The organism is Mycobacteroides saopaulense, from assembly GCF_001456355.1.
Taxonomy (GTDB): Bacteria; Actinomycetota; Actinomycetes; order Mycobacteriales; family Mycobacteriaceae; genus Mycobacterium; species Mycobacterium saopaulense.
On sequence record NZ_CP010271.1, the window covers coordinates 4,542,643 to 4,598,713 of the forward strand.

General features: G+C 63.8%; 61 protein-coding genes and 1 pseudogene (2 of these 62 running past the window's edge). 29 read left to right on the top strand and 33 right to left on the bottom strand.

The window, feature by feature from the left end; genetic code table 11:
- The 5 genes from MYCSP_RS22450 to MYCSP_RS22470 form a co-directional block, all read left to right on the top strand.
- A protein-coding gene (locus MYCSP_RS22450; RefSeq protein ID WP_083017152.1) for a patatin-like phospholipase family protein crosses the window boundary here: on the top strand, positions 1–73 show its final stretch. 773 nt of this gene lie to the left of the window's left edge; only the last 73 of its 846 coding nucleotides appear in the window; the start codon falls outside the window, past its left edge; its stop codon occupies positions 71–73.
- Between the two features lie 26 nt (positions 74–99).
- Complete coding sequence (locus tag MYCSP_RS22455) at positions 100–471, top strand: ATPase (protein ID WP_234795535.1); 372 nt, start codon at positions 100–102, stop codon at positions 469–471.
- A 9-nt stretch (positions 472–480) separates the two neighbouring features.
- Positions 481–1,158, top strand: coding sequence for a nitroreductase family protein (locus MYCSP_RS22460; RefSeq protein WP_083017153.1), 678 nt, complete (start codon positions 481–483; stop codon positions 1,156–1,158).
- A 93-nt stretch (positions 1,159–1,251) separates the two neighbouring features.
- Complete coding sequence (locus tag MYCSP_RS22465; protein WP_083017156.1) at positions 1,252–1,974, top strand: hypothetical protein; 723 nt, start codon at positions 1,252–1,254, stop codon at positions 1,972–1,974.
- 3 nt (positions 1,975–1,977) lie between these two features.
- Entirely contained in the window at positions 1,978–3,924 is a 1,947-nt protein-coding gene (locus tag MYCSP_RS22470) for a YhgE/Pip domain-containing protein (RefSeq protein ID WP_088415215.1), read from the top strand.
- Here MYCSP_RS22470 and MYCSP_RS22475 read toward each other — a convergent pair.
- The 3 genes from MYCSP_RS22475 to MYCSP_RS22485 all read right to left on the bottom strand — a co-directional run bounded on the left by MYCSP_RS22475 (position 3,914) and on the right by MYCSP_RS22485 (position 6,467).
- Positions 3,914–4,285, bottom strand: a complete 372-nt coding sequence (locus MYCSP_RS22475) for a WhiB family transcriptional regulator (RefSeq protein WP_083017159.1) — start codon at positions 4,283–4,285, stop codon at positions 3,914–3,916. The genes MYCSP_RS22470 and MYCSP_RS22475 overlap by 11 nt on opposite strands.
- Before the next feature lie 77 nt (positions 4,286–4,362).
- Complete coding sequence (locus MYCSP_RS22480) at positions 4,363–5,529, bottom strand: hypothetical protein (RefSeq protein WP_235629506.1); 1,167 nt, start codon at positions 5,527–5,529, stop codon at positions 4,363–4,365.
- A gap of 2 nt (positions 5,530–5,531) precedes the next feature.
- Complete coding sequence (locus MYCSP_RS22485; protein WP_083017161.1) at positions 5,532–6,467, bottom strand: metal-dependent hydrolase; 936 nt, start codon at positions 6,465–6,467, stop codon at positions 5,532–5,534.
- Positions 6,468–6,590: 123 nt separating this feature from the next.
- Here MYCSP_RS22485 and MYCSP_RS22490 point away from each other — a divergent pair, with 123 nt between their 5' ends.
- The 3 genes from MYCSP_RS22490 (at position 6,591) to MYCSP_RS22500 (ending at position 9,337) form a co-directional block, all read left to right on the top strand.
- Positions 6,591–7,196, top strand: coding sequence for a TetR/AcrR family transcriptional regulator (locus MYCSP_RS22490; RefSeq protein WP_083017163.1), 606 nt, complete (start codon positions 6,591–6,593; stop codon positions 7,194–7,196).
- 76 nt (positions 7,197–7,272) lie between these two features.
- Positions 7,273–7,965, top strand: coding sequence for a cupin domain-containing protein (locus MYCSP_RS22495; protein ID WP_070911626.1), 693 nt, complete (start codon positions 7,273–7,275; stop codon positions 7,963–7,965).
- Positions 7,966–8,065: 100 nt separating this feature from the next.
- Positions 8,066–9,337 carry a PepSY-associated TM helix domain-containing protein gene (locus MYCSP_RS22500; protein ID WP_088415715.1) on the top strand — a complete coding sequence of 424 codons (1,272 nt, stop codon included), beginning with the start codon at positions 8,066–8,068 and terminating at the stop codon, positions 9,335–9,337.
- Here MYCSP_RS22500 and MYCSP_RS22505 read toward each other — a convergent pair.
- The 3 genes from MYCSP_RS22505 to MYCSP_RS22515 all read right to left on the bottom strand — a co-directional run bounded on the left by MYCSP_RS22505 (position 9,243) and on the right by MYCSP_RS22515 (position 13,086).
- On the bottom strand, positions 9,243–12,026 hold the full coding sequence (locus MYCSP_RS22505) for an MMPL/RND family transporter (protein ID WP_083017261.1): 2,784 nt from the start codon (positions 12,024–12,026) through the stop codon (positions 9,243–9,245). The two genes, MYCSP_RS22500 and MYCSP_RS22505, sit on opposite strands and share 95 nt — an antisense overlap.
- 35 nt (positions 12,027–12,061) lie before the next feature.
- On the bottom strand, positions 12,062–12,460 hold the full coding sequence (locus tag MYCSP_RS22510; protein WP_070911625.1) for an MmpS family transport accessory protein: 399 nt from the start codon (positions 12,458–12,460) through the stop codon (positions 12,062–12,064).
- Between the two features lie 179 nt (positions 12,461–12,639).
- Complete coding sequence (locus tag MYCSP_RS22515; RefSeq protein WP_083017165.1) at positions 12,640–13,086, bottom strand: hypothetical protein; 447 nt, start codon at positions 13,084–13,086, stop codon at positions 12,640–12,642.
- A 140-nt stretch (positions 13,087–13,226) separates the two neighbouring features.
- On the opposite strand from MYCSP_RS22515, the gene MYCSP_RS22520 reads away from it, so the two are divergent.
- From MYCSP_RS22520 to MYCSP_RS23245, 5 genes are all read left to right on the top strand, one after another.
- Positions 13,227–14,231, top strand: a complete 1,005-nt coding sequence (locus MYCSP_RS22520) for an adenylate/guanylate cyclase domain-containing protein (protein ID WP_088415217.1) — start codon at positions 13,227–13,229, stop codon at positions 14,229–14,231.
- 29 nt (positions 14,232–14,260) lie between these two features.
- Complete coding sequence (locus MYCSP_RS22525; RefSeq protein ID WP_088415219.1) at positions 14,261–14,704, top strand: SRPBCC family protein; 444 nt, start codon at positions 14,261–14,263, stop codon at positions 14,702–14,704.
- A gap of 43 nt (positions 14,705–14,747) precedes the next feature.
- Positions 14,748–15,314: a TetR/AcrR family transcriptional regulator gene (locus MYCSP_RS22530; RefSeq protein WP_070911621.1), complete on the top strand. Its 567-nt coding sequence runs from the start codon at positions 14,748–14,750 to the stop codon at positions 15,312–15,314.
- Positions 15,315–15,411: 97 nt separating this feature from the next.
- Positions 15,412–16,071 carry a biliverdin-producing heme oxygenase gene (locus MYCSP_RS22535; protein ID WP_083017171.1) on the top strand — a complete coding sequence of 220 codons (660 nt, stop codon included), beginning with the start codon at positions 15,412–15,414 and terminating at the stop codon, positions 16,069–16,071.
- A gap of 458 nt (positions 16,072–16,529) precedes the next feature.
- Positions 16,530–16,988, top strand: coding sequence for a hypothetical protein (locus tag MYCSP_RS23245; protein WP_162266283.1), 459 nt, complete (start codon positions 16,530–16,532; stop codon positions 16,986–16,988).
- Positions 16,989–17,082: 94 nt separating this feature from the next.
- On the opposite strand, the gene MYCSP_RS22545 is transcribed toward MYCSP_RS23245, so the two are convergent.
- Complete coding sequence (locus MYCSP_RS22545) at positions 17,083–17,880, bottom strand: L,D-transpeptidase (RefSeq protein WP_088415223.1); 798 nt, start codon at positions 17,878–17,880, stop codon at positions 17,083–17,085.
- Between the two features lie 198 nt (positions 17,881–18,078).
- Positions 18,079–18,606 (bottom strand): TetR/AcrR family transcriptional regulator, encoded by a 528-nt coding sequence (locus MYCSP_RS22550; protein WP_268873124.1) that lies wholly within the window; start codon positions 18,604–18,606, stop codon positions 18,079–18,081.
- 61 nt (positions 18,607–18,667) lie between these two features.
- Here MYCSP_RS22550 and MYCSP_RS22555 point away from each other — a divergent pair, with 61 nt between their 5' ends.
- Entirely contained in the window at positions 18,668–19,417 is a 750-nt protein-coding gene (locus tag MYCSP_RS22555) for an enoyl-CoA hydratase-related protein (RefSeq protein WP_088415716.1), read from the top strand.
- 7 nt (positions 19,418–19,424) lie between these two features.
- On the opposite strand, the gene MYCSP_RS22560 is transcribed toward MYCSP_RS22555, so the two are convergent.
- A complete protein-coding gene (locus tag MYCSP_RS22560; RefSeq protein ID WP_322788590.1) occupies positions 19,425–20,336 on the bottom strand; it encodes a glycoside hydrolase family 6 protein in 912 nt (303 codons plus the stop codon).
- A gap of 101 nt (positions 20,337–20,437) precedes the next feature.
- Positions 20,438–20,698, bottom strand: coding sequence for a hypothetical protein (locus MYCSP_RS23195; protein ID WP_133054133.1), 261 nt, complete (start codon positions 20,696–20,698; stop codon positions 20,438–20,440).
- A 307-nt stretch (positions 20,699–21,005) separates the two neighbouring features.
- Here MYCSP_RS23195 and MYCSP_RS22570 point away from each other — a divergent pair, with 307 nt between their 5' ends.
- From MYCSP_RS22570 to MYCSP_RS22590, 5 genes are all read left to right on the top strand, one after another.
- A complete protein-coding gene (locus MYCSP_RS22570; RefSeq protein ID WP_088415227.1) occupies positions 21,006–22,034 on the top strand; it encodes a fused (3R)-hydroxyacyl-ACP dehydratase subunits HadA/HadB in 1,029 nt (342 codons plus the stop codon).
- Positions 22,035–22,090: 56 nt separating this feature from the next.
- A complete protein-coding gene (locus tag MYCSP_RS22575; protein ID WP_088415229.1) occupies positions 22,091–22,873 on the top strand; it encodes a DUF1906 domain-containing protein in 783 nt (260 codons plus the stop codon).
- A 299-nt stretch (positions 22,874–23,172) separates the two neighbouring features.
- Positions 23,173–24,675, top strand: a complete 1,503-nt coding sequence (locus tag MYCSP_RS22580; RefSeq protein WP_088415231.1) for a PPE domain-containing protein — start codon at positions 23,173–23,175, stop codon at positions 24,673–24,675.
- A gap of 116 nt (positions 24,676–24,791) precedes the next feature.
- The gene (locus tag MYCSP_RS23380; protein WP_070911609.1) at positions 24,792–24,947 is read left to right on the top strand and encodes a hypothetical protein; all 156 of its coding nucleotides are present in this window, start codon (positions 24,792–24,794) and stop codon (positions 24,945–24,947) included.
- Entirely contained in the window at positions 24,948–25,685 is a 738-nt protein-coding gene (locus MYCSP_RS22590) for a DoxX family membrane protein (protein WP_162266284.1), read from the top strand.
- On the opposite strand, the gene MYCSP_RS22595 is transcribed toward MYCSP_RS22590, so the two are convergent.
- From MYCSP_RS22595 to MYCSP_RS22605, 3 genes are read right to left on the bottom strand one after another with little or no spacing between them, the layout of a single operon-like run.
- Complete coding sequence (locus tag MYCSP_RS22595; RefSeq protein WP_088415233.1) at positions 25,675–26,400, bottom strand: TetR/AcrR family transcriptional regulator; 726 nt, start codon at positions 26,398–26,400, stop codon at positions 25,675–25,677. The genes MYCSP_RS22590 and MYCSP_RS22595 overlap by 11 nt on opposite strands.
- A 57-nt stretch (positions 26,401–26,457) precedes the next feature.
- Positions 26,458–27,081, bottom strand: a complete 624-nt coding sequence (locus MYCSP_RS22600) for a maleylpyruvate isomerase family mycothiol-dependent enzyme (RefSeq protein WP_088415235.1) — start codon at positions 27,079–27,081, stop codon at positions 26,458–26,460.
- A 23-nt stretch (positions 27,082–27,104) separates the two neighbouring features.
- A complete protein-coding gene (locus MYCSP_RS22605) occupies positions 27,105–27,950 on the bottom strand; it encodes an alkylmercury lyase family protein (protein ID WP_088415237.1) in 846 nt (281 codons plus the stop codon).
- 171 nt (positions 27,951–28,121) lie between these two features.
- Between MYCSP_RS22605 and MYCSP_RS22610 the strand changes: the two genes are divergently transcribed.
- On the top strand, positions 28,122–28,955 hold the full coding sequence (locus MYCSP_RS22610) for an SDR family NAD(P)-dependent oxidoreductase (protein ID WP_088415239.1): 834 nt from the start codon (positions 28,122–28,124) through the stop codon (positions 28,953–28,955).
- Between the two features lie 19 nt (positions 28,956–28,974).
- Here MYCSP_RS22610 and MYCSP_RS22615 read toward each other — a convergent pair whose 3' ends face one another.
- A complete protein-coding gene (locus MYCSP_RS22615) occupies positions 28,975–30,234 on the bottom strand; it encodes an MFS transporter (protein ID WP_083017195.1) in 1,260 nt (419 codons plus the stop codon).
- A 191-nt stretch (positions 30,235–30,425) separates the two neighbouring features.
- Here MYCSP_RS22615 and MYCSP_RS22620 point away from each other — a divergent pair, with 191 nt between their 5' ends.
- From MYCSP_RS22620 to ppc, 4 genes are all read left to right on the top strand, one after another.
- On the top strand, positions 30,426–31,460 hold the full coding sequence (locus tag MYCSP_RS22620; RefSeq protein ID WP_070911603.1) for an amidohydrolase family protein: 1,035 nt from the start codon (positions 30,426–30,428) through the stop codon (positions 31,458–31,460).
- A gap of 22 nt (positions 31,461–31,482) precedes the next feature.
- On the top strand, positions 31,483–32,937 hold the full coding sequence (locus tag MYCSP_RS22625) for a serine hydrolase domain-containing protein (RefSeq protein ID WP_162266400.1): 1,455 nt from the start codon (positions 31,483–31,485) through the stop codon (positions 32,935–32,937).
- A 129-nt stretch (positions 32,938–33,066) separates the two neighbouring features.
- The gene (locus tag MYCSP_RS22630; RefSeq protein WP_083017199.1) at positions 33,067–33,879 is read left to right on the top strand and encodes a DUF1906 domain-containing protein; all 813 of its coding nucleotides are present in this window, start codon (positions 33,067–33,069) and stop codon (positions 33,877–33,879) included.
- A 67-nt stretch (positions 33,880–33,946) separates the two neighbouring features.
- The gene (gene ppc, locus MYCSP_RS22635; protein ID WP_083017200.1) at positions 33,947–36,736 is read left to right on the top strand and encodes a phosphoenolpyruvate carboxylase; all 2,790 of its coding nucleotides are present in this window, start codon (positions 33,947–33,949) and stop codon (positions 36,734–36,736) included.
- A 14-nt stretch (positions 36,737–36,750) separates the two neighbouring features.
- Here the strand turns inward: ppc and abc-f are convergent, their stop codons facing one another.
- The 19 genes and pseudogenes from abc-f to MYCSP_RS22725 form a co-directional block, all read right to left on the bottom strand.
- Positions 36,751–38,415: a ribosomal protection-like ABC-F family protein gene (gene abc-f, locus MYCSP_RS22640; RefSeq protein ID WP_088415243.1), complete on the bottom strand. Its 1,665-nt coding sequence runs from the start codon at positions 38,413–38,415 to the stop codon at positions 36,751–36,753.
- A gap of 41 nt (positions 38,416–38,456) precedes the next feature.
- Positions 38,457–38,843 carry a DUF2237 family protein gene (locus MYCSP_RS22645; RefSeq protein WP_083017204.1) on the bottom strand — a complete coding sequence of 129 codons (387 nt, stop codon included), beginning with the start codon at positions 38,841–38,843 and terminating at the stop codon, positions 38,457–38,459.
- 265 nt (positions 38,844–39,108) lie between these two features.
- The gene (locus MYCSP_RS22650; protein ID WP_088415245.1) at positions 39,109–39,564 is read right to left on the bottom strand and encodes an SdpI family protein; all 456 of its coding nucleotides are present in this window, start codon (positions 39,562–39,564) and stop codon (positions 39,109–39,111) included.
- Positions 39,549–40,520 carry a sporulation-delaying protein SdpB family protein gene (locus MYCSP_RS22655; protein WP_088415247.1) on the bottom strand — a complete coding sequence of 324 codons (972 nt, stop codon included), beginning with the start codon at positions 40,518–40,520 and terminating at the stop codon, positions 39,549–39,551. The genes MYCSP_RS22650 and MYCSP_RS22655 overlap by 16 nt, the downstream gene beginning before the upstream one ends.
- The gene (locus MYCSP_RS22660; protein ID WP_157886208.1) at positions 40,498–41,046 is read right to left on the bottom strand and encodes an SdpA family antimicrobial peptide system protein; all 549 of its coding nucleotides are present in this window, start codon (positions 41,044–41,046) and stop codon (positions 40,498–40,500) included. The genes MYCSP_RS22655 and MYCSP_RS22660 overlap by 23 nt, the downstream gene beginning before the upstream one ends.
- A gap of 50 nt (positions 41,047–41,096) precedes the next feature.
- Positions 41,097–41,849 (bottom strand): hypothetical protein, encoded by a 753-nt coding sequence (locus MYCSP_RS22665; protein ID WP_157886209.1) that lies wholly within the window; start codon positions 41,847–41,849, stop codon positions 41,097–41,099.
- A 3-nt stretch (positions 41,850–41,852) separates the two neighbouring features.
- Positions 41,853–42,224 (bottom strand): SdpI family protein, encoded by a 372-nt coding sequence (locus tag MYCSP_RS23570; protein WP_088415253.1) that lies wholly within the window; start codon positions 42,222–42,224, stop codon positions 41,853–41,855.
- Positions 42,225–42,260: 36 nt separating this feature from the next.
- On the bottom strand, positions 42,261–42,794 hold the full coding sequence (locus MYCSP_RS23735) for an LppU/SCO3897 family protein (protein WP_456080950.1): 534 nt from the start codon (positions 42,792–42,794) through the stop codon (positions 42,261–42,263).
- A gap of 171 nt (positions 42,795–42,965) precedes the next feature.
- A pseudogene (locus MYCSP_RS23675) lies at positions 42,966–43,566 on the bottom strand (hypothetical protein); the annotation flags it as partial.
- Between the two features lie 5 nt (positions 43,567–43,571).
- The gene (locus MYCSP_RS22680; RefSeq protein ID WP_088415255.1) at positions 43,572–44,078 is read right to left on the bottom strand and encodes a hypothetical protein; all 507 of its coding nucleotides are present in this window, start codon (positions 44,076–44,078) and stop codon (positions 43,572–43,574) included.
- Between the two features lie 83 nt (positions 44,079–44,161).
- Complete coding sequence (locus MYCSP_RS22685; RefSeq protein WP_088415720.1) at positions 44,162–44,776, bottom strand: MspA family porin; 615 nt, start codon at positions 44,774–44,776, stop codon at positions 44,162–44,164.
- Positions 44,777–44,929: 153 nt separating this feature from the next.
- The gene (gene dnaB, locus MYCSP_RS22690) at positions 44,930–46,306 is read right to left on the bottom strand and encodes a replicative DNA helicase (RefSeq protein WP_070911596.1); all 1,377 of its coding nucleotides are present in this window, start codon (positions 46,304–46,306) and stop codon (positions 44,930–44,932) included.
- Between the two features lie 450 nt (positions 46,307–46,756).
- Entirely contained in the window at positions 46,757–47,212 is a 456-nt protein-coding gene (gene rplI, locus MYCSP_RS22695; protein ID WP_070911595.1) for a 50S ribosomal protein L9, read from the bottom strand.
- A gap of 17 nt (positions 47,213–47,229) precedes the next feature.
- Entirely contained in the window at positions 47,230–47,484 is a 255-nt protein-coding gene (gene rpsR / locus MYCSP_RS22700) for a 30S ribosomal protein S18 (RefSeq protein ID WP_005064619.1), read from the bottom strand.
- A gap of 44 nt (positions 47,485–47,528) precedes the next feature.
- Complete coding sequence (locus MYCSP_RS22705; RefSeq protein WP_083017219.1) at positions 47,529–48,029, bottom strand: single-stranded DNA-binding protein; 501 nt, start codon at positions 48,027–48,029, stop codon at positions 47,529–47,531.
- A 72-nt stretch (positions 48,030–48,101) separates the two neighbouring features.
- A complete protein-coding gene (gene rpsF / locus MYCSP_RS22710) occupies positions 48,102–48,392 on the bottom strand; it encodes a 30S ribosomal protein S6 (RefSeq protein ID WP_070911593.1) in 291 nt (96 codons plus the stop codon).
- Between the two features lie 112 nt (positions 48,393–48,504).
- Positions 48,505–50,088, bottom strand: a complete 1,584-nt coding sequence (locus tag MYCSP_RS22715) for a glycosyltransferase family 87 protein (protein WP_088415721.1) — start codon at positions 50,086–50,088, stop codon at positions 48,505–48,507.
- A 55-nt stretch (positions 50,089–50,143) separates the two neighbouring features.
- Positions 50,144–52,531, bottom strand: a complete 2,388-nt coding sequence (locus tag MYCSP_RS22720) for a transglycosylase domain-containing protein (RefSeq protein ID WP_088415257.1) — start codon at positions 52,529–52,531, stop codon at positions 50,144–50,146.
- 19 nt (positions 52,532–52,550) lie between these two features.
- Positions 52,551–52,973 (bottom strand): DUF5318 family protein, encoded by a 423-nt coding sequence (locus tag MYCSP_RS22725; RefSeq protein WP_070911591.1) that lies wholly within the window; start codon positions 52,971–52,973, stop codon positions 52,551–52,553.
- Positions 52,974–53,103: 130 nt separating this feature from the next.
- Between MYCSP_RS22725 and MYCSP_RS22730 the strand changes: the two genes are divergently transcribed.
- The 5 genes from MYCSP_RS22730 to MYCSP_RS22750 form a co-directional block, all read left to right on the top strand.
- On the top strand, positions 53,104–53,559 hold the full coding sequence (locus MYCSP_RS22730; RefSeq protein WP_088415259.1) for a hypothetical protein: 456 nt from the start codon (positions 53,104–53,106) through the stop codon (positions 53,557–53,559).
- Between the two features lie 35 nt (positions 53,560–53,594).
- The gene (locus MYCSP_RS22735) at positions 53,595–54,380 is read left to right on the top strand and encodes a DUF1707 SHOCT-like domain-containing protein (RefSeq protein ID WP_088415261.1); all 786 of its coding nucleotides are present in this window, start codon (positions 53,595–53,597) and stop codon (positions 54,378–54,380) included.
- Between the two features lie 34 nt (positions 54,381–54,414).
- Positions 54,415–55,260, top strand: a complete 846-nt coding sequence (locus MYCSP_RS22740) for a DUF1707 SHOCT-like domain-containing protein (RefSeq protein WP_083017227.1) — start codon at positions 54,415–54,417, stop codon at positions 55,258–55,260.
- A gap of 102 nt (positions 55,261–55,362) precedes the next feature.
- The gene (locus MYCSP_RS22745; RefSeq protein WP_070911587.1) at positions 55,363–55,908 is read left to right on the top strand and encodes a PadR family transcriptional regulator; all 546 of its coding nucleotides are present in this window, start codon (positions 55,363–55,365) and stop codon (positions 55,906–55,908) included.
- Positions 55,909–55,949: 41 nt separating this feature from the next.
- Positions 55,950–56,071, top strand: partial view of an inositol-3-phosphate synthase gene (locus MYCSP_RS22750; RefSeq protein ID WP_070911586.1) — the beginning only. It continues 970 nt past the right edge of the window; only the first 122 of its 1,092 coding nucleotides appear in the window; its start codon is at positions 55,950–55,952; its stop codon lies off the right edge, out of view.

Below are 56,071 nucleotides of genomic sequence, written 5' to 3' on the forward strand. Positions count from 1 at the left end.
GACCTTCAGGTGGCTGCTCATGCCGAGATTCAAGATCAATCAAGCGGATCTGCTGGAACATCACCACGACTGAGCACTCCGAGCTGTAATACTGGCCGCGTGGTGGTCGACGACACCCCCGAAAAAGGCAGTCAGACTGCCTCCCGCACCGGGCGCGAGCGGATCCAGAAACTGGCCCGGGCGGCCCTCAACGCGGATGTCACCGTGGAGCAACTCGACACCGTACTCACCGATATGTCCGCCGTCCTCATCGACATGAACGAAACCCTCGGTGTCATCGGCGAACTCACGCCCCGGATGATGCTCGTCGTCGAACGCATGGAGAACGTGATGACCCGTATCGAGCGGATCGTCGGACTCGCCGAGTCGGTGCTCGCTCCCGTCACCGTCACCGAATCGGCGGTGCGCGGTGTCCTCGTCTCGTTCCAGAAAGAGATCAAGCGGCGGCTGAGCCCGTCCAGTGCTGACTAGAGTGACGCCATGGAGCTCTACGACGTCATGCGCACCACGTTCGCGGCACGTGAATTCACCGGGGAGTCGTTGCCCGACAACGTGTTAGATCGCATTCTGGACAACGCACGGTTCGCACCCAGCGGCGGCAACCGGCAGGCCGGTCACATCATCGTGGTCGAAGACCGACAGACCCGGCAACGGCTCGTCGATGCCACGCAGCCCGGTGCCCGCCGATACTTCGCGCAGATCATGGCCGGCGAGTCGCCATGGAATCCCGTCACCCCCACCCGGGTCACCTCGGAAACCATCGCCGCGACCACGGTGCCCGAGTCGGTCTCCACGCCGTTGCTCACCGCCTCGGTGGTGCTCGTGGTCTGCGTGGACCTGCGGCTGGTCGCCGCGACGGATCAGGATCTCGATCGCGTCGGGGTCATCGCCGGGGCATCGATCTATCCGCTGGTGTGGAACATCCTGTTGGCCGCCCGCGGGGAGGGCTACGGCGGCACTCTCACCACCATGGCCGTGGCGCAGGAGCCGAAGGTGCGCACGCTCCTGGGTATTCCGGATACCTATGCGGTGGCCGCGGTATTGCCCATCGGCAAGCCCGTCAAACAACTGTCGAAGCTGCGACGCAACACCGTCGGAGAGTTCGTCACCCGTGAACGGTTCGACGGGGACCCCTACATCCCGGGAAGTCACTCGTGAAGGCGTGAATATCGGAGATCACACTGATTTCCCCGAGCTGCCTGATGTTTGATCGAATGGACGTGCCAGTCAGCGATCTGAAACGAGCAACCCGTGAACGCACAGGACGAGCCCGACACCACCGACGAGACGGATATCGCCCCATCCCAGGAACCGAACGATGACGTTGCGGCCCTGATCACCGCCGCCGGGCTCGGCGTGGACGGTGAACACGGCCCCCTCTTCTCCGATATCAACCTCGAACTCACCTCCGGCTTTCACGCCATCCAGATGCCCGGCGGCCCCGCACAGCACTGCTTGCTGCTGACGCTGGCCGGCCGGCTCAAGCCCAGCCACGGCACGGTCACGGTGATTGGCGATACCGAGCCGCGGGCGATCCGCCGGCACTGCGCCATCGCGGCGTTCGCCGACATCGACGAGCTCGAAGAAACCGTCACCGTCCAGACCGTACTCGCCGAGCAGCGCCGCTGGCTGGCTCCGTGGTTCTCCCGGGTTCCCGCCGACACCGGACGCGACAAGCTCGGCGAGGTGTTCGGCGAGCTCCCAGCGCCCTCCGCCGAGACCTACATCGTCGAACTCTCCGATCTCGATCTGTTTCTGCTGCGCATCACGCTCGCGCTGCTCTCGGACCGACCCATCCTCGTCGTCGGCGACCTGGAACAGGTCCGCGACAACTCGCGCCGGACCCTGGCGGTGGAACGCCTCGGGGTCATCGCCGAGAACCGCACCGTCGTCGTCGGGGTCACCAACCCCCTGGGCATCGACGCGCCCGTTCACGACTTGCACGACCACCGCATCCTTACGGGGAGGGACTGACCCATGCTCGCCGGACTCGCATTCGGTTCAGAAATAAAGCGTTTCGGCCGTAGCCGCATGACGCGCGCCGCAATCGTCGTCCTCATGCTGCTGCCACTGGTGTACGGCGCGCTCTATCTATGGGCGTACTGGGACCCGTTCGGCCACGTGAACAAGATGCCCGTGGCACTCGTCAACGCCGACAAGGGCGCCACCGTTTCCGGACAACAGGTGAACATCGGCGAGGAAATCTCCAAGAGCCTCACCGCCGACGGCAGCATGGACTGGCACGTGCTCAGTCTCGACGAGGCACGGGCCGGGGTCGAACACGGCAACTACTACTTCATGCTGGAACTTCCCCCCGACTTCAGCGAGGCCATCGCCTCACCGCTCACCGGACAACCGAAACAGGCCAATCTGGTCGCCGTCTACAACGATGCCAACAACTACATCTCGTCGAGCATCGGCCGCACCGCCATTGACCAGGTGCTCAATGCCGTCTCGACGCGAATCTCGGGCCAGGCCGTCAATCAGGTTCTTTCCGTGGTGGTTTCGTCGGGTGCCGGCATTCATCAGGCTGCAGATGGCGCAGCGCAGCTGGCCGACGGTGCGGCCAAGGTCGACGACGGTGCCGGTCAGCTGGCCAACGGGCTGCACACCGCCCGGCCGGGGTCGGCGCAGTTGGCCACCGGCGCCAAGCAGCTTTCTGACGGCATCAACCAGGCCACCGATCCTCTGCTGACCGTGAGCAAGGCTGTGGCGACCATCGGCGGCAGCACAGACAAGCTGCAGCAGGGCGCCGAAGCACTGCGGCAGGCCAACGACCAGATCGACGGTATCGCAAAAGCCCAGGACGACGCCGCGAACGCACTGACCGCCGTGATCGATCAGCTTGCCGGGCGCCAAGATCCGGCCGCGAACACACTGCGTGGAATCCAAGATCAGCTGCGTGAACACCAATTCACACCGCAGGTCCGCCAGCAGCTGACCGATGCGGAGAACGCCTCGATAGCGATGACCGAGACGCTGCGCGGACCCGGCAGCCCCTTGAAGTCCGCACTCGATCAGGTCGGCGGCAAGGGACAGGAGCTCACGAACAAGCTCAACCAGATGCGCAACGGAGCCCAACAGCTCGCCACCGGAAACGCACAGTTGGCCAGTGGTATCGCTCGAATGGACGATGGCGCGCAACAACTGAAGTCGGGCACCGCACAACTGCGTTCCGGATCGGCAGAACTGGCGACCAAGCTCGCCGAGGGCGCCAAGCAGGTGCCCAGCTGGAGCACTCAGCAGAAGGACGCCATCGCCGATACCATCGGCGGTCCGGTGCATCTGGAGACATCACACGAGAACGCGGCGCCCAACTTCGGTACCGGCATGGCGCCGTTCTTCGTCACCCTCGCCCTGTTCTTTGGTGCACTGGTGCTGTGGATGATCCTGCGGCCCTTGCAGACCCGCGCTATCGCCGCGGAGGTGCTCCCTGTCCGGGTGGCATTGTCGAGCTATCTGCCCGCCGCCACGATCGGCATCTTCCAGGCGATCATCCTGTATTGCGTGGTGCGATTCGCTCTTGGCATGCACGCCGCGCACCCCGTCGCGATGCTCGCCTTCATGGTGTTGGTCTCCTTCGCCTTCGTCGCGGCCACCCAGGCGATCAACGCGTTGCTGGGCCCCGCCGTCGGACGCGTGCTACTCATGGCGTTGCTGATGTTGCAACTGGTCAGCGCCGGCGGCATGTATCCGGTCGAGACCACCTCGAGACCGTTCCAGGTGCTACACAAGTACGACCCGATGACCTACGGAGTCAACGGACTACGCCAGCTGATCCTGGGCGGCATCGACGGTCGGCTATGGCAGGCGGTGATCACGCTGCTGTTCATTCTCATCGGCGGATTGACAATCACCGCCCTGTCTGCCCGGCGCAATCAGCTGTGGAATCTCACCCGATTGCTGCCGTCGATCAAGATGTGACCTGATCTGCCGCGGTCGCCTTGCGCCGTGACCGCGTCATGGCCAGGCGGCGCTCACGCGTTGTCATGGCGCCCCAAACACCGTGGGGCTCATCAGTTCTTATAGCGTGGGCGGCGCACTGTCTTCGCACCGGACAATCGTTGCAGATCTGCTTGGCCTGCACCTCGTACTGCTTGCGGATTGCTCCACGCTGGCTCTCCGCGTGGTAGAAGATGTCCGTCGACATTCCGCGACAGATCGCCTTCACCTGCCACTCCAGTTCGTGCAACGCAGGTTCCGCACCACGAAACTTCGGTCGTGTCACGGCCTGACCCCAGACCGGCTGCAAGCATTCGGGCGCGTCGATGCCATCCGCATCCACCGAGTCTGTAGCCGGAGTCCACCGCTACGCGATAGCCAGTTTGGACAATGTGCTCTGCGGAATTGACCAGACTGGCTCTAGGATTCGGCGGCGCCGATCACTATGGTGTGCCCGCCCGGAACAATGCCGTCTCGGCCGACGGGTGAGGCGACAGTCCAGGCGGCAACTGTGCCGGCCGCCGCAACACCCAGACAAATCACGGCATACCAGAGGCTTCCGGTTGGATCGCCATGCACGGTAACGCCGTTGGTCGCCTCAAAATAATCGGGCAATGCGGTTACCCACAGTACCGTCATCACGGTCAGATAGATCCCGGCGTAGATCAGGATGCCCGGATGCGTGGTGTAACCGTTGGGGCCGTCCCGACGAGTCCGGCGCCATTGTGTGATCAGCACGGGCGCCGCCACCGCGACGAGAGCGAGCAGTTCCAGCGCGTACACAATGCCCACCACCGTGGTGCTACCCGATATCGCGCCGGCGATCGTGGCGGGCAACGGCAGCACCGCAGTCCCGATCGAGGCGAGCACGCCGATGACCACCGTACGCCAGACGATCTGGGCGCCGGTGAAGGATTGGCCTTCGTCCACATGACGACCGACAAGCACCTGCGCACAGAATGCCAGGGACATCGGCCACAGCGCCGCGAACACGACCGCGCTGCCCATGGGCACCGAATCGAAGAACGGCTTGTTCAGCGGGTTGTCCAGAGTCCATTCCCACCAACGCAATTGCGGTCCGAGGTGATCGAAGATCTCGTAGAACGCGTGGTGTATGAAGCCGACACAGATGGCGCCGACCAGGACACCATACCGCCGAAAGACCCCCAAAGACCGGACGATCTCGAAGGCGACGGTGGCCATCATCGGGTAGATCGCGATGATGTACAAAGGCAGCCGGCCCCAGAGGAAGTCCGCCGTGAATACGTTGTGCGCGAACATCGTATCGACGTGCTCGCTGATCCCGAACGGTCCGGGGAAATACAGTGGCGGTTCGATGATCAGCAGGTAGGCAATCGCCCCGAACCAGACCACAATGTTGGTGGGATCGTTGTGCCGGCGCAGCCGGACGATCGCATACACCAGGGCCAACACCGCCCCGGCGATCACGGTGAGTTCCAGCACCGGCAAGGTCCAGTTCTCCAGCGAGAACGGGCTGCGTAGCACGGCGGGGCCTCCCGCGGTATCACACGAGAATCCCAGGCGCGCTGCTAACTCCGCGAATGTGGGCGCACACAGATCAGACATCGTCAGACTCCCGCTTGGACCGGTTGGTCGGCGGTGTACCACTGTGTGACTTCATAACCGGCCTCATACCGGGCGAACCATTCGTCTGCCAGCGCGGGCAGCTTCTCATGCGCCGGGTTATGGCCCGGAATCTGACTGCGCACCGCGCCGGCCATCGCCACCATCACCTCGCGCACCGGCAGGTGGCGGAACGCATTCTCGATGGGACCCTCATACGGCGCGTCCGTGAATGGGAGGCGCTGCAGCAGTGCCTTTTTCCGTGCCTGCATGCCGAACATCGATAGCGCGTCGATCTTCCGGTCTTCGAGGGGGACATGCTTGTTGAACCCTTCGCAGGCGACGCGCAGCACCGACCAGACATGCCTGAAGATCGATGGCGCCACCCGCATGCGGTACCAGGGGTCGTTGGCCACCGCGTCGTAGATGATCAGGGCCGAGCTGCGATGCTCGACCTCTTCGACGAAGTGCCACAGGAACAACGAGGCGACGCGGTCGTCACCCGGCGCGAACAGGCTGTCGTCATGATCGAGCATCAGCTTGAAAACCGGCGTGAACGTCGCCTCCAGATCTGCGGTGTAGGCCAGCCGGTACTTCAGGGGCTTGTTCGCGGTCAGGTCGTCGAAGGCGGCGATCACCTCGTCGAGAGTCTCCTTGAGTCCCGGATAACTCTTGATCAGTCCCTTGACGTGCTGACGATGGCCCATGGAGTGCTGACCCTCCTGCCGGACAAATGCCTCCGCCTCCTCGGCGATTGCCGAATCGGAGATCAGCGGCATGGCCTCGGGGATCATCTGGCCGATCATCTTCTCGAATGCGATTGCCAGGAAGGAGACGGCGTTGGCCATGCTCGAAAACGCCGGGTTGGACTCGTTCCACAGGAACGGGACGTGGTGATCGGCGAATGCGAACCGCAGCTTGCGCACGATGAGTTCCGTCATGGAGGGCACCTCGCTTGAACATACAATAAGACAGTTATTTGTTGCTCTGTATGATTACTAGAACGAGCCGCCGGTGTCAACGGCGATATGCTGCATAGATGCCCGCGATCGGAGAGTTCAGCGATGGCGCGTAGGCGGGGGTGGGACGGACAACCGCCCAGCAGCGACGAGGAGGCTTCCGAGCGGATCGTCGGCGCGGCGGTGAAGCTGATCGGCGAGACGGGTGCGGCGGTCAGCCTTGCCGATGTCGCGGCCGAACTCGGCGTCATCCGGCAGACCGTCTATCGGTACTTCCCCACGGCCGACGCGCTCATGCACGCGGCGTCCATCGCGTCGGTCGACGGCTTCCTGGACCGGCTGACAGGGGTGGTACGGGGTATCACCGATCCTGCCGAGGCACTCACCGAAGGTGTGCTCTACACCCTGGAAGAGGTCACTCGTACGCCGCATTTGGGCATCATGATGTCCGAACCGTACGCGCACTCGCACACGAGCGACATGACCTCCGACGAAGCCCAAGCATTCGGTCTGCGCATGCTCGGCCGGTTCGACGTGGACTGGGACCGGTACGGCTACGACGACGCTGCCAAACGTGGGCTCGTGGAGTTTGCGCTACGAATCATGTTGTCGTTCTTCGTCTCCCCTAATGAGGCCACACGCTCCCGGGACGAGCTGCGCCGCTTCCTCAGGCGTTGGCTCGGAGGAGCCATTCTCGCTCAGGAGCGTTAATTAATCGCGATACTCGTTACCAATAATCGTTTCTATCGTCTTTCGCAATCAGTCTGTGCCGTCCTACCTTCGCTGTATGAAGCAGATCAATCGACGCACCGTGCTCGGTGGTGCCGGTGTGGCGGGAGTCGCGGCCGTCGCCGGCGCGGGTGCCGACCGCGCATTGTCTTCCCCCCGCTTCCGTGACGACGTGAAGGACCCGACCGTGACCGATGACCCCGCCCGCTTTGGCGATCCCCGCATCCCCGCCGAACTGAACACCGCCCAACCACACCTGTTTCACCTTGGCGCCCTCGCCCCACAGACGTTCGACGGCGGAGACTTGCGCCAGGCCCATGAGGGGAACTTCCCCATCCTCACCGGCCAGCAGGCCAGTGTGGTCATGGTGACCCTGCAACCGGGCGGAATCCGCGAACCGCATTGGCATCCCAGCGCCTGGGAGGTCAACATCATCACCAGCGGTGTGGCGAAGTGGACCCTATTGGATCCGGAAGGACACAACGAAACCTTCGACGCCCACGTCGGTGACGTCGTCTTCGCGCCACAGGGATCGCTGCACTACTTCGAGAACAAGGGCACCGAAGATCTGAAGCTGCTGATCGTGTTCAATGCCAGCACCGCAGAAGGCAAGGACGACATCGGCATTGGTGCCTCGATAAGCAAGCTCCCGCCAGACGTGCTGGCCGCGGTGTTCGGGGTACCGACAGAAACATTCGCGGCATTCAAGAAGATCGACCAGTCGGTGACGATCTTGCGCAGGACCACGTAGACGTAGACCCCCTCCGCGCGTTCCGTGGCGCTAGCCTTACTTCCCGGCAGCGGTCCGTGCGGCTATGGAGGAGAAGGTGGCCACATCCCGATGCCGTCGGGTGTCGTTGAAGGCCCGACGCGCCCTGGTGTTGAGCCATCGATGGGTCGGTCTGGTTTGTGGGCTCCTCGTGGTGATCGTCAGCACCAGCGGTGCTCTCCTGGTCTACCAGCCGGAGCTGCTGCGAGCACTGCACCCCACGATGTTTCACTCCACCCCTACGGACAAACCCGCCGGATTCGCGCAGGCCATCGCCGAGGTGCGGGCGCACTACCCCGAAATCGAAATTGCGAGTGCGTCTCTGAAGGACGGTGTGTATCTGCTGCACGCCTCGTCGGGCACACACGACACCTTTTTCGTCGACGCGGGAACAGGCCTGCTCAACGGGCGGGCCGATCTCGGAGCGGGCGTGCTGGGGTTCCTGGTCAACATGCACGATTGCGGATTCACCTGCGAGGGCTACAGCGGATACCTGCCGCTTCTCGCGCAGCCGTGCCCACTGGCGCAACTGGATGCGTTCTCCGGATTGTCCTGGGGTGCATCCCTTCTGGCCTTGGCCGCCGTCATTCTGCTGGTGCTGGCGATTCCCGCACCGTTCATTTGGTGGAAGGCGATTCGCAAGCTGCGCAATGCTCTTCGCGTGCGGTGGCGGTCCGGGCGTTTCGCCCGGGATTTCGATCTGCATGCCGTCGTGGGCGTCGTCGCCACCGGGCCGCTGCTCATATGGGCACTGACCGGCCTGCAATTCGAGGTTCCCGGACTCACCACCCTCTGGTATTCGGTGACCGGCGGGCAGGCCTCCGCGGGCACCTTCAGCGCCGGCCACGGCGATCGCGGGGTCACCGTCGAGAGCGCAATGAGCGCCGCCGCGAGCCAATTCCCCGGCGCCAAGGTCACCTGGGTAGGCCTGCCGGACGAGGACAATACGTTCTACACTGTTGACCTGCTGGACCCCAACGGCCCGGATCTTCGTGCGCATGGTCTCAACTACCACGGCAACCGCTCGGTGGGCGTGGACGCCCACGACGCCGGCCACGTGCAGGTGCTCCGAGGAAAACCGGTGACCACCTCGAACACCATTGCCGACGAATGGGCCGGTCCCGCTGCTCATTTCGGGCTTGCCGTGAACGGCTACTGGCGCACAATCTGGTTCATTCTCGGGATGGCGCCCCTGCTGCTCGCACTCACGGGCCTCAGCACCTGGCAGTGGCGCCGCCGTGCCCGCCTCCGCGCCCGTGTCAGGAACGCGCGGATTCCCGACGCGGACGGGACAACACCCGCGTCGGCCACCAGAACCACGTCCCCAACAACCGGACCAGTGAAGGCACGATGAACGAGCGCACGATCAGCGTGTCGAGCAGCAGACCGATACACACGGTGGTTCCCACCTGACCGATGGTGCGCAGATCACTCGACAACATCGCCAGCATCGTGAACGCGAAGACCAATCCGGCCGACGTCACCACGCCGCCTGTGCTTCCCAACGCCCGAATGAGACCGGTGTTCAGGCCCGCATGGGTCTCCTCTTTGAGACGGGCGATCAGCAGCAGGTTGTAGTCCGAACCCACCGCCACCAGGATGATGAACGTCAACGGCAGGATCAACCAGTGCAGCGGCAGGCCGACGAGGTGCTGCCAGATCAGCACCGAGAGGCCGAACGCCCCCGCGAACGAGAAGGCCACCGTGCCGATGATGACGAAGGGCGCCACCAGACTTCGCGTGATCACCATCATGATCAGGAAGATCAGGGTGAACGCCGCGATCGCGGCGATGAGCAGATCGGAAGCGGCGTATTCCTTGATGTCCTTGTTGTTGGACCCGGCGCCGCCGATATAAACCTTCGACCCGGCCAGTGAGGTCTCCTTCAGCGCCGTCGTGATGGCATCCGGGAACTCGTCGACGTGCTCGATGCCCTCCGGCCCCATGGCATTACCCATGTGGGTGACGATGAACCGGGCCGCCTTGCCATCCGGTGACATCATCAGTGTCATACCGGTTTTGATGTCCTCGTTGTCGAACGCCTCGTGCGGTATGTAGAAGAAGTCGTCGCTGCGGGATGCGTCGAAGTCGTTACCTACGTTGATCATGTCGTCGAAGGTCTGATCCGTGGCCGTGGCCTGCAGATTCGTCTGACCGTAGGTGTTGACGATGAGGGCCTGCAGGGCCTCCTGGTCGTTGGCGGTCAGCTTCAGTAGCGCCACCATCTGCGGTAGCAGCTTGTCCACTGCCTCCAGCGAGCCCACCGCGTCTTTGATGTCGGCCGCCAGTTTGTCGATGCTGTCGAGCATGTCGAACAGAGATCTGAAGGACCAGCACACCGGGATGTCGAAACAGTGTGGCTCCCAATAGAAGTAGTTGCGCAGCGGGCGCATGAAGTCGTCCAGGTTTGCGACCTTCTCGTTCATGTCCTGGGTGACCTGCTGCATGTCCTCCATCGTCACGACGGTGTTATGCATTTCGTCGGCCAGCTTCTGCGTGAGATCCGTGGTCTGCCGCAGCACCTGCACCGAGTGCGCCATGATCTGCGCTTGCCTGTCGGTGTTCGCGTTCTGCGCCTTGGTGAACGGGAGCTGTTGACCGTTTCCACTGCCCTGCGTGGTGAACAGGTAAGGCAGCGAAGCATGTTCAAGCGCACGCCCCATGGGCCGGGTGATGCTCTGCACCATCGCGACACCGGGAAGCCGAACGAGGCTCTTGGACACCCGGTCCAACGAGATGAAGTCGGCGGAGTTGCGCATGTCGTGATCCGATTCGACCATGAGCATCTCGGTGAACAGCTTGCTCGGCGGGAAGTGCCGATCCGCGGCCGCAAATCCCTCCTTGGCGGGGGCATCCGACGGCTGATAGGCACGGTCGTCGTAACTCACCTGGTAGGTCGGCACGAAGACCGCTCCAACCAGAACCGCTGCGGCACTTGCCACCAGGATCGGCTTGGGCCAACGCACCACGCTGGCCCCGATGCGCCGGTACAGGTGCGCCTTGGCCTTCTGCTTGGGATCGAACAGACCAAACAGGCTGCCCAGGTGCAGCATGGCCGGCCCGAGGGTAAGCGCCGCGGCGATGGTCAGCAACATGCCGATGGCGACGGCCGGGCCCATGGTGTGGAAGTAGTTGAGCCGCGCGAAGCTCAGGCACAGACCCGCCCCGGCGATCGTCAAGCCTGACCCGATGATGACGTGGGAAACACCGCGGTAGGCCCCATAGAACGCGTCCTCGCGACTCAATCCTGAGTTCCGCGCCTCGTGATATCGACCCAACAGGAAGATGCCGTAGTCGGTACCAGCACCGAGCGTCAGCGAGATGACGATATTGACGGCGAACGAGGACAGCTCGATGTATCCGAAGTGCCCGAGAGTGGCGACAACTCCTCGGGCGACCAACATCTCGACCAAGACGCCGAACAGCGGTACCAGCATCGTGGTGACGGAGCGGTACACCATGAGCAGCATGAAGATGATGAGGAAGATCGTCACGATCGTGATGTTGTTCAGGCTCGAGTTCGCGACGCTCAACGTGTCCGAGGCAAGCGGAGCTGCCCCACTGACATAGACCGTCAGTCCGGGCGGCGGCGTGTCCTTGTCGATCAGATCCTTTACCGCGTCAACGGATTTGTTTGCCTGCATCTGACCGATATCGCCCGCCAGGCGCAATAGCACAAACGCGGACTTGCCATCCAGGCTCTGCGCCCCGGCCGCGGTGATCGGCTTACCCCAGGTGTCCATCACGTATTGCACGTGCTCGGTGTCGTTCTTGAGCCTGTGCACCAGGTCGTCGTAGTACCGGTGATCCGCCTCGTCCAGCGGCCGGTCGGCTTCCAGCACGAGCATGGTCAGGCTGGTGGACGTGGATTCGTGGAACTTCTCCCCGATCTGCAGCATCGCCCGCTGCGACGGGGCGTAGTGCGGGATCATCGGGCCGGCCAGCTCAGCCGCAACGTCTTCCACGTGCGGCACAAAGGTATTGGTCGTCACGGCGACAATGGCCCAGAACACGATGATGGGCACCGCGAAGACGCGGACCATCCGGGGAACGAAGGGGCGCTTGACCCGGTGCTCGCTCATGCCGACTTCACCCGGCACATGACGTTCGCATCCGGATGATCGTCGGACTGTTCGTCGCGGACAACATCATTGACCCGTATGCGGCAGCCGATCTGACCGCCACGCACCTGCGCCGAGATGCTGCCCGACACCACGGTCAGTGTCGTGGTCTCCGTGTGCGACCACGGCAGGGCACTCAAGTCGACCTGATGGGGATGCCCGTCGATATCGACATAGCTCAACATCCCGCCGTTGCCCACTGAGCCGAACACCTCGTAGGTGAGCGTCTTGGGCGTGAATTCCGGTGGTGCCTGCGGCGGGTTCACGGTGATCACCGGCCCGGGTGCGGACAACTGGTGAACCTTCAACATCGAGCCCCCTGCCACGCCGAGCGCGATGACGGCGACCAGCGGCATCCAGGCACGTGCCAGGAATGTCCTGCCAACCGAACGTGGACTCAACCCGACCACCCTCCCGGACTTCACGTCACGAGCATGTCAACGGCATTGACATAAGTACGGTCGGAAATGTTATCAGCAGAACCTGGGAATGCACGCGCCAACTTCTGGCGCTCCGATAGTCCGTCAGATGAGCATCACGAGGCCTGCGGGAGTCGTCCCTTCAGCCGCCTCATCCTGAGTACCTGTGCGGTGATGTTGATGGACGAGATCATGGGGATCACCCCGAGGAACGTTCGCTCGGAGGGGGTGGCGCCGTGCAGCTGCTCCATGCTGCCGAGTACGTAGAAGCAGCCCAGACTGAAAATCGTGGCCGGGATGGAGAACGCCCACAACGAACCCCGGTCGGCAATCGCCTGCCGTGCGAAGTGCAGCTCGTCCGGCGACATCGGCTCGCGTTTACGCACCTTACGCAGCACCGACGGGTAGCCGCCGAGCCGTTCCGCCAGCGGCGACCCCTCTTGTTGCCTCAGGCGGGTGGTGTAGACGAACATGCAGGTGGCAAAGACCAGCAGGGCGACGAAGGCGAGTATCGCCAGGTGCCCGAAGAGGTGCCAGTTGTGCCCTAAGAAGTTCCAGTTCATCGCGCCATCCCTTTGCCTCGCTGTCGAGGAATCTCCTCAAATACTCGGGGTTTCCGCCAATCAAGTCAAGGTTCCTGACACTGCCGATGGCTCGCAGGGTTCGGCCGAGAAGCACGTCATCGGTGTGTTGTACTGGCGTCATGGCCGAGTCTCGCGAGCCCAACGAGGTGGTCGCTACGGCGCTCGAACAGGCCCTGCTCGGCGGACCGCGCAGGTACACCCGCTCACAGGTATCCGAACTATCTGGGGTTCCGGTCGAACGGGCCCGCAAGCTCTGGGTGGCGCTGGGCTTCGCGGCGGCGGAAAGTGACGATGAGGTCGCCTTCACCGATGCCGATGTCTCCGCGATCCGCACGTTCGCCGCGCTGGGCACGGCGACGGCGACCAACGAGCAGAGTCAAATCGCCGCCGCCCGCACTCTCGGACAGGCCATGGCACGGCTGGCCGAGTGGCAGGCAGACCTTCTCACTCGCGAGGTCGGCGATCGCGTCGCAGCCGAAGGCGACGATGCGACGACCGCGTCCCGAATGAGCACCGTCACGCAGACCATCTCGACATTGACGGCATTGCAGGACTACGCATGGCAGCGACACCTGGCGGCGGCACTCAACCGCTCGAACGAATCCGGAAGCACCACCAGACAATTGCTCGTAGGCTTCGCCGATATGGTCGGCTACACCCGCCTGTCTCGCCATTTGGATCCCGATGAATTGACCAACCTGCTGGAGGCATTCGAGACCTCCCTCACCGAAGCGATCACCACACACGGCGGCTGGGTGATCAAGAACGTCGGTGACGAAGTCATGTTCGCGGCGCTCAGCGCTGACGCCGGTGCCCGCATCGCCATCGCGATGAACGCGGCGATCACCGAAGCAGCACAATCGATTCCGGATATGCCTCAGATTCGGGTGGGCTTGGCGTACGGAGAGGTGTTGACGCGCTTCGGCGACCTCTATGGCACCGTGGTCAACGTTGCCGCGCGACTGACCGGTGTGGCGCGCCCCGGCACAATCCTCCTGGACGACGGCGCCGCGGCCGCCCTGGGCGACAGCGAGGAGTTCGTTCTTCGTCATCTACGTGGCGTGCGCGTCAAAGGCTTTTCCCGATTGGGCTCGCACGTGTTGCGCACCCGCAAGCGCTCATAACCACGAAAACGAACAGGAGCAGACACCGCATGGCTCGCTACATCGAGGAAACGGTCTTCGAAGCACCCCGGAACGTCGTCTATCAACTCTTTGCCGACCGCGAGGGGTACAGCGAATTCCTGCCTTTCACAGTCAAATTGGTGCGACCGGGTGCCACCGAGCGGCAGGGCGTCGGAGCTGTCCACCGAATCGGTGTCGGACCAGTTGGCGTCAAAGAGGAGATCATCGAGCTCGTCGACGGCGAACGCATCCAATACCGGGTCGTGGGCGGACTACCGGTGCGTTCGCACATCGGGACCATTACTCTCACCGACCACCCACGGGGCACCGCGGTTCATTACTCGATGGAGTCCACCCCACTGATCCCCGTACCCGATGCGGTGATGGTCTGGGTGCTGCGTCAGTCGATGTCGAGCCTCGTCGTCGGGGCGGGACGCGAAGCGGCTCGCCGTGGGGCCGCGAGGCGCACCTAAGCGCGGCGGTAGCGCAATCGGCTCACCAGGCTAGAGTCGCGCTGTGCCCAGGATCAGCGCCTCTTCGGTGGAAGAGCACCGCGAACAGGTGCACCGTCGGGTCTTCGAGGCGTTCGCCGAATTGATGGCCGAGCAGAGCTTCGATGCCATCACCATGGCCAAGCTGGCCACCGCTGCCGGTATTGGACGTACGGCGATCTATCACCATTTCGCCGACAAGGAAGCCGTCATCGTCGAGTTCGCCTCACATGAGACGAGCCGTTACCTCGAAGGCCTGCGCACCGCGTTGGCCGTCGGCAACGATCCGGCCCAACGGCTGCGTATCTACGTCCGGCACCAGATTGAGACCGGCCAGCAGTTCCACATGGGCCTGGGCACCCAGCTCTACGGCGCGCTGTCCCCAGACGCCATGGTGGCGATCCGCGAGCATGTGGTCGCCGTCGAAGAAGTGTTGCGCGAGATCCTGGCGGACGGGGCGGCAGCCGACGTTTTCGTCGTCGAGGACCAGGCCGCGACGGTCTCCCTGATCCACGCGTGCCTGGCGCCACGGCACCTGCCGATAGCTGCGATTGAACGATTCGTGCTGCGCGCCTTGGGCGCAACCACGTAGGCCCCACTGCGCCGAGATGCCATGCTAGGTTTCTGACAACTTGTCAACATGATCTGGACAAGCTGTCAGATAAAATTCGAGGTCAGGAAGTCGCCGCATGACCCTCAGCTCTCCCCCGGTTCCCCAAGCCGCCGAATCGCTTTCACTGGCGATGCGTGACGGCTCGCGCGCCGAACACGACGCCGCCGAACAGTCGCCGTTCGTGTCCGAACTACTCGCCGGGAGGGTCAACCCTCGGGGCTATGTCGACTATCTGCTGCGCTTGCGCGTGGTCTACATCGCCGTCGAGGAAGCCGTGCGCGCGCATCGCGACGATCCGCTGATCGCGGCCGTCTACGACCCGGCACTGGAGCGGCGTGACGCCCTCGACGCCGACCTGGAGCACTGGGCACCGGGTGCCGCCCTGGACATAGATTCGCCTGCCGCGCAGTCCTATCGGGATCGGATATCCGGCGCCGACTGGACTGGCGCGCTGCTGGCGCATCACTATGTCCGGTACCTGGGCGACCTCTCCGGCGGACAGGCGATCGGCCGCATCATCGATCGGGCGTTCGGCCTCGACGGGGCCGGGCTGTCGTTCTACGACTTCCCCATGCGGCCAAAGCCTTACAAGGACGCGTACCGGGCCCGCCTCGACGAACTGGGACTGGACGCGCAGCAGACCGCGCAGGTGGTCGACGAGGTCAAGACGGCGTTCGGTCTCAACCAGGCGCTGTTTGACGAACTGGCGTCCAATCTAGCCGCCTACCGACGCTGAGCCGCGCGCCGGCCCTTGTTGTATTCGACGCGCAAATTTGAGTAATCGACAATGCATAATTGCGCCGCGCAATTTGTCCGCGCGGTTCATTTTGCATGTCTTTACCTAACCATACTTTCTTCCCGGTATTCGTCGTCCGAAGGTCTCTTTTCGTGGTGCGTGAAGCACATTGCTACGCGACGAGAAGCTCGCGATGGGTACGTTCTGATCACGGTTGCGTCTCGCCGAAAGAAGCGACTAAACGTAACCAGAATCGCGCTATGAGCTGGCAGTTAACAATAAGAACCCACTAAGCGCACAGGCGTCCGAAACCTCCAAAGTCACGGACGCAGCCCCTTTTCCATATCAGCTTCATAAACCGGCACTTCTCATCTGGACGCCTTTTCTGGGGAGCTATAAAGTTCAACCAGAGAATTTCATCCGCGTGATTTACACGCACAAGCTAGGGAGTCGGGTCCGTGGCGATCAACTTTGATCGAGTGGCTATTCAAGTAATTGCCGGCGCCGGTATTGGCGTGGCCGCCGTGGTGCTGAGCCCCTGCGCGACCGCGGCCACGGCAATCGGTGGGCAGTACGCCATCGACGACGGCGCGAGCGGCTCCGGTAAGGGTGCGTTGGTCGGCGCCCCCGCCGCCGGAGCGGCACCCGTGGCCGGCGTGCCGATTCTGCCCGGGCCTGTGGCAGCGCCCGTAGTTCCTGCCGCACCGATCGTTCCTGCCGCGCCTGTGGTCCCCGCAGCGCCGATTGTTCCTGCGGCCCCGGTGGTTCCGGCGGCACCTGCCGTCGTCCCGGCCGCAGCGCCGTTGGACGGTGGCATCGCCGCAGGACCTGTTGGCGGCAAGGGCGCCCCCGTCGGGTCGACGGTTCCGGGCGGGCCGACCCCGGGTGTGCCGACTCCGGCCGGCCCGCAGGACTGATCGCCACATCCGACTCATCGATGATGCCGAGGTACCCGGAAGGGGCCTCGGCATCATTGCTATCCAGTCATGTCAGCAAGTCCGTAGCGTGCGACTACTCCTGCACAACCACCGGATCGCCGACGTTGACGTTGTCGAAGTACCACTGCGCGGCCGCCGGAGGCAGGCTGATGCAGCCGTGGCTGACGTTCTCGTACCCCATCGCAGGCACGGCCCACGGAGCCGAATGCACGAACAGACCGCGACTGGTAAAGCGGACGGCGTTCTCCACGTCGATCTTGTAACCGTCAGGAGCCGTGACAGGAATGCCGACACTGCTGGAGTCCATGAGCACGGAACGTTCCTTCCCCAGTACCGAATAGGTACCCAGGGGAGTCGGATACTCCGGCCGGCCCATCGAGGCGGGGAAAACGCCCTCTTCACCCAGACGAGGAAGATGGTGTGGCGCAGGTAATCCCGCTGCACCGTCAGACGGCTTGCGCCACACTCCCTCGTAGGACACGGTGAACGTGTGCCGTGAGATGCTCGCGATGCCGATGAGCGCCGGGCCCGTCGAGATCTCCGCGGGCTTACCGCCCACCATCAGCCGCACCGTGCTGTGCGCGGGCCAGAACCGGTCTGGAATCCATTGCACGGCATTGCTGTCGAGCCACTCGTACTTACCCGTCATGGCCGGGGACGACGTGATTCCCAGGCCGCGCTCGGCCGACTGACGGTCGACGACGGGCCCGTTGAAGGTCACCACCACAGGGTGCGCGATACCCACCTGTCTGTCCGGTGTGGGCGCAATCGATCTGATGTCCCATTCGAGCGGCACACTGACGGCCGTGATGTCGACGCCGGCGGCGTGCCCGCCCAGTGTCGCGCCGACAACGGACACTGCCACAACCATGTGAAGAACTGCCCTCATCGACCGACCCCTCTGGGATGACCACTTCGTCATGAACGATGCGATCGTAAGGACGTGCGAACGCCCGAAGTAGCGGGCGCGCTTGCCGTTTCGATCACGCGTTCCCCACGTTTTGGTAACGAAATCGGCAGTCGATCGAGCCCGCTAACTGGTCTCAGCGGCACCCCAAATTGCCGCAGTTCACGAGGCGTTTTCAGGGGAGATGAGCGCAGTCAACAACGGGGCCATCAACGCCACGATCTCCTCGTCGCTGGCGGCTATGAGATCGGGCAGGCGCAGCAGGTAGCGCTGGCTTGCGATACCCATCAACACGGCGCTCAAAAGTGCCGCACGCAGCCGGGCGTCGGGCTCCTCGATGGTGGCCGCGACCGAGCTCACCGCATGGTCGGTGACCTGCTCTCGCAACAGTTCTAGCGCATCTTCGCTGGTCATACTGTTGCGAAGTAGCACCGCCATCGGACCGTCCGGCGCGGCGGCCCATCCCGAAAGCAGACCGCGCAGATAGTTCTCCGCGGTCTGCGCCGAACTGTCCACCGTCAGCTCGTCGACGGGCACTCTGCAGTGGACAGCCTCACGAAAAAGGTTGCTCTTACTGCCGAAGTATTGGATGACCGACGACTTGTCCACGTCGGCGGCTGCCGCGATACCGCGAATCGTGGCCTTCTCGTGCCCGACCTCGGCGAACACTCGCCAGGCAGTCGACGAGATGCGCTGAGGGTCCGTCTAGGCCTATGTACTTGCCTACGCAACATCAGTCATGCTCAGCGGTATGCCCGTAGCGATCGAGAAGCACGACCGGACCTGCGTGATCCGGATGGACCGGCCCGAGAAGCGCAACGCCATCAACCCGGAGATGACGATGGCGCTGGACACGGCCTTGAATCAGTTCGAAGACGACGCGGACCTATGGGTGGCCGTGTTGACCGGCCACCCCGAGGGATTCTGTGCCGGTACCGATCTCGCCGAGTCGGCGGGCCCGCGCACCGAGCGCGGCGGCGAGTACGGAGTGATCCGACGCTCACGCCGTAAGCCCCTGATCGCCGCCGTCGAAGGGATGGCGCTGGGCGGCGGGATGGAAATCGTGCTCGCCTGCGATCTGGTGGTGGCATCGGCCTCGACGACCTTCGGACTGCCGGAGGCCCGCCGCGGGGTGATCGCCACCTGCGGCGGCCTGTTCCGCGCCCAGCGGGCGCTACCGCTGAACATCGCCCGGCAGATACTCCTGACCGGCGATCCGATAACAGCCGAGCGTGCCTACCAGCTGGGGCTGGTGAACGAGGTCACCGAAGACGGCGCGGCCTTGGAGTCTGCAATCGCGTTGGCCCACCGGATCGTGCTGAATTCCCCTGTGTCCGTTCAAGAAAGTCTGCTCGCCACGCACAAGGCATTCGACCAGGCGGACATCGCCGGATGGCGGGATACCGAAGACGCATTCGCGGCGGTGTTGCGTTCCGCGGACATGGCGGAAGGCATCGCGGCGTTCTTCGAACGCCGACCACCCCAGTGGACGGGCGAATAGCCCGGCGCTACCTGGCGGCGTTACGCGCCAAGTCGATCGCGAACTGGTTCACAAAAGTCCCCGCCCGAGGATCGCCGCGGTCGCACGAACCGTCGGACTCGCCGGGACGCTTGACCCACAGGTAGGCGTCAACATTCGGGCTCGCGGTGGCTGTGGTGGGCGGCGTACCCAACGCCCGGCCGCTGGGATTGCACCAGTACAGCGCATCGCTGGTCGGTCCGGCCCCGTTGCGCGAGGTATCGATCACATAGTGGGCACCGTTGGTCATCCCCGAAATCGCGTCCCCATAGCCGATCTCCTCGTCGGTGGTGAAGAAGTTCGCGGTGTTGAGGCTGAAGCCTCGCGCCTTGCTCACGCCGACATCGTTGAGCCTGGCCGCCATGACGTCGGCGCTCACCCAACGCGAATGGCCGCCGTCGATGTAGAGCGCCGTGGCCGGGTTGCGGGTGAGTGTGTCGACCGCGTAGCGCATCAACTCGAAGCGTTCCTGCCGTTGGCCGGCCGACAGGCAGTCGGCCATCGCCAATGCGTCGGGCTCGAGGATGATCACAGCCGGTCCGGAACCCACCGCGGACGCGACGCCGTCGATCCATCCTCGGTAGGCGTCGCCCGACCCGAACCCGCCGGCGGCGAAGCTGCCGCAGTCGCGATGCGGAATGGCATAGAGGGCCAGTACCGGGGTGGCACCGGAAGCCTGGGCCGCACTGATGTACTTCGCGTCCACGCTCGGCGTCGACACGTTGTCCATCCAGTACGCCTGCGGCGTGTTGGCGATGGCGGTCAGCTCGGGGCTGCCCGCGCCCTGCGCCGCGCGCATGGCGGCCGAGTTCGGGTTCACATAGAACCCTTGACCGTCCAGGGGATTGTCCGCCCTGGCCACCGGTCCGACGAACATACCCAGGCATGTCACGGCCACCAGAGAAGCGATCCATCGCGCGACAGCACCAGCAGCTGAGGAAATCACCTCAGGAAAATAGCCGCCGCACGTCCCTGATCGCCACTCAGCCGGATCTGACCGGACTATCTATCCATTGTGTGCGGAGGGTTGTCGACCTCCTGCTGGTCCTCACAAGCGCCCAACTCGTTGACGAGCACACAACTGCTTCCGCCGTTCTGCTGTTGGGGCGGGTCCTGCTCGCAATCGCCAAACTCGTTGACCTTTTCACAACTCATATGGGTTTTGGACATCGCGTTCACATCGGGAACATTGACGTGATGGGCACCTGTTGTGATCACTCCAACAAATGCCACCGCGGCGAAAACTCGAATGCCGACAGCCATAGTGCCCTCCCTTCTTCCTACGGGCACAGCCACTGACCACGACTTCTCGGCAGCGGCGAGCGGTGGAGTCCGGGCTGAGCACCCAGGGTATTCCCGCTCTTCAGATGCTTGAAGGCGCACTTTCGAGTTTACGACTCGGCGCGTGCGCGAAATGCGCGTCAGCCATATTCGCAGGAACAAATTCCATGCCCGATATCCGGCCAGCCGGCCCCCACCGGGTCGATCAGGGTCCGTGCTCACGATGTCGGCGCGCTAGTGTGCTTGCGTCGGCCTCAGCGAACAGGTCGGTAGAAGAGTTGAGTAATCCATGACTGCACCCGCAGAAGCGTCGGCGCTGGAAGCGCGCGTCGGCCACTACTACAAGATGGACGGCCCCTACCTGGTTGGCCGGGAGAAGCTACGCGAGTACGCACGCTCGGTGCAGGATTACCACCCCGCACATTGGGACGTCGAGGCCGCAGCGGCGCTGGGCTACTCGGGTTTGGTCGCCCCGCTGACGTTCACCTCGACCCCAGCCATGGCGTGCAACCGCCGCATGTTCGAGTCCGTGGTCGTCGGGTACGACACCTACCTACAGACCGAAGAGGTCTTCGAACAGCACCGTCCGATCGTGGCCGGCGACGAACTGCATATCGACGTGGAGCTGACGGCGGTGCGCCGGGTTGCCGGTAGAGACCTGATCACCGTCACCAATACCTTCACGGACGCGGCCGGTGAACGGGTACACACCCTGCACACCACCGTTGTCGGCGTCACCGCCGACGAGATCAGCCCGGGAACGATGGCGGCGGTGCAGAAGGCGATGATGCACGATGTCGACTTCTCTGGAATCGGTGCTTGCGAGGATTCCTACGTGAAGACGGTGCGGCCCGAGAACGAGGTTCCGCTCGCCGACGACACCGCGCGCACACCGGGAACGCCCTCGTTCGACGAGGTTCAGGCCGGGGATGAGCTACCGGTACATCACACCCGCCTGTCCCGCGGCGATCTGGTGAACTACGCCGGTGTGGCAGGCGACGCCAACCCCATCCACTGGGATGAGAACATCGCCAAGCTGGCTGGACTGCCGGACGTGATCGCGCACGGAATGCTCACCATGGGATTGGGCGCAGGGTTCTTCTCCGAGTGGTCGGGTGACCCGGGTGCCGTTACCCGCTACGCGGTCCGACTGTCCGCGCCGGCGATCGTGCCGGCCTCCGAGGGCGCGGATATCGAGTTCGGCGGCAAGATCAAGTCGCTGGATCCGGAGACCCGGACCGGTGTCATCGTCGTCACCGCGAAGTCCAGTGGCAAGAAGATCTTCGGCCTCGCGACGATGAACGTGCGTTTCAGCTGACCTGGCGCCTGCTCATTGTCGAATGCAGCTGCGGCACAGATTGTTACCATCGCTAGGTGCACGAATCAGCCGCGCCCGCACGACACCTGTCGCGGCGTGATGCACTCCGGTACGCCGTAGCGGTGCCGATCGCAGCGAGCCTTCCGTTGGTCCTGGCTCCGCGCGCATCGGCGGACGGCCTGCGGCTCATCGACTTCACCGAACGACTGGTCTCCCCCGACCAGATCAAGGCGGCGGGCTATGCCGGAGCGCTCGTCTACGTATCCGAGCTGCGGCCGGGCGCAACCTTTGACTTCAAGCCCACCACTTTGGAGTTCACCGACGGACTCCGCGCCGCGGGACTGCACGTCGTCAGCTGCTATCAGTACGGCAAGCCGGGTTGGCCCACCCCGTCCGATTTCACCCGCGGCTACGAGGGCGGCGTGGCCGATGCCCAGACCGCCTTGCGGCTGCACGGAGCAGCCGGCGGGCCGTCGTCCGCGCCCATCTTTTTCAGTGTCGACGAGGACATCGATCAAAAAACCTGGAAAAATCTTGCCGTCCAATGGTTTCGGGGCATCAACTCGGTGCTGGGCGTTCGACGCACCGGGATCTACGGGCACGCGCGCGCCTGCGGCTGGGCCATTGCCGATGATGTGATCGGGCCCTCCACCACGGCCGGGTACCGGTGGGCATGGCAGACAAGGGCATGGTCCGGGGGCGCACGCGAGCCCGCCGCAGTGCTCTATCAGACCGCGGTCAATACGGAGTCGAACCCCGGACCCCTCATCGGCGATGTGCACGTAGATGTCGACGATGTTCTCGCGGCCGACTTCGGGCAATGGGATTTGAGCCGATAATCCCCTTTGTGACAGCGGCTTTCACGCGCTGTCGGCTATCGACTAGCGCGAATCGCGTTTGTGCACAGCGCAACCAGTTTTGCCGTCGCGCAACCGTCCTGGGTCAGCGGATCACGGGGACCTCACCATGGGGCGCGAGGTTACGCTAACCTATCTTAGGCTGGCCTAATTTAACAGGGCCGGCGGGCACTGGAGAGGAGACGCCAGGCAACCCGAGCGGGCCCTGGAACCGGTCAGATGATGCGTTGCGAAATTGATTCCCCCACAGTCGGTCCGATGGGCGACACGGGCATCACGTCATGACGGCGCCGGTATGGATGGCAGCGCCTCCCGAAGTGCATTCGGCCTTGCTCAGCAGCGGCCCCGGTCCCGGGCCACTGCTTGCCGCAGCAGACGCCTGGCGCTCGCTGAGCGCCGAGTATTCTTCGGCCGCAACCGAACTCACCACCACTCTCGGCTCCGTTCAAGCCGGCACATGGAATGGGGCCAGCTCCGAGCAGTACCAGGCGGCGCACGTGCCCTACCTCAGTTGGCTGCAGCAGACCAGCACCGCCAGCGCTGGAGTGGCCGCCCAGACCGAAACCGCGGCCACCGCCTACAGCCAGGCGCTTGCGACCATGCCCACCCTGGCCGAGCTCGCCGCGAATCATGCGGCGCACGGCGCATTGGTCGCCACTAACTTCTTTGGTATCAACACCATTCCGATCGCGCTCAACGAGGCCGACTACATCCGAATGTGGGTACAGGCCGCTACGGTGATGAGCACCTACCAGACAGTCTCCGAGGTCTCGCTGACCTCGGCACCGCCGACGTCACCGGCACCGACGGTACTCTCACCGGAAAGCGACTCCGTCGCACGCGCCGCGGCCGAGGATTCGACCAAACCGCCACCCATCATCCCCGATCCGAACGATCCCATCGAGATGTTGCTGGCGAACTCCCAGCACTTCCTCGGCATGTACCGGGCACTCAAGGGACTGATCACCGACCCGGTCGGCACCATCATCCAGATCATCATCGACTTCTCCACCAACCCGGCGGCTGCGCTGGTCACGTGGCAGCCACTGTTCTTCGTATTCGCCTATGCGGCAACATTCGCCGTGATGGGCACGCCGATCTATGCCGCGATCATGGGTCCGGCCGCGGGTATATCGATCCCCCTTGCCATCACCCTGGCCGGGCTCTCGCAGATGCCAGAAGCCCCGCCCGTCGACCAGCCCGCGGACGTAGTCCCTACACGTACCGAGCAGCCGCACGCGGTAGCGCTGACCGGCAGCCCGGCAACCGCAGCCAGCACCGCCGCGCCGTCGCCGACCCCTACATCCACGGCAACACCAAGTTCCGCACCGGCGTCCACGCCACCACCCGCGGGAGCGGAAGGCGCCGGGTACGCAGTTCGTGGGGATGGCCCCGGATTCGGATTCGGACCGACCATGGGCCAGAGCACCGGTGCCACCGCCCATGCGCCGAGCAGCGCCGTGTCCGCCGCCGCTGCGCTGGCCTGCAATCCCGGAATGGCCAAGAAGCGCAGACAACGTCGCAGGAACCTCGAAGATCGCGGATACCGCCACGAGTACGCCACCATGGACGACAACATCTCCACCGGCCCCGAGGATCCGGCACCGGTGACCGCGTCGCACTCGGGTTCCGGAAGGCTTGGTTTTGCCGGTGTCCACAAACCATCGATAGCCACCGACGCCGCCGGTCTGACCACTCTCGCGGCTGACTCCCCCGAAATCCGAACCAGCCCGATGCTGCCGGGAACGTGGGACACGACGGACGGCGACGACCAGAAGCACTGACCTCTACCGAACTGTCCGGTCACTGTCTGGATGTTTCGGAGCTGCGCGGGCGGGTACTTCACCAAGGCGCGAGCCGAGGTGGCCGCCCACGAGTCCTGAATAAGGAGAGCAGCGTCATGATCATTCTGGGTGTTCTGCTGGCAGTTCTGGGATATGTCTTGGCAATTCCGGTTCTACAGACGGTAGGGATCGTGCTCGTGGTGGCCGGAGCCGTCTTATGGATCTTGGGGGCGGTAGGCAGGCCGGTCGCGGGCCGCAAGGTGTGGTTCTAGATGTTGGTGCGCCACATCGCCCGTCCGATGCTTGGGTCCATTTTCATCGTCGCGGGCGCCGATGGTCTCAGCCATCCGGAAGCGTCCGCACGTGCCGCCGAGCCGCTGGTTCAAAGCCTGGTGGAAAGCGCGCCGGAATCGGCCGGCCGCTATCTACCGCGCGACCCGCAGACCTACGTCAGGATCCATGGAGCTCTTCAGCTCGCCGCCGGGCTGGCCTTGGCCAGCGGCAGGTTCCCCCGAGTATCGGCCTGGGTACTTGCGAGCACCCTGGTACCGGCGACGCTGATCGATCAAGCATTTTGGCGTCAGCCTGACCCAGACCTGAAGCTGCAGCAGAAGACTCATTTCTGGAAGAACATCTCGATCTTGGGCGGGCTGATCATCGCCGGCATCGACACCGAGGGACGACCAGGCTTGTCGTGGCGCACGCGCAAAGCGGCCGGTGATGCGGTGGCCGCGATCAGCTCCGCGCTTCCCGGCGTGGAACCGGCGTCGCATTCTCTCCAGGCCAAAGCGGCAGAGCTGGGTGAAGTAGCGCGCGAGAAAGTTCCGGAGGTCGCCGAGTACGCCCGCGAACGAGGCGCCCAGCTCGCCGATACCGCTCAACGGCGCGGCAGCCAGCTAGCGGAGATCGCCTCACGGCGAGGAGGGGAGCTGGCAGAGCGGATCTCAGAGCGCGGTGCCGACGTGGCGAGCGCGGCCGAGTCCAGCCGTCGGCGATGGTTCACTCGGTGAAACCCATGCCGTACATGACGGTATCGATGTGATCGGCATAGAGCGCATCACTGTCCGCGACCAGCTCACCAAGACTTCCGAAGATCTCGCCCGCGAGGTATCCGGTAATTGACGTCCACGCGAAGATCCCGATCCCGATAATCGCCGGGTCGATCGGCAAGGGCGTGTCCTCGCCGAACATCTCCACAAGCAAGGGTCCCGGTGCCGACGGCCGAAACCTGGTCCGTTGCGGTGCCGCCGCTCCGCTGTCCACCGCACTGAGGTAGGCATCCATAAAGGACGCAATCACTTTCATCGCCGCTGAGCCGGTTTCGGAGGGCTGCGCGCGATAGCCGGGTATGGGGGTTCCGCTCAGTAGTGCGAAATCACCGGGGTGCGCGAGGGCCCAGCGCCGGGCCGCGACGAATGCCGCCCGGACCCGGCCCGCCGAATCATCCGTGGCCGCGGTCCTTTGCCCGGCACTCATGGCCTCGGCGAGAGCGACGTTGACGTCGACGCACAGCGCCGTGATCAACGCCGCCTGGGTCTCGAAGTAGCGAAACAGCGCAGCGGGCGCCATGCCCATCTCCCGCGCGATCCCCCGCAACGACAACGCTCCGGTGCCGCCGTCGGCCAGTTGTCTTCTTGCCAGCGACTTGATTTCGTCCGTGGTCTGCGCGCGCTGCCGCGCCCGCCGTGTCGCGGGCACATCCGCAGCATTCGTCCGGGTCGACACATCACATCCTCGGTTGAAAAGCGTCCGGGTGAAACCGTCAGTCTATGAACAGCTCGCTCACCGGTGGCCGAGCCTGCCGCGCAACGCGGCCACGCCGTCGCCGCGGAGATCCGCCAACGCACTCGGGCGACCGCCGATGGCCATGACGATCGCCTCGCCGGGGCCTCGAACCTCTGGCCCGCTGCCGTGGGTCCAGTCCACGTCGGTGGCCGCCCAGCGCAGCCCCCGCATTTTCCGCTTCGAGTCAACGAACGGGTCCGGGTTCTCCAACACGGTGCGCAGCGCCCCCTCGGGCACCGTGCGCGAACGGTTCAGCGGACGCCGGATGTCCTGGTGATGGATGAGCAGGTCGGCAAGGACCAGCTTCGGCTGGACTTTCGCCGAGTAACTCTTCTCGATGGTGGCCTCGAAGGCGGCGAGCAGTGCGTCCGACGACCATTCTCGCGCCCTGTCCAGATACAGCTGATTCAACTTATCTGCCGAACCACGCACGCGAACAACCTCGTAAAGGTATGTGGGCAGGGGTGTTCCGTCATACAGCACGTGCGCCACCACATCGCGCACCCGCCATCCCGCACACAGCGACGGCGCCTCCCACTCCTGCGGCGTCAGTTGACGCAGCAGCGCGGCCAGATCACGCTTCTCCTGCTGCACCATCGCGTACACGCCTGCCCGTGACATCGATACCTCCCTGGTTGGATCACTCAACGAAACCTCACCCGGATGAAGGTGCCCAAGCCGTTGCGCCTCCAGCTGGAAAGCATCTTCGGCGTCGGCAGCCAAAAGGGTTCCGGAACACGCAATCCCAGCCGCGTGGTGCGGGTAAGCCCCATCTTGCGCATGTGCCGCGCCATCGCCAGCACCGGCAGACTGGGCTGATAGTCGTAGTCGTGGCGCCCCTCTGCGATGGAACCCGTGATCAGGCAGGCCATCTCCTCGGGTGCGCGGGTGATTCCCTTGATCTGCGGGCGCTCTGACTTCCAGTGGTCCGCAGCATCCTCGGATGCGAAGAAACTGTTGTAGTCGCACCAACCGACCACCCGATGCGGCATCTCACTCACCGGAAACCCCAGGTGCACCCGAAGCGTGACCGGCGAATAGTCCACCAGGAATCCATCGCGTCCGACGAGGCGAACCGGCTCTTTGGTCTGTCGACACACCGAATCCACGACCACCTCCGCGCCGGGGAACTGCCCCGATATCGCGCACGCCTCGACGGCGCATTCGGCATACCACTTCTGCTGGCCCCCAACGGTAATCGGATAATGGTTCTTGAATGTCGCAAAGGGGCGTGCGTACACCAGCTCACCGAGCGACGGCTGCGGCTCGGTGAGCATCTCGTCTTGGAACGTCTGGCAGTCCGCGTGCTCCTCGTCCTGGCGCGCCACGCAGATCGCGCCCTCGAGGTCGCGCAGGAGGGACGCCAGTTCCTCGTCTGACATCGCGAACTCCGCCAGCAGCTCGGCGATCGTCGGCGCCGTTCCTCGGCTCAAGACTTCGGCCATGACGCGCTGCCGGATCGCTCGTGCCTGTTCACGCAATGCCGCCATACGGGCCTCCGTCGTCATTAGTGATCACTGTTCACTATTAGAACACTGCACACATTAGCGACGCATGGCCGCGGTGACAACCCAGTCGGGCCCGGCCTTAGGCGATCCGATAATATGACCGTGTGGTCATATCCGTACCGAGTTGGCCCACCGCAAGCGGAGAGGGATCCCGTGTCTATTCGTCGTACCGTCCAGGAGCTCGCCCAGCGCCGCACGTTGCTTCCCGCCAGAATCGACTCCCTCCTGTCCGGCCCGGGCCGTGATGTCAGTCAGCTGACGGTGGTGGTCACCGGCGCGTCGGCGGGAATCGGGCGCGAAGCGGTCACACAGTTGCGCGCCCGGGGAGCACGCGTTATCGGCGTGGCCCGACGAGCGGAGGAACTTCGAACACTCGCCGCGGAAACCGGATGTGATTGGCGCACATGCGATCTGGCCAGCGAGGCCGCGATCGCACAGTTACTGCAGAATCTCACCGACCAGCACGTGGATGTGCTGATCAACAATGCCGGGCATTCCATTCGTCGTCGCATAGAGGATGCATCCGACCGGCTGCACGACTACCAGCGGACCATGGCTCTGAACTACTTCGCGGCCGTGCAACTGACCCTGGGCCTGTTGCCCGGCATGATCGAGCGCGGACACGGCCAGTTCGTCAATATCTGTACCTGGGCATTGTACGCCAACACCTTTCCGCGATTTTCGGCTTACGCGGCCTCCAAGAGCGCATTGGCCATCTTCGGGCGCAGTCTCAACGCCGAGCGGCCGCACCCGGACGTGCACGCAACCAACGTGTACTTCCCTCTGGTGCGTACCGAAATGATCGCACCCACAGCCGAATACGACGGCGCCGCCGCACTCTCGGCACAGGAGGCCGGCCGCTGGATCATGCACGCGGTGACCCATCAGCCGGTAGAGGTCAACGCCGCCGTGTTACGCGCCTTGCTGCCGACCATCGATCTGTTGTCCCCGACGGCGGCGGACAGCACCATCGCATCGATCACCTAGGCGCGCGATCGGCAGACCGCTACCGCACGGACTTGATCGGCAGTACCGCCAGCGCGCCGAGAACCGACAGGGCCATCGACGCCAGATACAGGACGCTGAAGTCGCCCTTGGCGCTGTGCAATCCAAACAGCGCGGTCGCCAGCAGGGGCACCAGTAGCTGCGGCATCAGGTACGCCATCGCCACCACACCCAGGTCTTTACCCGAGGACTCCGTTTCGGGCAGCACCTCCGTCATCAGCGCCAGATCGACTGCGGCGTAGGCGCCCTGCCCTGCTCCGATCACAGCGGCGCCGAGCAACAGCGCATGAAAATCCTTGAACAACAGCAGGATCACCAACCCCGCCGCGGTGATCAGGCACGAAGTCCAGACGATGCTCTTGCGCCGACCGGTACGGTCCGACCACCATGCCGATACCGCCGCGGTGAGCATGTTGGTGATCAAGAACGAGCCGATGATGACGCCGTATTTGGCGGCCGCCTCATGCTCGGACAAGCCCAGCGTGCCCGCGACGATGTACAGCATGTAGACCGTCACCAACAGCACCGACATCGTGACGAAGAGACGACAGATCCACGCCCAGGCAAAATCCTGGTACTTCATCGGGTTTATCCAGTAGCTGGCCAGGATCGCACGCCACCGCAGGTGTGCACGCTGGGTCCGGACCGTATCGCGCAGGATGAGTGCGGCGGCACTGTTGAACACCAACGCCAGCACTGCCGGCAAACCGAACCACCATCGGGGGTCGTTGGGCAGCACGTTGATGAAGACGCTGCCGATCACGGGCGCCAGGCTGGTCGAGATGCCGAATACCGCCGCGACACGCGCCCTGATTGCCACCGATATTTGGTCCGCCAGCAGCGCGTTGAACACCACAAGCGTGGCCGCAAAGCCGATCTGGGTGATGCACCAGCCGACGACCACGCCGCCGACCGACGGGGCCGTGGCCAAGGTGGTCAGGCCCAGCGCGCCCACCAGCGTGCCGCCCACGAGATATGGCCTGCGGATACCGAACCTCGAGGTCGACGTGTCGCTGAGATGCCCCAGCGGAGGCGTCACCAGGATGATCGCGATCCCCCCGAGCGCCATCGTCAACGACAACGCCTGCGTCTTGTGGGCCGGGTCGAGCTCGGCGAGCCGGAGCGGGATGCTCACCCCGCCCGCGGCGAGCAGCGCCACCGCGGAGGCGAAGTAGGCCAGCAAGAAGACCGGCAGGAAAGCGCGCGGCTGCACGACCCGGACGTCCGCCTCAAGGCGCGTAGCAGGCGTTTCCGTAGCCATATGGTCCTCTCGAAGATCCTCCGACAAACCACTGTAAGCGGTTGCGCGCAAACCCCGCTTGGGACGGAGATCACCCTGCGGTTACGCAACAGCCCTCGGCAAGCATGCGGGTGCACAATCACTGCTGCACCGTGAAACAGCCTGGCCCGCGTTGCAGGCGCAGGCATACCCGACAACCGAGGCGAATTCTCATGGCACGTATCGACACCCATCACCACTGCATTCCGCCCCTATACCGCACGCTGTTGCAGAAGGCGGGCATCGAGGAGGCCGGTGGACGGGCCCTACCCGATTGGAGTCCGGAGACATCCCTGGAAACCATGGATGCCCTGAATGTGTCCACAGCGATCCTGTCGGTGTCCACACCGGGCACCACCTTTTTGTCTTCGGCCGCCGACGCCGCGGCGCTGGCACGGGACCTCAACGACTACACGTCGGGAGTTGTCGCGGACCAGCCGAACCGATTCGGCTTCTTCGCGACGGTCCCGATGCCGCACGTCCACGAGGCCGTCGCGGAAACCGTTCGTGCACTGGATGTCTTGCACGCCGACGGCGTGGTGCTGCTGGCCAACAACGACGGGATCTACCTTGGCCAGGACGGGCAAGACGACCTGTTCGCCGCTCTGGACGCGCGGTCGGCCGTCGTGTTCATCCACCCCGCCGATCTGCCCGGCGCCGTTGTGCCCGGGGTGCTGCCCTTTGCCGCGGATTTCCTTCTGGACACGACCCGTGCGGCATACCTCTTGGTCCGCAACGGAATCCGCCGTAAGTATCCGAACATCAAGTTCATCCTCAGCCACGCGGGGGGCTTTGTGCCCTACGCCAGCCACCGCATGGCGGTGGCCATCACCTCCGATACGGGTGCCAGCCCCACCGACAATCTGGATGACTTCGCAAGCTTCTACTTCGACACGGCACTGTCTTCCAGCCCCGCCGCGCTGCCGTCGCTGCTGGCCTTCGCCAAGCCAGGCCACATCACCTTCGGATCGGACTGGCCATTTGCGCCGCTGCCGGCCTCGCAGTTGTTCGCCGCCGGCCTGGAGAACTTTCCGTTGGAGCAGGCGGCCCGGACCGCGGTCGACCGGGGCAACGCGCTGGCGCTGTTCCCCCGGTTGGGCACCGCACCCGCCGCACCGGCGCGGTCACTGTCCGGGCATGTCCGGTACGCCGCACGCCGCACGGTGATGCGCGGTATCGCACGCTTGATGGCCTCGCAACAGACATGACCGTACTGTCGGTCGGGTGAAGCTGTCCGGATGGCGCGTCGCCCGGGCCTTGGTCGTCGGAACAGCCGTCTTCAGCGTGTCGGTGCCTTCTTGTGGGCATTCAGCGCATCAGATCGCCGCGCCGAGTGTGGTTCCCGAAGGTCTCTTCGCGCCCGTCACCCGCCTGGTCAACGATGCCGTCGCGGCACCGCGGCTGCCCGGTGCCGTGGTTCACATCGGGCACGGCGGCAAGACCGTCTTCCGGCAAGCTTTCGGTTGGCGCAAGCTCCCCGATGAGCCGGGGCTGGACGGGTCGCCCGCACCCGCCGAGCCGATGACCGCGGACACGATCTTCGATGTGGCGTCGCTGACCAAACCCCTTGCGACCAGCGTGGCCCTTCTCCAGCTGTACGAAAAGAACCTGGTTCAGATCGACGAGCCCGTGCAGACATACCTGCCGGATTACAACCCCACCGACGACCCGCGACGCGCCCAGGTAACACTTCGCATGCTGCTCACCCACACCTCGGGCATCGGCGGCGACCTGAGCCATCAGGGCCCTTGGGGACTGGCCAAGGCGGACAAGGCAGATGGCATCCAGCGCGCACTCACCGTTCCGTTGACATTCGACCCCGGCACGAGATTCCACTACTCCGATATCAACTTCATCATTCTGGGCGCGCTGATCGAGAAGATCACCGGGACGACCTTGGATGTCTACGTGCAGGACAACGTCTTTGCCCCATTGGGCATGGCCGATACTCGCTATCTGCCCGCGGACAAGGCCTGCGGCGCACACCGAATCACCGGTACGGCAATCGCTTTCGACAAGACGACTGTTGCGCCGTGCCCGGCGGGCGCCTGGAACACCGATCTGCTGACGCGCATCGCACCGACGGCTCACGACGACGACACTCCGGGCATCAACCCCCACTACGACCGGCTGCTGCGCGGTACCGTGCACGACCCGACCGCGCGCCGGATGGGCGGTGTGACCGGCAGCGCGGGCGTGTTCTCGACGATCGACGACATCGGCCGGTACGCGCAGGCGCTTCTCGATCGGCTTGCCGGACGCCCGAGCCCGTTCCCTTTGAAGAGATCCACCCTTGAATTGATGACGGCTCCGCAGCAGCCGGGCCATTCCGCCACACAGCTCGAGGCTGCCAACAACGCCACTCGCCAGGCCATCGAAAACAGCCCCAACCCAACAGATCCCCTGCTCGCACCGGCCTATCCGGCGATATCGGGGCAGAGCCTGCGCGGCCTCGGCTGGGATATCGACACCGAGCTGTCCAAGCCGCGCGGCATGCTCTTTCCCATCGGCAGCTTCGGCCACTCCGGCTTCACTGGAGTCTCGCTGTGGATGGACCCGGGGTCGGACACCTATGTGATCGTCCTGGCGAACGTCATCCACCAGCGCGGCGGTCCGCCCATCGTGGGGCTGAGCGGCGATATCGCCACAACGGCAGCTCGCGTCCTGCATCTCTACAGCAATTAGCCGCGGCTCCGCATTCGAAAACTACTGAGCGCGTGCAGATCACGAGATCCTGCGCATTGATGCCAGAGCGTTATGAAAGTGGCGCCATCGTCACAGCTTTAACAGCAGTCACTTTGTTAACATCGCGAAATGCACGACTCGTCGGGGAATGAAAGACTTCGGCGCTCCTCACGTCCGGTCACCCGGCGTGATGCGCTGCGCTACGCCACCGCGGTATCGGCACTGGCTGGGCTGGGTGTGGCGTCGGCCACTGCCGGCATGCCGACGGCCGAGGCCGCAGCTCCCACCTTGATCGACTTCGCCATGCGCCAGATCCCGGCGGCGGACATCAAAGCCGCCGGACACTCGGGAGTGATCAACTACGTCTCGACCTCACGTCCCGGTTCGTCCATGGGCGCCAAACCGATCACCCGGCCCTACGCCCAGGCGCTCACCGCGGCCGGGCTGGTGATCGTCAGCAACTTTCAATACGGAAAGCCCGGCGGGACAGCGCCTTCGGACTTCACCCGCGGATTCGCCGGTGGCGTCGAGGACGCACGCACGGCTTGGCAGCTGCACACCGCTGCCGGTGGCGGCCAGAGCGCACCGGTCTTCTTCTCGGTGGACGACGACATCAACCGCGACACTTGGAACGACGTTGCGCTGCAGTGGTTCAAGGGCATCAATTCGGTACTGGGAGTGCAGCGCACCGGCATCTACGGCGGCATCAATCCGTGCCAGTGGGCGGCGGCCGACGGCGTGATCGGCAACTCACGCTCGCCCGGTCACGTGTGGGCCTGGCAGACCCGGTCTTGGTCTCGCGGCCAGGTCTTCCCCGGCGCGGTTCTCTACCAACGCATCGTAAGCACCGCATCCAATCCGGGGCCCGTCGTCGGCGGCCTCGAAGTCGACGTCAGCGACGCGCTGGCCCAGGACATCGGCCAGTGGAACTTCCATCCATGAGGTTGTAGACAACTCTCCGGCTGAAGCTCGTCGTGCGGATAGTTGCCTCGCCACGGATACTCGGGGTATGGCTGAGGCTTCGGATCTTGCACCGATCGGCGCGGTTACCCGAACACAGGTGGGCCGGGAGGCCACCGAGCCGATGCGTGAGGACATCCGGCTGTTGGGAACAATCCTGGGACTCACGGTGCGCGAGCAGTCCGGCGACGAGGTATTCGACCTCGTCGAACGGGCCAGGGTGGAATCGTTTCGGGTGCGCCGATCGGAGATCGATCGCGCCGAACTCGCAGAACTCTTCAACGGCATCGACATCCACCAAGCCATCCCGGTCATCCGAGCCTTTACGCATTTCGCCCTGTTGGCCAATGTGGCCGAAGACATCCATCGGGAGCGACGGCGCGCCGTTCATGTCAACGCGGGCGCCGCACCGCAAGACAGCACTCTTGCCGCCACGTATCTCAAACTCGATGCCGCGCGGCTTGATTCCGCGTCCGTGGCCGATGCCCTGACCGGCGCCCTGGTATCGCCGGTGATCACTGCCCACCCGACCGAGACCCGTCGCCGCACCGTTTTCGACACACAACACCGAATCACCGAATTGATGCGGCTACGGCTACACGGGCTCTCGCGCACCGAGACGGGCCGCGACATCGACAATGAACTGCGGCGTCACATTCTCACACTGTGGCAGACCGCACTAATCCGCCTGTCCCGATTGAAAATTCAAGACGAGATCGCGGTGGGATTGCGGTACTACCGTGCCGCGTTCTTCGAGGTGATACCCAGCATCAACGCCGAGGTTCGCGCGGCGCTACGTCGCCGATGGCCCGACGCCCCACTACTCACCGAGCCGATCCTGCGGCCCGGCTCGTGGATCGGTGGAGACCGGGACGGAAATCCGAATGTCACCGCCGAGGTGGTGCATCTTGCGACAGACAGCGCCGCCAGCACGGCCATTTCGTACTACTTCGAACAACTGGTGGCTCTCGAGCAGGAACTGTCCCTGTCCGCCCGTTTGGTCAGCGTCTCCCCCGAGTTGACCGCGCTGGCCGAGCAAGGCGGCGAAACTGCTCGCGCCGACGAGCCCTACCGTCGCGCTGTACGGGTAATTCACGCGCGTCTTACCGCGACCGCGACACAGATCCTTGACGATCTGCCGGAGCACGGTCTGGATCTGGGGCTGAGCCCCTATGTCTCGCCCCAGGAACTGCTTGCCGACCTTGACGTTGTCAACGCCTCGTTGCGTACGCACGGCAGTTCGGTATTGGCCGATGATCGCCTCAGTGCTTTCCGGGAAGCTGTGCATGTCTTCGGATTTCATCTCAGCGGCTTGGATATGCGGCAGAACTCGGAGATCCACGAGGAAGTCGTGTCCGAGTTATTGGCCTGGGCCGGTGTGCATGCCGACTACCGCTCGCTGCCGGAACCCGAGCGTGTCGAGATACTGGTCGCCGAGCTACGTACACGCCGTCCGCTGGTCAGTGCGGGCGCCGAGCTTTCCGAACTGGCCCGCAAGGAACTCGACATCGTCACCGCTGCCGCGCGGGCTGTCGCAACCTACGGTCCCGGGGCGGTGCCCAACTACATCATCTCGATGTGTCAATCGGTCTCGGACATGCTGGAAGCGGCGATTCTGCTGAAAGAGGCCGGCCTGTTGGACGCTTCGCGCCCGCGGCCGTTCTGCCCGGTGGGAATCGTTCCGCTGTTCGAAACCATCGACGATCTACGCCACGGTTCGGACATTCTCGAAGCCGCGCTGAAACTCCCGCTGTATCGCGCGCTGGTGTCCTCTCGCGGTGAGAGCCAAGAGGTCATGCTCGGATACTCCGACTCCAACAAGGATGGCGGCTACCTGGCTGCCAACTGGGCGCTCTACCGTGCCGAGCTGGACCTGGTGGAATCTGCGCGCAAGACCGGGATTCGACTACGGCTCTTCCATGGCCGCGGCGGCACCGTGGGCCGCGGCGGCGGGCCAAGCTACGACGCCATCCTGGCGCAGCCACCGGGCGCGGTATCGGGCTCGCTTCGGATCACCGAACAGGGCGAGGTGATCGCGGCCAAGTACGCCGAGCCGCGCACGGCGCATCGCAACCTGGAGACCCTGCTGGCCGCCACCTTGGAGTCGACGCTGCTCGATGTCGAAGGTTTGGGCGAGATAGCCGCTGCCGCATACGAAGTACTCGATGATCTGGCCGAGCGGGCGCAGCGCGCCTATCGCGATCTGGTGCACGAAACACCAGGCTTTGTCGAGTATTTCAAGGCCTCCACACCCGTCAGCGAGATCGGGGCGCTCAACATCGGCAGCCGGCCCACCTCACGCAAACCCACGACGTCCATCGCCGACCTGCGCGCCATCCCCTGGGTGCTGGCATGGAGTCAATCTCGGGTGATGCTGCCGGGCTGGTATGGCACGGGAACGGCTTTCGAGCAGTGGATCTCCGACGGCGACGGCCGGCTCGAGGTACTGCAGCGGCTCTACGTTCAGTGGCCGTTCTTCCGGACGGTGCTGTCCAACATGGCCCAGGTACTGGCCAAGTCGGATATGGGGCTGGCCGCACGGTATGCCGAGCTCGTCGAGGACAAGGACTTGCGGCATCGAGTGTTCGACAAGATCGTCGCCGAACACGACAGAACCATCGCCATGCATCAACTGATCACCGGTCATGAGGACCTGCTCGCCGACAACCCGGCACTGGCGCGATCGGTGTTCAATCGATTCCCCTACCTGGAGCCACTCAACCACCTACAGGTCGAGCTGCTGCGGCGGTACCGCTCCGGCGATCAAGCCGAGCTGGTTCAGCGCGGCATACTGCTCACGATGAGCGGGCTGGCCACCGCACTGCGCAACAGCGGATAGCACCGGCCAGCCGTTTAAAGCTCGGCCACGCGGCCGTTCTCGACCACCCAGGAGCGATCCAACCGAACGTTCTGCAGCATCCGTCGATCGTGCGTCACCAGGAGCAGCGCACCGTCGTAGGTCTCGAGCGCCTGCTCAAGCTGCTCGATGGCAGCGAGATCCAGATGGTTTGTCGGCTCGTCGAGAACCAGCACATTGGTCCCACACGCCTGCAGCAGGGCAAGGCCGGCACGGGTTCGCTCGCCGGGAGAGAGTTCGTCAACGGCGCGTTCCACATGGTCGGCACGCAGGCCGAACTTGGCCAGCAGGGTGCGCACATCGGCGGTCGACCAGGACGGGACGCGCTGCTCGAAACGATCGACGAGACGCTCGGAGCCGGCGAAATCGGCACGCGCCTGGTCGATTTCACCGATGGCGACGTTGGCACCCAGGCTCGCGCGCCCCTCGTCGGGCTGCTGACGACCCAACAGCAGTCTCAACAGTGTCGATTTTCCCGCTCCGTTCGGGCCGGTGATGCCGATCCGCTCACCGGCGTCGACCTGAAGCGACACCGGACCCAGCACAAAATCACCTTGCCGCACAACGGCATTGTCCAGTGTCGCCACGACCGCACTCGACCGTGGCGCGGCGCCGATGGTGAACTCGAGCACCCATTCCTTGCGCGGTTCGACCACTTCCTCAAGACGGGCGATCCGGCTCTCCATCTGACGCACCTTCTGCGCCTGCTTCTCGCTGGACTCCGATGCCGCGCGGCGCCGGATCTTGTCGTTATCGGGAGCCTTACGCATCGCGTTGCGGACGCCCTGGCTCGACCATTCGCGTTGGGTGCGTGCACGTGCCACCAGGTCGGCCTTCTTCTCCGCGAACTCGTCGTACTGTTCGCGCCGGTGCCGTCGAGCGATCTCTCGTTCTTCCAGATAGCTCTCGTACCCGCCGCCGAAGACGGTGGTGGTGTTCTGAGCCAAGTCCAGCTCGAGGATGTGAGTGGCGCTGCGCGCGAGGAACTCTCGATCGTGGCTCACCAACACCACACCGCCCCGAAGGTCCCGGACGAAGTCCTCCAGCCGGGCCAGTCCGTCGAGATCGAGGTCATTGGTGGGCTCGTCGAGCAGAACGATGTCGAATCGCGACAGCATCAGCGCCGCCAAACCCACCCGCGCCGCCTGCCCTCCCGACAAGGCGGTCATCATGGTCGATTCCGGCAGCACCGCATCCGAATCGAGTCCGAGGTCCGCCAGGGCGGCCGGCAGCCGCTCGTCGAGATCCGCAGCACCCGAGGCAAGCCAGTGATCCAGCGCCGCGGCGTAGGCGTCGGCCGGATCGCCGTGTGCAGGATCTTGATCCGGGTCCGACAAGGCCGCCGCAGCGGTTTCCATGGCCTGCGTCGCGGCGGTGCATCCCGTACGACGCGCGATGTAGGCGGCGACCGTCTCCCCGGCGATCCGTTCATGCTCCTGCGGAAGCCACCCGACGAACGCATCCGCGGGGGCGACGCTGACCACACCGCCGAGCGGCTCCAGATCTCCTGCCAAGATGCGCAGCAGCGTGCTCTTACCGGCACCATTGGCGCCCACCACGCCGACCACATCACCCGGCGCCACGGTCAGATCGAGTGACTCGAAAAGGGTGCGATGGGCGAATCCGCCGGCCACATTCTTCGCGACAAGCGTTGCAGTCATGGATCTATCGTCGCATTAGCGCGCCACAAGTCTTCCCGTCACTACAGGTCTCGTGGATCGTCGGGCACATCGACGGCGTACTGCCGCAGCACGTCCAGCGCGACTACGTCGAGGGTTCGTTCGTGTGTGGCCGCCAGCACCACCGGAGCGGCATGTCCGTCGTGATGGGCCCGCAGCCAATTCGCCGCCGTGACGCACCAGCGGTCGCCGGGGACCAGACCGGGGAACTGATAGCGCGGCGACGGCGTGGACAAATCGTTGCCGATAGACTGTTGATGCTCCAGAAATCCCGCGGTCACCACCGCACAGATCGTGTGCAGGCCGCGGTCTTCGTCCCCCGTCGAACAGCAGCCGTCGCGGTAGAAGCCGGTGAGCGGTTCGGTACCGCACGGTTCCAACGGGCCGCCGAGCACGTTGCGATCAGCCATATGACCAGTATCGGTCCTCATAGCCGGGGCGCGACACCCAAGCCACTTCCTGCCCGGCGCCAACTCCTACGGCACTAACGCAGGCGACGCTCTTCTTCCGCTTCGAGACGCCGGCGCTTGTCGATCTCCGCTTCAAATGCGCAGCACCCTGACCTGACATTTGAAGTACCGACTGGTCACCACGAGTGTTAACACCCAGCCCACTTGAAGGCCGGGCACCGTTCGTCAGGGTCCGGCTAGTGGCCACGGGAGCGGTGCCACACGATCAGATGACAGGTTGGGTATCTACAACAATGTGTCTGGCGACATCGGTGGCCGCCGCATTAGCCTGGTAGTATGCCGCGCCCAGCGCCCCGAGAAGTGCCAGCGGTGCGATGACCGCTATCGCAATATGGACCATCGGTGACCAGCGGCGCACGTATGCCACAGCAAGAATGACAACTCCGATCGCCAGCGTAGCTCCACCCGCGAACAGAGCCCAGGTAAATCCGGTCGATTGGGCGGCATTCCAAGCATCTACACTGGCAAATGTATCCGCATTCCTAAAACCAAAGTAGCGGTTCGGCATCAGTTTGTTGTCAAGTGCCAACTGATACCCGCGGGCGGCAAGAACTACATATATCACGGATACCAGGGCATATGTGATCAGTATGAATTTGCATATCGATCGGCCGATATCGATCGCGCCTGAGCTATTCGAGTTGTCTAATGCATGCCCCATGAAGCCAACCTTCTTCCTCGATTCCAATCAGAACGAATAGGTTCTTTATCCGGACTTACATTGCGTAGCGCAGCCCTATCAGGATTAGCAGATAGCACAGAGACTCCGACCATCACCGCCGAGAAGCTAAACAACCCAAGTGAAAAGAAGATCGCGACGTGAAGAACTATGGCTGCATACATTGTCATAGCTCTGATTCGCGGAGTTGCCAGAATCCCCACCGCCATGACCAACTCCAGAACGATAGCCCCCCACGTGATGGCAACCACCCCGAAAGGAAGGGCTGAGACTTTTAGAGTAAGGTTACTCAGGATTCCTGCCGAGCCGAACATCTTGTCACGCGCAAAATAATAGAATGCCGTTCCATTAGCCCAGTCCTCGACACCCATCTTCGATATAGCACTATGCGCGTATATAAAGAACAGCTGTATGCGACCTACCCACGAGATCACATACCCAATGGCACGGTACTCCACGCGCATACGATTTGAGGGATGCCGCCAGTGCGAAGTTCTACTGTCGATCAAACACAATGGGGTTATTAAAAGGACGAATATCAAGGCTATGGCGTCACCGCCGTCGGGAAGTGTTATTGATGTAGATATGGACAGGGTAGCCCAAAGGTGAGGTAGCGCGAGAAGACGGGGCCGGTACCCGATAACCACTAAAATCAATACTGCGCCCAACAAAATGGTTCGCCCAGCTATACCGACGCCGAATAGCGGCATACAGTACAGTGAGGCGTATCCGAGGAAGCACCGCGGTCCTCCGACTCCGCCGACTGGATGGAAGAGCGCCGATAGGGGCGTGAGCCAGATCTCGCTCAATGTCGCAGCCGCTAATGTCGAGCGGCCGATCGCGAACCAGAGATTTCGGTGATCGAATCGAACTATTCTGCTAATGAATGAATATTGGTGCGCGTAAGATTTCACCTTAGGTTCCGTTGCACTGGACATTGGCGCGGGCGAACTTGAAGACGGCGTATCGATCTGAAATGAGGTCGCGATATGCCCACTTGGTGATGTGTTCGACGGTAAAGATGACGTCGCCGCAGATAGTGGGGATTGGGCTTTCGTTCTTTACTTGGGGCACGTCGATCGGGGTGGTTGATGTCAGACAACGCTCTCTCATCCGGGATTCGCAGTCTCGCCAGCCCTGGGTGAGCTGGCGGTCAAGGGCTGCGAGCTCTGGGCCTTGTGCCCGCTGCCGGCGGCTGACACCGTAGAGGTTGCTGCTTCGTGTCTGCGGGGTGATGAGCAGGCTGTGCATGCTGCCGTCAGGTAGTACCTGGTAGGCATCGGTCTGTTCAGACTGGGGGGCGCGTGTGAAGAAGCCGAATCCTTGGCTTGCCACCACGTTGAAGAACAGCTTCAACTGCACGGCATCTGATCGTCCCATCATCGCGTTTGACGGCAAGGTGGTCAGAAGTGCCGTTCCGAAGAACGCCGACAGCGCCACCGAGGTGGAGACAAATACAGCCATCACACGCCGCCTGCGCCGCTGCGTTCGGCTGGCTGGTTCTGGCCGGGATCTCATGGGTGAGGTCTCAGCTCAAGAACAATTTTACGGACCGCCTCATCGAAATCGATCTGCTTGGGTCGGTGCTCGAATTGGTAGGTAATGAAAATCGGGACGAAGATCGCCACAACGCTTACCACTGCAGCGCCGGTGACCAGAACCACCAGGCTGAGTGCTGCCGCTACCGCCACCGTGCCCCAGGCGCCGAATGTGACTGAACCGACCGCCACGTAGTCGGTGAGGATTAGTCCGTTATTTTTGTACCAGCCGCTTCCGGGGTCTCGTTGAGGTAGCCCGTCCGGGTATTGGTAGTCGCAGGGCGATGCTAGCGTTCGGGAGGATTTTGAGGTTGCGCGGACACCCCATTCTTTGATGTCTTCGTTGAATTGATTTATGGCCTGTTCGACCCGATAGGGCTGCCCGCTCTGAAAATTGTCCGTCACTGAAGATTGGAAGTTCTTATCCACCTGCCCAACACAGTTCGTGACTGTGTTGACGATCTCGCGGCGATCGCTATCGTTAGCGATACCAGCAATGGGTGCGCCGATCGATAGGCCGGGATGCTCGTGGGTAATCCTTCCACTATTCAAGACCAGAAATTCGACGATCTCGTGACTGCTGTACGGCACCCCTGATGGGGTCGCCGCCGCTGTTGGGGTACTGGACTCAGCCGGCTGTCGAAGGTGGTTCGCGCCGAAGATGAGGCTGCATGCCAAGAGCACGACCAGCGCTCGTCGGCGCAAGCTGCGCAGATTGTTATGCCGCATTAGCTAGTCGCCTTCCGGCACGGCACGCGCAGCAGATCCGGCCCGACTGGTGGCAAAGATGATCCAGCCCAGATAGAAGACAAGCCAGACGACAGCGGTGAGGAGCACAAATGACACAGTTTCAGGCCAGACCGTGATGTTGACGATCATGAGAACTGCTGCGATGCCGTGCAGGGGCAGGCTCCACAGCAGAAGTCGCGTACCCGTCTCTTGGCCAGCGCGCCACGCGGCATCGCTACGCATCGTGCTGGGTGTCCTTATTCCCACATACTGGTTTCGCGGCAGGTTGTTACTTGTGACTCGTCCGCGTAACCAGATCCAGAGCCCCGCCTGCGATAATGCGAGGAAAATCATCCCGCAACTGGCGTTAACCATGTTACTACCGCCTAACCTTTCCTGAACAATGCACAGCTAGTTTGGAGTCGTGCAGACTGTAAATCGCCGTATCGGGTGCGCGACTCCGCCGCTTCGGCAGTAACTCACGTCAATGCCGCCCACAACGACAAATGTTGGTTTGACTGAGCCCAGCTCCACACACGGCTCTTTAGATACAGAGTTTTCAGATATCGCCATGCAGTGCTCTGTGGACCAGTCGTAATCCATGCATAGCGCGCCGCTCGTTGTATCTGTGGTGTAGGCGTATGCGATATCCACATCCGAGATGCACCCTTTGACGCTGCTCGCACGTTGCACAATTCTGTAGGTGCTTGTTGCGCTTCCGCAGGCCTCAGCTTGCACTAACGGTAGCTCAGCAGTACCGGCGATAGAGACGCATTCGTCCCGGCCCAGTCCTTTGTTGGGTACCTCATTGGCGATCGATTGAAAGTCGCGCGTGACGTACACGGACGCTTTTCCGTGGTCCGAGGCTAGGAATCCGACGAATAGCGCACACACCAAAGTGAGGGCACTACCCAGATAAATCGCCCACTTCGCGCTACCTGACATTAGCTCTAGAACCTTTCGGAAGCCTGAATCTTGAACATCAAACGCCTCACACCGCGATCGCTCCTGAACATGGCGCAGGATTCGGATTGGGGTTTATCTGTTGGGGTCTGGTCAGCGACGCTTGCTTGACTCTGCCCGACAGCTGTCTAGTCGTACTGTCCTCAGTTTTGGACTGGCCGGGCTGCTGGGTAGGTGCTGGCTGTGCACTGCTGGGAATTTGAGTCGGGTGCTGTGTTTGGTTGGGAGCTTGACTCGGCTGCTGATTCTGCGGCTGCTGCTGCGAGCCTTGCTGAGGCGAGTTTTGTTGCGGTGCTTGATAGTCCGGATTGGCTTTACCGGGCCCCTGAGTGTAGGGGGTGGCGGTTTGGTAGTCGGGGGGCTGAGTGCCGTGCTGGGGTTGTTGCACACCCTGTTGGGCCTGCTGGCCAGCCTGCTGGCCGACTTGTTGCCCCGCTTGGGGGGCGCCGCTGTTATAGATGCTGATTCCGCTGTTCTGATCCAGTGGTGGCTGGTTGATACCGCCCTGGTAGTCGGGCATCGAACTGGGCATGCCTGGGGGCTGGAATTGAGAGCCTCCGCCGTCGGGCATCCCACCGCCCGGGCCGCCTGTAGGACCTGTGGGATCCGCGGTGGCGCCCGGTACCAGATTGATAGCTCCAATCCCAGTCGGCTCGTCGGTGATCTGCCAGCCCGCCAAGGCCACTGCGCTAACCGCAACAGCCGCCAAGCCGCGCCGGACACCCACGGGTACAGACATTTTGCGCGGCTTCATTGGCGTCATGACCGGTGCCTTCTTTCTCGCAAGCTCAGGTGCGGCAGTGGTGGGTTGTTATTCGACGAGAACCGCAATTGACCAACGTCGGGACCGAGCCCTAACGGGGTGTTGGTTTTCGCTTGCGCTCCCCCGATGTTCTGCACGCGGGGCATGTCGCCGGACTGAGCCACCGGATGCGGGATTGGCTTCGCCGGCGGCACACCCGGGCCATTGGGATCGGCACAGGCGGGACTGGCGGCCTGGCTCATGATCGCCGACGGAACAACCAGCACAGTCACCGCCGGCGCGATCCGTATCCGACGAAGCTGGCTGAATCCAGCCGCGATATATGTGCTGAAGTCGGCATGGCCCGTACCGCGGCGGCAGGTCATGCTCCGCACCATATCCCCCAAGCTCCCCATGACCGACCGGGCCCATTTCCGAATCCCCGACAGATCGAGGAAACTCACATTATCAGAATTGAGCTGTTCAATGGCACCATAGATCAGTACAGCTAACTTGTCAACCATCAGTCGATCAACATTTCCGCAGCTCCAACAGACTCGCTGTGTGATCGATCAGCACCGTTCCTGCAGGTTCCCGAGTCATTTGTCTATAGGTCCTTGGGTTCGCCGTAGATGGTCTGGGTGTCATTGCCGTTCTCGGTGCGGATCCGGAATGTCGCGAAGGACTGGATCTTCACCTGACCGCCACAGCCATCGGCCTCCACGTTCTGATTGCGCACCTGAGAAACCGCACGCATGTTCCGGAAATTGATGCGGTCCATCGGCAACTGGGCCAAGCCACCCGGCTTGAGCAGCACGCGCATGTATCCACCGATGTGCTCCTGGGCGCCCAACGAGCCGCCTCCGGACACACCACCGAAGCCACCGCCGCCACCGCCACTCTGACTGCCTTGTCCGTAGCCACCGCCGTAGCCCTGGCCGAACACCTGCTGAGAGAGCGTCAAGCCGAGGTCGCCACCCAACTCCACACCCGAGGAAGAGTCAGTCCGGCAGCCCACGAAGTACCCCGTCTCCAACTGCGCATCCTGGATGACAGCCGACCCCGAACCCGTGATGGTCGCCTCTGCACGGTAGGACACTCGCGCCTGCCATGAGTGGCTCGCACCAGCGATGTTGTCGATGTGATCGATGACCTCATTGGTCAGCGTCAAACCGACCGTCCAACCATCGTCCGTCACGAACTGCTGGTACTGGTCCGGCATCCCCTGCGGATCCGCGGCAGCCACGCCCACACAAGCCGCAGACAGAAGGCGTTAAGAAGTTTTGGTGAGCGTCCCTAGACAGCTCGCACTCCACTCGGAGGTCTTCGTCATGTCACCTCACCACGCCGTCACCAACGTCCGTGGTCAGTACATCTAGCGCGCCATGTTGGTGAAGCGCGACAGGTGCAGCTGGTGCGCCACGGTGATGGTTGCCGTCGGGCCGTTACGGTGCTTGCCCAGGATCAGGTCGGCCTCACCACCGCGCGGGTCGTCCCGCTCGAACGCATCGGGGCGGTGCAACAGGATCACCATGTCGGCGTCCTGTTCCAGCGAGCCAGATTCACGAAGATCCGAGACCTGCGGCCGCTTGTCGGTGCGCTGCTCGGGACCACGGTTCAGCTGACTGATCGCGATGACCGGAACCTCGAGCTCCTTGGCCAATAGCTTGAGGTTTCGGGAGAACTCCGAGACTTCCTGCTGACGGGATTCGTGCTTCTTACCCGAGGTCATCAGCTGCAGGTAGTCCACGACCACCAGCTTGAGCCCGGCCTTTTGGTTGAGCCGTCGCGCCTTGGCGCGAATCTCCATCATCGTCAGGTTCGGCGAGTCGTCGATGTAGAGCGGCGCCTCACTGATCTCACTCATCCGCCGCGCTAGCCGGGTCCAGTCGTCATCGCTCATCCGGCCCGAGCGCATATCGCCCAGTTTGATCTTCGCCTCGGCCGAGAGCAGTCGCATGACGATCTCGGTCTTGCTCATTTCCAGGGAGAAGATGACGCTGGGCAGCTGGTGCTTGATCGAGCAGGAGCGCATGAAATCCAGGCCGAGGGTGGATTTACCCACACCCGGTCGAGCCGCCACGATGATCATCTGGCCCGGGTGCAGGCCATTGGTGATCTCGTCCAGATCGGTGAACCCCGTCGGCACACCCTTGGAGATGCCGCCGGCCGACGCGATCGCGTCGATCTCGTCCATCGTGGGCTGCAGCAGCTCTTCGAGCGGCACGTAGTCTTCCGACATCCGCCGGTCGGTGACGTCGTAGACCTCGGCCTGCGCCCGGTCCACCACCTCGGCCACATCGGCACCCTCGGCCCCTGCATACCCGTACTGCACCACGCGGGTCCCGGCCTCCACCAGGCGGCGCAGCAGCGCCTTCTCGGCGACGATCCCGGCGTAGTACCCGGCGTTGGCGGCCGTCGGCACCGTGGAGATCAGGGTGTGCAGATACGGCGCACCACCCACCCGGCGCAGCTGCCCGCGCCGGTCCAGCTCGGCCGCCACCGTCACCGCATCGGCGGGCTCTCCCCTGCCGTACAGATCCAGGATCGCCTCGTACACGCTCTGGTGGTTGGGGCGATAGAAATCGTGGGGCCGCAGCTTCTCCAGAACATCGGCGATGGCGTCCTTGGACAGCAGCATCCCGCCCAGCACGGACTGTTCGGCAGCCACATCCTGAGGTGGTTGACGGCCGAATTCCTCCTCGGGAGGGGCAACTGGACCGGACTGGCCCAAATCGTCGACTATCGCCACGGCGCGCGGGTCCTCCTACTCGAATCCAGTCGAACACATGATCGCGGCGGGGTCCGACAAGTGCGGTGGCCCGGCGCGCCGCGGTAGACGTTAGATGTTGCTACGCACCCTGCCAAGTACCCCTGTGGATGAGCCTGGGCATGGGGTGTGGACTACTGTCCAACCCGGTGTTAGGGGGTTGGGGAAAACCTGGGGATAGCTACCTACATTCCTGCACTTTTCCCAGTTGGCAGCTGGTGAACTAATTGACAGGACTGTGGATGGGAATCCGTCCGGCGTGTCGCAGTAGGTTGCGTCTTCGGGCGTGTTCTGTTACCCGTATCAACCCTCTAGGTTAACTAGAGGTAGCTTCGCTGGACTGGCACACGCGTACAGTACATTCGCCAGTAGATACGGCAACGGCGCCGCGGAAATCCGCGACGCCGTTGACCCGGCAGTTTTTCGGATCGATCAGCCTTCGGCGACTACATCCACAGTGACCTTGGTTGCCACCCCGGCGTGCAGATGCACGTCCAGCGCGTACGAACCGATCTGCTTGATGTGAGCCTTCGGCAGGGTGACGGTCCGCTTGTCCAGGTTCGGGCCACCGGCGGCCTTGATGGCGCCCACCACGTCAGCGGCGGTCACCGAACCGAACAGCTTGCCCTCGCCGGCGGTCTTCACCGTCAGCTTGACGGCACCCAGACCATCGATCGTCTGCTTGATCTCGTTGGCGTGCTCGACACCGCGGATCTCCTTGGCCTCGCGAGCACGACGGATGTCGGTCGCCTGGCGCTCGGCACCGCGGGTGGCGACAATCGCCAGTCCACGGGGCAGCAGGTAGTTGCGTCCGTAACCGTCCTTGACCTCGACGGTGTCACCGGCGGCGCCGAGGTGCTCGACCTCGGTCGTCAGAATCAGCTTCATCAGATGTCCCTCCGGCCTTACCGCGTCGCCGAGCTGAACGGCAGCAGGGCAACCTCGCGGGCGTTCTTGACCGCGATCGCGATATCGCGCTGGTGCTGAACGCAGTTTCCGGTGACCCGGCGGGCACGAATCTTGCCGCGCTCACTGATGTACGTGCGCAGCAGGTTGGTGTCCTTGTAGTCGATATTCAGCGCCTTCTTGGTGCAGAACGCACACTTACGTGTCTTGACCGGCTTTTCCGGGGCAGGACGGCGCTTAGTCGTCTTCGCCATGGTGAATCTCTTTCTTTCTAGCTAGATAAGTTGTATCGCCCAGATCAGAAGGGCGGTTCGTCGTCGGCCGCGGTGGAACCGGAGGCCGGGGCACTGCCCCACGGATCGTCGGCAGGCTCGCTGGAGCGGGAAGCCCCGCCACCACCGCCGCCGCCGAAACCTCCACCGCCGCCGCCACCGCGCGAGGCCTTGTTGACCTTGGCGGTCGCGTACCGCAGAGACGGGCCGATCTCGTCGACCTCAACCTCGACCACGGTGCGCTTCTCGCCCTCGCGGGTCTCGAAGGAGCGCTGCTTGAGCCGGCCGGTCACGATGACACGAGAACCACGAGTCAGGCTTTCGGCCACGTTTTCGGCGGCCTCACGCCAGATATTGCACCGAAGGAACAGCGCCTCTCCGTCTTTCCACTCCGAGCTCTGTCGGTCGAAGATGCGGGGAGTCGACGCCACAGTGAAGTTGGCGACGGCTGCCCCGGACGGTGTGAATCGCAGTTCCGGATCGGCGGTCAAGTTTCCGACGACCGTGATGGTGGTGTCACCTGCCACGGTTCCTCCTCGTAGATGTCAGCGGCTTAGTTAACCGGCAGCCTACGGAAGTCGACTGACTCCCGTGGGACCTCAGCGGGCTCCGGTACGCAGGACCTTGGTCCGCAGCACGGACTCGTTCAGCCCGAGCTGGCGATCCAGCTCGGAGACGGTGGCCGGAGCAGCGACCACGTCGATCACCGCGTAGATGCCCTCGGCATGCTTGGCGATTTCGTAGGCAAGACGACGCTTGCCCCAAACCTCCACCTTCGAGACGGTTCCACCGTCACCGCGGATGACGTTCAAGAACGTATCCAGCGATGGAGCTACGGTGCGCTCGTCAAGAGTGGGGTCGAGAATGACCATGATTTCGTACTGACGCATGAGAAACTCATCACCTCCTGTGGTCTAGTGCGGCCACGGCGTATCCGTGGCAGGAGAGTCGCCTGCGTCGGCAACCGGCCCAGGCTACCGCACAGCCCCCTGACCGGCGAAATCAGACAGCCGCGCGCGAGATATGCGGTGCCGGCTTGCGCGGGCGCAGCCAGGCCGGCAGCCATGCCGGAGCGTCATCGGCGGCACCGTCGCAGGGACCACCCGCCGGGTCGTCGTCGTGGGCGCGCACCAGGTCCTCGCTGGGGTGATAGATCTGCCGCAGTACCAGCAGGCACAACCCGACGACCGCGATATCGCGCACCAACACCGTGCCGGTGAACCACTGCTCGGGCAGCCCCTTGTTCTCCATGCCCAGCAGGTAGTACATCCGTGGCACCCACACCAGCGCGTCGACGGCCATCCACGCCAACAGGATCCGGCGATGCGGCAGCGCCACCACGGCAAGCGGTACCAGCCACAGGGAGAACTGCGGACTCCACACCTTGTTGGTCAGCAGGAACACCGCGACCACCAGGAAGGCAAGCTGCGCCACGCGCGGCCGCCGCGGTGCCGTCAGCGCCACGTATCCGATGCCCAGACAGCACAGCCCGAACAGCACCGCCGACACCGCGTTGAGGATGACCGGCGGCTCCCAGAATCCCAGCGGACCATCGAAGCCCTGCCACCCGGTGAAGGACTTGAAGACGTTGTAGAGCGAGTCCATGTCGTCGCCGCGGCGGGTGTTGAGCCGGAAGAACTCTGCCCATCCGCGCGGGAACAGCGTCGCCACCGGTGCGTTCACCACAACCCAGCTGGCCAGCGCGGCCGCGGCGGTCTTGGAAAACTCGTGCAACTTGCCGCTGCGCAGACTCACCAGCAACAGCGGCAGCAAAAGCAGCAGCGGGTAGAGCTTGGCGGCCACCCCCAACCCGATCAAGACACCCGCCAGCCACGGCCTTCTGCGCGCCCACGCCCACAACGCCGCCATACTGAAAGCCGTTGCGAGAGCATCGAAATTCGTGAAGATCTGGAATATCACGATCGGGGACGCGGCGATCATCACCACATCCCACGGTCGGGTGCGCGGGCTCAATCCCGCACTGGCCCAAATGGTTACCAGCCACGCCAGCGCCAGTCCGAAGGCCACGATGTTGAAGAACATCACCACTTCGGCGACGATCGGCAATCCGAGTAGATCGCTGGCCTGCGTGTAGGTCTTGGCCAGCGCCATCGCGGTGTACTGGTACACGCCGGTGACCACCGGGTACTCCATGTACCGGACCGCCGGGGTGCCGTCGTACTGGATCTTCTGGTGGCCGCCCGAGTCGGTTTCCAGCCAGCTCGACTTGTACGGGAAACGCCCCTGGTTCAACAGCTCCGCGCCGTAGAGCGGCACCGTATCCGAATAGCACAGCTGGTAGTAGGCGCGGTTGTTGTCCCAATTCGCCACGCGCGCAGCGCCGTTGCCAGTCCCGCTCTGCTGCAGGCAGGGCGCCTTACTGGTCCACCCCAGGATCAGGAACCCCAGCGCGATGACGAACACCACCCGCAGCGGCGTCCAGAACGGCTGCCTGCCGACCAGTGCGTGCCGCCCCACGGGCCCCCCGATCACCTCGGAGAGCTCGGCGCCCATCGCGTCGGTGCGACTGGGGAAATCGCGGTCGTCGGCGCTGCGCAGATCGTCCGCGAGCTCGTCGGGAGACACCGTCGCACCGTGAAGGTCGCCGGCCACGCGGCTTCCAGACTCTGCCGGCACCTGCCTACTGCCCCGGAGGTGGCGGTACGTCGCCTGCCGGTGGTGCTGCCGGCCCCACCGGAACCGTCGTCGGCGGTCCCACCGGAATGGTGATACCCGGCGCGATCTCGATGGTCGGCTGGATGACCGTCACCTCGCCGCCTCCCGTCGGCGCGGGCGCCGGCGGACCGTTCGGAACCGGCGGAGGCGGCACATAGGTGGGTACGCCCGCGTATCCGCCGATCACGCCCGGCTTCGGGAAGGTCTCCTTGTTGGTGCCATCCAACGCACCGTCCATGGTCTTCTTCCAGATGTCCGACGGCAGCCCGGAACCGTAAATCGGTCCGCCCCAACTGTTCTTGATGGGCTTACCGTCGTCGGTACCCACCCACACCGCCGTCGAGAGCGACGGGGTGACGCCGACCATCCAGGCGTCCTTGTTGTCCTTGGTGTCACCCAGCTGTGCCGTACCAGTCTTGGCGGCCGACTCGCGCCCACCCGCCAGGGCGTGTCCGCGCGAGTAGGCGGCAATCGGCTTCATCGCCGAGATGGCGTTGTTCGCAACGTCATCGGAGATGCGCTTCTCCCCGGTGTTATCCGAGGACCCCGCGTCGAAAAGCACTTGGCCGTCGGCGTTCACGACCTTCTGAATGAAATGCGGCTTGCGATAGGTGCCCGATGCCGCCAGGGTTGCGTACGCCGAAGCCATGTCGAGCACTCGAGTCTGGTACTGGCCCAGCACCACACCGTTGTTCGGCGGACCGCCCTGACCGTCCTCGGACAAGGTGTGCGAGACACCCGGGAAGTTCTCGGCGATACCGGCGTTGTGCGCGGCCGTGGCCACGTCCTCGGGTCCGTTCTTCAGCTTCAGCATGAGCCGGTAGAAGCTGGTGTTCAGCGAGCGCTTCAGCGCCTCGGCCACCGAACAGGTTCCGCACGAGGCGTCTTCGCTGTTCTTGATGGTGATGCCCTGATAGGTCAGCTCCGAGCTGTCCAGCTGATAGCCCAGGCCGATGCCCTGCTGCAACGCCGCCACCAAGGCGAACACCTTGAAGGACGAGCCCGTCTGCAGACCCTGCTGCGCGTAATCCAGCCCCTGCGCGTTGGAGCCGCCGTAATAGGCCTTGACCGCGCCCGTGCGCGGGTCGATGGACACCACCGCCGTGCGCAGGTCCGGGTTCTCGCCCTGCAGGGTGCTGTTGACCGCGTTCTCGGCGGCCTGCTGCGCCTTGGTGTCGATCGTCGTCGTGATCTGCAGGCCCTCGGTGTTCAAGGTCTGCTCGTCGATATTGAACAGATCGGTGAGCTCGGCCATCACCTGACGTTTGATGAGTCCGTTGGGACCCGTGGTCGCATTCTGCGCCGCGGCCTGCTCCGGCGGCACCGTCGCCGGGTACACCTGACCGGCGCGATCCTCGGCGGACAACGCGCCAATGGTGACCATGCCGTCCAGCACCCAGTTCCAGCGGTTGGTCGACTCGGGCAGATCCACCGCGGGATCCAGCCGCGACGGGCGCTGGATCAGCGCCGCCAGCAGCGCACCCTCGGACACCGTGAGCTGTTCGACCGGTTTGTCGAAGTAGGCCTTCGACGCCGCCGAGATGCCATAGGCACCGCGGCCGAAGTAGATGATGTTGAGGTAGGCCTCCAGCACCTGATCCTTGGACCAGGACTGCGACATCTTGGTGGAGATGACGATCTCCTTGGCCTTACGGGTCAGACCGCCGAAGCCGGCCCGCTGCGAGCCCACCATCGCGTTCTTCACGTACTGCTGGGTGATCGTCGATCCACCCTGGGTGTCGCCACCGAACATGTTGTTCTTGACCGCGCGCAGCAGGCCCGAGAACGAGAAGCCCGGGTTGCCGTAGAAGTCGCGGTCCTCGGCGGCCATCACGGCCGCGCGCACGTGCTGAGGCACCTGGTCGATCTTGATGTCGACCCGGTTTCCTTCCGGCGGAACGACCTTGGCCAGCTCGGTGGTGCCGTCGCTGGCCAGGATGGTCGACACCTGGCTGGTGCGGATGTCACCGGGCTTCGGGATGTCGACCACCGAGTACGCCAGCGCGAAGGTCGCCAACGGGATCACGATCGCCAACAGCACCAGGACGATCGCCACCCGACGGAAGGTCTTCCAGCCGTTGCTCTTTCGCTTGCGACGACGCTGCGGCGGACGTGCGGAGCCACCCGGCCGGCCGTGCGGTCCCGACGGCGGATGCGGCGGCTCGTGTCCGATGCCCCCGTCCTCGTCACGTTCCAGCGCCGCGCGGGCCGCGGCCACGGCGTCCTCGTCACGCCGGTACAGCGGCAAATCCTCGACGGGATCCAGGATCGATGTCGGACGATCGTCCATGCTGGGGTTGCGCGGTGAATCCGGGCCGCCGCCGGGAGCTATCGGATTCTGCTCGCCAACCACGCCGCCCTCACCTGTCTGCCTATTCACTGGCCGTCCGGGCACGAGTTGTTCGCTGGCGTGGGGTGGTCCCCTTCGGCGCCGGCAGGGCGCCCATGACATACGACTTCACCAAATGATTCCAACTGCAGGTCCGGCATACCTCGACAACATGTACGGCGAACTCCGAGTACCTGGTCGCAAGCATCACGAGTTCCTCGGCCGTACGAGCCGATCCCGAGACTGCGCCCAGATGTTCGCCGAAAACCCACGACACCAGTGTCAGTTGCTCCTTGCGGCAGATGGGGCACACCACCGTGCTTGGCTTGCCATGAAATTTAGCCGCACGAAGCAAGTAAGGGTTCGCATCGCAGACTTCGGCTACGCCGGTACGCCCGGAATAGACCTCTGCCAGCAGGGATCGCCGCTTGAGCGCGTAATCCACCACCTGTCTCTGCAATCGCACGGTAACCAGAGTACGTCCGATTAGGCACTGGCAGAGCTCGGGCCGCGCAGACAGCCTGTCCTTTGCGAACCCGAACTCTGTCCGCGTTGCACTCGTTACGATTGACCCACTGTCATCAGGAGGGGGCAACGTGACATCTCGCCATCTATTGCCGGTGCTTGCCGGCTTTGCGGTCATCGGCGTCATCGCATCGGGATGCGGCAAGTCCGCCGACGCTCCCGCCCCGCAGACGGCCGCCGCGTCGACGACCTCCGCGACACGATCCGTCCCCGTCGCCAGTCCCGCGGCCACCGCCTCGGCGCCGGCCGGTGTGAAGGGAACCGGCAAGGTCGTCGGGACGGCGATTCTGAAGGTGCTCGGCAGCGGGAGCGCGACCGTCACCTGGAAAGAAAACGGCGGACCCGCCCACGTCGAACGGGACGTGTCGCTGCCATGGGAACACACCATCGACGTCGTCGAAGAGGCCAACTCCGAAGTCAAGGCCAACGGCGCCGGTGCCACCGGCTGCACGATCACGATGGGCGACATGCTGGTGTCCTTCAAGAACGAGCCCAACCCGGCCTGCGAGTTCGCGTACTGGGGCTAGACACGATCCGGCGGGGCCGCTCTACGATTCCCCGCATGGCGACCCGTGCCAAGGACTCTGACCGAGACGTCACCTGCCAGGCACTCGATGCCGCCTTCGGCGAGGGCCAGATTTCCTCCGAGGAACACCGTCAGCGCATCGCCGTAGCCACCCGCGCACAGACCCTCGGCGAGCTCAACGGAGTGGTCTCCGATCTGCAGATCGCCCCCCTTACGGCCGAGATCCCCACGCCCCAGCCCCGCCGGCGGCTCTGGCCGGTCATCCTCGTCACCGCCGTCGTCGCGGGCATCGCCGGAGCGGGAGCCGGGATCTATGCGACACGGTCGGCGCCGCCCGACCCCGGCGCTGCCGCCGACGGCGTCGCACCGGTGGTGATCGCCCCGACGAAGCTGTTCTCCCTCCCGGGACTCTCGGGTCTGCTGGACCAGATGCGCACCAAGTTCGGCGACACCGTCGGCATCGAGCTGACGGTCCGCGCAAACAACGCCTCGCTGGTCCGCATCGAGCCGTCGGACCCGAACCTGCCCATCACGTACCCGTACCAGGGCGGGTTCCGCGATGGCGGAGCGATGCCGGGCACCTGGCGGAACGTGCACATCGGAGACCTGAGCCGGTTCGATCCCGCCAAGATCGTCGGCGTTCTGCGTGGAGCCCCCGAAACGCTGAACGTGCCAACCGCCGGGGACGCCGGCACCGTCATGGTGATCAAGCCCAGCGACCAAGGCGTCGACATCACCATCACCGTCTCGGAGAAGGATCGCACCGGACGGATGGTCGTCGCGGGTAACGGCGAGCCCCAAGAGGTTGCGCCCGCATCCTGACCACCAAGATCCGCGCCGCTCTACGATTCCTCGCATGGCGACAGGTACCCGAGCCAAGGACAGCGACCGCAACGACATCTGCAAGCTCCTCGACGACGCATTGACCGACGGACAGCTGTCCATGGAAGAGCACCGCGAACGTGTCGCGGCGGCCACCACCGCGGCCACGCTGAATCAGCTCAGCTCGCTGGTGTCCGACCTGCAGAACGCGAAGGCAGCAGCCAAGATGCCCGTTCTGCAGCGGTCGGAGCAGCAATGGTGGCGCCGCTGGTACGTGCCCGCAGCCGTGGTCACCGCGCTGGTTCTGATCGGGGTCCTCATCGGGTGGGGTGCGTACGGAAACACCAGCTCGCCCTTGGACTTCACCGCCGACCCAGGTGCCAAACCCGACGGGGTGGCACCCATCGTGCTGACGCCTCCGCGTCAGCTGATGTCGCTGGGGGGTCTGAACGGGCTCTTTGAACAGATGCGTCAGAAGTTCGGGGACACCACGGGATACGAACTGAACATCTACGGGGACTACGCAATACTCACCCGGCCCGATCCTCGCGAACCGCGCCGGGCGCTGCGCTACGACTACCGCGGCGGTTGGGGTGCCCCCGACGAGACGTCCGGCGCTCACACCGATCGCGTGGTAGATCTGGCCAAGTTCGACGTCAAGACCATCGTCGGGCTCATGCGCGGCGCCCCCGAAACCCTCGGCATCAAGGCCACCGAGGTCAAGAACACCTACCTGTTCATCAAGCCCAACGAGGACAAGACCGCCCCACCGGACACCGTGCAGCTCGACATCTCGATCAGCAGTGAGTTCCAGAACGGATCGATCTACGTCAACCCCGACGGCAGCCTCATTCGGACCAGCTATCCGACCGAACGCTGAATCCTCCCCCGTGTGGCGCCCGCATATATCGCGGCGATACTATGTTCCGATCGGTGCACGAGAGATGCTCCGTCGTCATATGAGGTATTGGGAGGTGACTTCATGCTGGAACTGGCCATCCTCGGCTTGCTGCTTGAGTCACCCATGCACGGCTACGAACTGCGTAAGCGCCTCACCGGATTGCTCGGCGCGTTCCGCGCGTTTTCGTACGGCTCGCTGTATCCGGCTCTGCGCCGCATGCAGGCCGACGGGCTCATCGAAGAGGACGCCGCACCCGCGGGCACCACGGTGCTGCGGCGCGGCAAGCGTGTCTACCAACTCACCGCCCCCGGCCGTGCCCGGTTCAGCGAGCTGGTGGCCGATACCGGCCCACAGAACTACACCGACGACGGCTTCGGCGTGCACCTGGCGTTCTTCAACCGCACCCCGGCCGAGGCCCGGATGCGGATCCTCGAAGGCCGCCGCCGTCAGGTAGAGGAACGCCGGGAGGGCCTGCGCGAGGCCATCACCCGGGCAAGCAGCTCGTTCGACCGGTACACCAAGCAGCTGCACCAGCTTGGACTGGAATCCAGTGAACGAGAAGTGAAGTGGCTCAACGACTTGATCGCCGCCGAGCGCACGGCGCAGGCACGAGTCGAGGAGCGTTAGACGTGATACAACGCACGACCATCGGTAAAGGAGAACCGTCCATGTCCAACACATCATCTGAGGTGCGGGTTGCCATCGTCGGCGTCGGCAACTGCGCATCCTCACTGGTCCAGGGCGTGCAGTACTACCAGGATGCGGACGAGAACTCCAATGTTCCGGGTCT

Bases quoted from the DNA above. Each gene is read 5' to 3' on its own strand.
- MYCSP_RS22535 (WP_083017171.1), top strand. From the start codon at position 15,412: ATGACCCTCAGCTCTCCCCCGGTTCCCCAAGCCGCCGAATCGCTTTCA.
- MYCSP_RS22485 (WP_083017161.1), bottom strand. From the start codon at position 6,467: ATGACGGAACTCATCGTGCGCAAGCTGCGGTTCGCATTCGCCGATCAC.
- MYCSP_RS22600 (WP_088415235.1), bottom strand. From the start codon at position 27,081: ATGTCACGGGCAGGCGTGTACGCGATGGTGCAGCAGGAGAAGCGTGAT.
- MYCSP_RS22470 (WP_088415215.1), top strand. From the start codon at position 1,978: ATGCTCGCCGGACTCGCATTCGGTTCAGAAATAAAGCGTTTCGGCCGT.
- MYCSP_RS22545 (WP_088415223.1), bottom strand. From the start codon at position 17,880: ATGGTTGTGGCAGTGTCCGTTGTCGGCGCGACACTGGGCGGGCACGCC.
- MYCSP_RS22520 (WP_088415217.1), top strand. From the start codon at position 13,227: ATGGCCGAGTCTCGCGAGCCCAACGAGGTGGTCGCTACGGCGCTCGAA.
- MYCSP_RS22650 (WP_088415245.1), bottom strand. From the start codon at position 39,564: ATGGGGCATGCATTAGACAACTCGAATAGCTCAGGCGCGATCGATATC.
- abc-f (WP_088415243.1), bottom strand. From the start codon at position 38,415: ATGACTGCAACGCTTGTCGCGAAGAATGTGGCCGGCGGATTCGCCCAT.
- MYCSP_RS22745 (WP_070911587.1), top strand. From the start codon at position 55,363: ATGCTGGAACTGGCCATCCTCGGCTTGCTGCTTGAGTCACCCATGCAC.
- MYCSP_RS22740 (WP_083017227.1), top strand. From the start codon at position 54,415: ATGGCGACAGGTACCCGAGCCAAGGACAGCGACCGCAACGACATCTGC.
- MYCSP_RS22645 (WP_083017204.1), bottom strand. From the start codon at position 38,843: ATGGCTGATCGCAACGTGCTCGGCGGCCCGTTGGAACCGTGCGGTACC.
- MYCSP_RS22685 (WP_088415720.1), bottom strand. From the start codon at position 44,776: ATGCCGGACCAGTACCAGCAGTTCGTGACGGACGATGGTTGGACGGTC.
- MYCSP_RS22480 (WP_235629506.1), bottom strand. From the start codon at position 5,529: ATGTCTGATCTGTGTGCGCCCACATTCGCGGAGTTAGCAGCGCGCCTG.
- MYCSP_RS22515 (WP_083017165.1), bottom strand. From the start codon at position 13,086: ATGAACTGGAACTTCTTAGGGCACAACTGGCACCTCTTCGGGCACCTG.
- MYCSP_RS22630 (WP_083017199.1), top strand. From the start codon at position 33,067: ATGCACGACTCGTCGGGGAATGAAAGACTTCGGCGCTCCTCACGTCCG.
- MYCSP_RS23570 (WP_088415253.1), bottom strand. From the start codon at position 42,224: ATGGTTAACGCCAGTTGCGGGATGATTTTCCTCGCATTATCGCAGGCG.
- MYCSP_RS22505 (WP_083017261.1), bottom strand. From the start codon at position 12,026: ATGGTCCGCGTCTTCGCGGTGCCCATCATCGTGTTCTGGGCCATTGTC.
- MYCSP_RS22660 (WP_157886208.1), bottom strand. From the start codon at position 41,046: ATGGCTGTATTTGTCTCCACCTCGGTGGCGCTGTCGGCGTTCTTCGGA.
- MYCSP_RS22680 (WP_088415255.1), bottom strand. From the start codon at position 44,078: ATGGTTGACAAGTTAGCTGTACTGATCTATGGTGCCATTGAACAGCTC.
- rplI (WP_070911595.1), bottom strand. From the start codon at position 47,212: ATGAAGCTGATTCTGACGACCGAGGTCGAGCACCTCGGCGCCGCCGGT.
- ppc (WP_083017200.1), top strand. From the start codon at position 33,947: ATGGCTGAGGCTTCGGATCTTGCACCGATCGGCGCGGTTACCCGAACA.
- MYCSP_RS22525 (WP_088415219.1), top strand. From the start codon at position 14,261: ATGGCTCGCTACATCGAGGAAACGGTCTTCGAAGCACCCCGGAACGTC.
- MYCSP_RS23380 (WP_070911609.1), top strand. From the start codon at position 24,792: ATGATCATTCTGGGTGTTCTGCTGGCAGTTCTGGGATATGTCTTGGCA.
- MYCSP_RS22490 (WP_083017163.1), top strand. From the start codon at position 6,591: ATGGCGCGTAGGCGGGGGTGGGACGGACAACCGCCCAGCAGCGACGAG.
- MYCSP_RS22495 (WP_070911626.1), top strand. From the start codon at position 7,273: ATGAAGCAGATCAATCGACGCACCGTGCTCGGTGGTGCCGGTGTGGCG.
- MYCSP_RS22735 (WP_088415261.1), top strand. From the start codon at position 53,595: ATGGCGACCCGTGCCAAGGACTCTGACCGAGACGTCACCTGCCAGGCA.
- MYCSP_RS22580 (WP_088415231.1), top strand. From the start codon at position 23,173: ATGACGGCGCCGGTATGGATGGCAGCGCCTCCCGAAGTGCATTCGGCC.
- MYCSP_RS23735 (WP_456080950.1), bottom strand. From the start codon at position 42,794: ATGTCAGGTAGCGCGAAGTGGGCGATTTATCTGGGTAGTGCCCTCACT.
- MYCSP_RS22570 (WP_088415227.1), top strand. From the start codon at position 21,006: ATGACTGCACCCGCAGAAGCGTCGGCGCTGGAAGCGCGCGTCGGCCAC.
- MYCSP_RS22590 (WP_162266284.1), top strand. From the start codon at position 24,948: ATGTTGGTGCGCCACATCGCCCGTCCGATGCTTGGGTCCATTTTCATC.
- MYCSP_RS22460 (WP_083017153.1), top strand. From the start codon at position 481: ATGGAGCTCTACGACGTCATGCGCACCACGTTCGCGGCACGTGAATTC.
- MYCSP_RS22605 (WP_088415237.1), bottom strand. From the start codon at position 27,950: ATGGCGGCATTGCGTGAACAGGCACGAGCGATCCGGCAGCGCGTCATG.
- MYCSP_RS22555 (WP_088415716.1), top strand. From the start codon at position 18,668: ATGCCCGTAGCGATCGAGAAGCACGACCGGACCTGCGTGATCCGGATG.
- rpsR (WP_005064619.1), bottom strand. From the start codon at position 47,484: ATGGCGAAGACGACTAAGCGCCGTCCTGCCCCGGAAAAGCCGGTCAAG.
- MYCSP_RS23195 (WP_133054133.1), bottom strand. From the start codon at position 20,698: ATGGCTGTCGGCATTCGAGTTTTCGCCGCGGTGGCATTTGTTGGAGTG.
- MYCSP_RS22510 (WP_070911625.1), bottom strand. From the start codon at position 12,460: ATGCCGCTGGTCGCCGTCATCGCGCTCGGCGTGGCAGGGGGCTCGATG.
- MYCSP_RS22615 (WP_083017195.1), bottom strand. From the start codon at position 30,234: ATGGCTACGGAAACGCCTGCTACGCGCCTTGAGGCGGACGTCCGGGTC.
- MYCSP_RS22620 (WP_070911603.1), top strand. From the start codon at position 30,426: ATGGCACGTATCGACACCCATCACCACTGCATTCCGCCCCTATACCGC.
- MYCSP_RS22655 (WP_088415247.1), bottom strand. From the start codon at position 40,520: ATGTCCAGTGCAACGGAACCTAAGGTGAAATCTTACGCGCACCAATAT.
- MYCSP_RS22665 (WP_157886209.1), bottom strand. From the start codon at position 41,849: ATGCGGCATAACAATCTGCGCAGCTTGCGCCGACGAGCGCTGGTCGTG.
- rpsF (WP_070911593.1), bottom strand. From the start codon at position 48,392: ATGCGTCAGTACGAAATCATGGTCATTCTCGACCCCACTCTTGACGAG.